The following is a 57,405-nucleotide window of genomic DNA, read 5'->3' as shown; positions in this document are numbered from 1 at the left end:
GAAGGACACAGGAATCGGAGTGTCTAAAGCCGATCAGGAACGGATTTTCCAGCGGTTTTACCGCGTTGATAAGCAACGTTCGAAAGTCATATCGGGAACGGGTCTGGGATTATCGATCGTGAAGCATTTAGTGCAATTTTATGATGGAAGGATCCAACTTCAAAGTGAAGAAGAAAAAGGAACAACGATTACGTTATTCCTTCCGATTGTCGTGAAAAATGTACCTGAGAATTAAGCCTTGATTAAAGGTTTTAAACTGAACCAGATCCCAAAATAACGGATCAAATCAACTAGAACAAACAAGATATAGACGCGGATCGGATAATCGCCAGAAGTGACATATCCGATAAAAGTCGGCAGATACGCGCATAAGGCAATAGCTTCTGCCAAGATACAGCCCAAAACGATACGCTTACTGTAAGGGTGATCATAGTATAAAAAGAATACTGGAACAGTCCAGATCACCGCGCTGACGATGGAAAGGATAAAGATATCTTTTGTCGCAAAAACAGTCTGCAGATCGTTGCTGACAAAAAAGCTGGAAAAAATCTGCACTGCGATTGGAAAGAGCATTAAGCTGCCATAGATGCAGATTCCCAATCGAACAGAAACCTGAGGAAATGTATAGGGCTCATCTTCATATTCAGGCTCTTCTGGTTTGGCTTTTACAGGGCGAGAATCTGAAGAAGGTTTTTGTATTGGTTGAAAGATCTCATCTTCATCTTCTTTATAATCTTCATCTATTTCTAAAACGTGATCGAAGTAGACACGGCACCAAGAGTTGGAACTTAAAGAGTTTCCTAAAGCATAGAGTATGATCAGTTTGACGAGCATGCATCCAATCAGTGCTGCATATGTAAAGAAATGACTCATATCATTGATGAGATAATAGCCAGGTAAAATAATCAATGCCAGTTCGAACACAAAACAGATCCAATAGAAAACCCGAAAAATCTTGGATCCTCCAGCCAGCATCAAAAATAGTATCAAGTAAAGCAGCAGTTGTCCGGCACTTAGGATCAGCAAAAAGAAAGAAGAGATCTGGGTTTGGTCAATCGCAAAAAAATCTCTGTGCAAAAGAAAATAAACTGCAATAAAATAACCTGTCAATAGAATGTATGTAAAGATGAGGCGAGACCATACATGTGAGCGGGCCTTGCGATAGATCGTAGCATCATCTTGTTGATAATTTATTCTTGTCATGTTAAAAGTATTATATGAAAAGGAGAATCTAATGTCAAAAACCATCACGATTCAACGAACTGTTGAAAAAAAACATACAGCTATAGAGATGAAAAGCGGATCTCTGGAAGTCTTGGCAACTCCTCAGATGATTGCCTGGATGGAAGAAGCCAGTTGTCAGCTTCTGGAACTGGAACCGGGAATGACGAGCGTGGGAACCAGAATGAATGTTTCTCATGACAAAGCAAGTCCTGTGGGAGCTCAAATCGAGATCCAGTCTACCTTGGTGAAGCAAGAAAATCGGAAACTTGTTTTCTATGTAGAAGCATACCAAGAGGGCACATGTATTGGCAAAGGAGATCACGAACGCTTTATAGTGAACAGTGAAAAATTTTTAAAGAGGACTTATGGAAATTAAGTTCTTTTTTTACAGGCTTTTAGTTTGAAAAAGTAAAAAAAAAACGTACAATGTTGATGAATACAGAGGAGGAATCTTAAATGTATAGTATTCGTGAAGTAGCCCCTAATATGTATTGGGTCGGCGCCAGTGATCATCGGCTGCAATTGTTTGAAAACATTCATCCGATCCCACGTGGTGTTTCATACAATGCATATGTCGTGTTAGATGAGAAAAATGTTTTACTGGATACGGTAGATTGGGCAGTGTGTCCGCAATTCTTAGAAAATTTGGAAGCTGTTCTCCAAGGAAGAAACTTAGATGCGATCGTGATCCATCATGTGGAACCTGACCACTTGGCCAGCTTAGGAGAAGTGTTGTTGCGATATCCTTCGGCAACAGTCTATGCATCGGCCAAAGCGATTGAAATGATTGGTCATTTCGGCTTTGAATTGAATGGCAAGGCTCAACCAGTCAAAGAAGGAGATACTTTGTCTACTGGAACTCATGAATTTCATTTTGTGGCAGCTCCTATGGTCCATTGGCCAGAGGTTATGGTGAGCTATGAAAGCCAGACCAAGACTTTATTCTCGGCGGATGCCTTTGGAACATTTGGCGCTTTGGATGGAAAGCTGTTCAATGACGAAGTTGATTTCGATCGTGATTGGATCGATGATGCCCGTCGTTATTATACGAACATCGTGGGCAAATATGGCCCTCAAACTTTGAACCTTTTAAAGAAAGCTTCAAATCTGGATATCCAGAGAATCTGTCCGCTGCATGGACCGGTATGGCGAAACAATTTCGAATACTTTATTGATAAACATCAACATTGGGCTTCTTATACGCCGGAGGTACAAGGTGTTTTGATCGTTTATGCATCGATTTATGGACATACCGAAAGTGCTGCGCAAGCACTGGCTTCTAAATTGGTTCAAGCCGGCATCACAAAAGTGGCAGTATATGATGTATCTAATACAGATCCGTCTTATTTGGTGGCAGAAGCATTTAAATATTCACATATTGTTTTAGCTTCCAGCACATATAATGGAACGATGTTTCCAAAAATGCAGGATTTCTTAGAACATTTAAAGATGTTAAATTTACAGAAGCGTACAATTGCACTGGTTGAGAATGGATCTTGGGCAAGTACTGCCGGCAATATGATGAGAAAAACACTGGAAGGAATGAAAGAGATGACGATTCTGGAATCTGGTGTTAAGATGATGAGCTCCTTGCGAGAAGAGGCTCCATTGGATCAATTGGTAAAAAACATCCAGGAAACTATGAAGTAGAACTCAGAAGCATTCGCTATAGCGTCTGCTTCTTTTTTTTATCTCTTTTAAAAAAAAGAGTTGAGAAAGAAACAGAATCGCGGTATATTTAATTCGCACGACAAAACGCAACGGGATGTAGCACAGCTTGGTAGTGCGCTTCGTTCGGGACGAAGAGGTCGCAGGTTCAAATCCTGTCATCCCGACCAGAAAATGACGCCAATTCAAAAAAATGGCGTAAAGAAAACTCCTGAGCTTTTAGGAGTTTTTATTTTTATAGGGAAAGCATTAAATCATGTGTTTGGTTAAAGCATGGTGATATGGCTGATGATTTTAGGATCTGTTTTAATGCTCTGTTCCTGCTTTTTTGATTTCATCGATAATCGGTTCCAGGGTGCTAAAGTCGATATAACTCACTTGCTTGCCATAAGTTTCTATGAGTGCTCGATTCTCTTCAGTTTGTTTTTCAAGAGGTATTTTTCGCAAGGATCGATATAACAGTTTCATGATGGTCCTATGACCAAAAGAGAGCTTTTGATAATCGATTCCGCCGCGAAGATGAAAAAGTTTTGCTTGGTCAAGCAGCTTTGAAGGAAGCTGCTTTTGAAGAGAAGTGCGGATATTATGCTGGTTTTCGGGATCGTTTGGATCTGCCAGGCCTACTGTGACAAGGATTAACTTTTGTCCATCCTGAATAGAAAAGTGGCGCAGCGTTTTCGTCAGTCCCAGAACACCGCCGGCATACAATCCGCCTAGATAGATGATGACTTTTTTATCAGAAAGGTTTGGCGCATTTTTGTAGCTGAGTGCAGGGATCTTCGTTTGTTCAGACAACTTTTCTGCATAAGAGCGTGTGCTTCCATACTGACTGCCATAAATAATAATATGTTCCATACTTGTCTCCTTTTTTATATCCGCTAGCGAATAAGCAATGAGCAACAAAACATGATATGAAATGATCGTTCCATCTTTCTTTGCGATATTGCGACTATTGTCATGTTCTTATCTATTATATAGAAGGCAAGAGGTAGTAACTATCCGCTTTTGCTTAAATCTATGTAAAATAGTGCTGGTAGATTTAAAAGGGGATCAAATTACAGGACAGGATGATAAAAATAACCAGATGATTTTGATTTTCATCTGGTTATTTGTACTATTCGATATATCCTTCTTTATTCGTATCCAAACTATCGGGAGCCCCAAATCCATACCATACCATATAACCTGAATAGCCGGTTTCATCAATCGCTTTGATTTGATCTTCGATTTGTTGCGGAGTTAAATCTCCATATCCTTGGATCCAGGAGCGGTAGACAGGAGGATCGTCGATTTCTGAAAGCTCTTTTTCAGCGAGTTCGGTATAACGGGCCAAGACCTCACCAGGATCTGAAGACGGATCGTAGATTCCTAAAGCACCGGCTGAGAAATGATCGGAATAAGGCATTGGGCATATCACGTCAACACAGTTGGCCATTGCCAAGAAAAATTGTCCAATGTCCTGGTCATCTTGCGCTGCCAGCGGCCATGCGAAGACATCCGCTGCCACATAGACTTCATAAGGTTCCAATTCATCACTGGCATACTGTAAGAATCCTTGCAAGGCAGCTGTCTTGCTCTCATTGTAAGTGTTCTTCAGATCCAGTTGATCCGATTTTGAAACCAATCCATCCGGGAAACGGACATAGTCAAACTGAATCTCATTAATGCCGGTTGAAGCAATTTCTTTGGCAATATCTACATTGTACATCCAGGCCTTTCGCGAATAAGCGCTAGGCCAGTATTCATTGTTATGCATGATCAGCTGTCCGCTTGTATCTGTGATCGATTCTTCTGTGTTTTGCGATGCGAAAAGAACATCTTTAAAAGTTACGATACGGCCAATCATATAATATCCGGCATCCTGAAATTCCTCGATAAGATCTTGGAGTTCATCCAGTGAACAAAGAGAATCTTGAAGAGCTTCCTCGGGATCTTTTAAATAATCATTCAAGACTTCGCTTTGATACCAGACATATCCGCTGTCGCCTTTGAGTTCGACAACATATGCATTGATGCCGGTTTCTTTTGAGAGATTCAGATAGTAATCTTTATATTTGATCAGATACTCTAAAGAAACATGGACTGCATTGCAGTTTTCCGGCATCGGATTGTTTTCATAGTTATGATTTTTTGTCGGTTTGTAATCAATCTGAGTAAGAAAGGCATCTTTTGAATATCCTTCTCCATAGTATTCATCCCAATAAGTAGAATAGGTAATGTTTTCGACCCACGTTTTTGTTGCCAAATCTTCTGATGTTTCTACATATTTTCCATTGAGCCAGTATTCCTTCCCGTCTTTTTCAACTTTATACCAGGCAATCTCACCCGTTTGGGTATCTAAATCGTCCGGGTCTATTTGAACGACACGAACTTCTTCCCCCTTTTTCACGATTTCTTCGGACAGGGTTCCGTCTTTTTTCTCGCGAAGATTGACTAGACGGCGAGGATATACATTGTCGATGACAAGACATTCTTCTACAGAATCTTTTAGATAAGAGTTATCCAAAGTGATCAAAGTGCCTTCATAACGAAAACTAGATTGATCCTCTTCAACCTCTTCGATTTGTACCTTCGTCCCCCGAGGAATCTCGACCACGGTTTCATCGATCTCTCCGTTTACAATATAAGGAACACGGACCTCTAAAACGTTTCCGGCACTGTTTATATATTTTGTCGGATGGATCTTTCCGTAGATGAGGGAGCCTAAAGTGAAGAAAAGGGCGCAAATCAAAATGAATGCACCGATAAAAAATAAGGCTTTTCTAGGGGAATTAAGGCGTTTTAAGATTCTATTCATCATCAAAAACATATCATAAGTGACAAAAAAAAGTCAATTTTGGCTCAAAATTGACTAATCATCCCCACTTTTTTATAAAAATTAAGGAAACTAAAATACCAATGCCGGCTCCGGTACTATCCAGAAGCACATCGGCAAATTGACCTGCACGTCCCGCAATGAAGAGCTGATGGATCTCATCACTGCATGAATAGAGAAAACAAAAGATCCATGTGAGCCAAAAACAAGAAGAAAGCCGGACGCCAAAAGGAAGGATTGCTCGAAATAAGCAGAAACCTAACGCCGCATAGATTGAGAAGTGCGCAAGTTTTCGAACAACAAATTGGGTGTGTTCGTGGAAGAGCCATTCAAACAAAGGCTGAAAAAAAGAGCTTTTTTCCAGAGAACTTGATGAAGTATCGTGAGAGAACCAAAAGATCATGACCATGATCACGATACTCAATAGAAGCCATTTATTGATTTTGGACATGTTGGATCTCTAACAATGTACAAGCGATATGATAATCTTCTTCATTGAAACAGTTTTGTGTATGAATGGCATGAAAAGGAAAAGCTTTGGTCATGTCCTGATCATCGATGACAAGATATTGTTTGATGTCATGATCTTCGATATACTCCCGGATCACATCCTGGCGAGGGGTTCGTTTTTTTGTGATTCCTACAAAAGCATCTTCCATGTGCAGGATCTTGAACAAGTAATAGAGCTCTTGATGGGTATATACCATTCTCCAGGAGCTGGTCAAGACGATATGGGCATCAAAGCGGGACACCAGAGCAGCAATCAAAGAACAAGCCTTCTGATCGAAGCCATAGTAAATATGATTGGTGAAATAAGGACTCAGATCCAAAAAATGTGGATCCATATATTCTTCTGCCAGTTTTTTATTCAAATCCATATCAAAATGAGCGGTCGTTTTGGATCGTTGAGGATGTAAAACGCCATCAATATCTAAGAACAATACAGGATGCATAGGGTTCCTCCTCTTTGTCATTTTATCGTATTGCCTCGGTTCGGGCAACGAATTATGATACAATTAGAAACATGGAGGGATCCCAATGAATCGTAAAATCGTTTTGGTGACAGGAATGTCAGGAGCTGGCAAATCTAGTGCAATGAACGCCTTGGAAGATATGGGGTATTACTGTATCGATAATTTTCCTAAAGAGCTCTTGCCTCAGCTTGATGAGCTTTTAGATACACGATCATCACAATATCCTTATGTGGCCTTGTCGGTCAGCGCTTTAGATTATTTGGATTTTGTGACCTACTTCAAGAATTTGACGGAGCCGATTTCAATCGTATTTTTAGATTGCAGCAATGAAGAACTGTTGCTTCGATATCGATTTACGCGCCGGCATCATCCTATGATTGCTTCCAATAAAGCGACAACTCTGGAAGAAGCCATCGAGATCGAACGCGATTTGTTTGATCATCTGCAGGAAAGTGCAGGAAATACGATCCATATTGATACGACCAAGTTATCATCGGCATCGCTGGCCAAACGGATCCGGCATCGGTTTCAAAAGTTTCAGTCGAGTCCCTTTACGATCACTTTTCAATCCTTTGGATTTAAACATGGAGTGCCTATGGATGCGGATATGGTGATCGATGTCCGCTTTTTACCCAATCCGTTTTATGAGCCGGCTCTGCGTGAAAAGACAGGAAATCAAAAAGAAGTCTATGACTATGTGATGGAAAAACCAGAGACTCAAGATTTTATTCGTCGCTTAAAAGAGTATGTTGATTTTGTTTTTACCAGTTATGATGCACAGAACAAAAGCCATATGATCGTAGCGATTGGCTGTACGGGGGGACAGCATCGTTCTGTCAGCATATGTAACTGGCTGTACGATACATATAAAGAAAAATATACTTGTTTTAAATCGCATCGGGATATAGGGGTGGATGAAGTATGAAAAATATCGTTGTGATTGGCGGAGGAACGGGTCTTTCCAGCATGCTGATGGGAATGAAAAAAATTGAAAATGTGAATCTGACTGCCATCGTGACAGTGGCAGACGATGGCGGAAGCACAGGCCGGATCCGAGATATCTACAATGTCCCGGCGGTCGGAGATATTCGCCACGTTCTTTGCGCAATGGCTACCGATGATGAAGATCATCTTTTTAGTGATTTGATGAACTATCGCTTTGAAGGCAAAAAGGATATCGGCGGACATAATTTGGGAAATTTGATTTTTTTGGCATTGATGAATCTGACCGGCTCCTTTATCGGGGCCATTCAGGCCATTAGTAAAGTTTTGAAAGTCAACGGAACCATTCTTCCCAGTACACTGGATATTGTTACGCTCTATGCGATGATGAAAGACGGAACCTTGGTGCGCGGAGAGAAAAATATCCCCACAGTATCCAATAGTATTGATCATGTTTTTTATCAAAAGAAAGTCACACCTTATCTTCCCGCGATTCAAGCTATTGAAGAAGCGGACCTTTTGATCTATGGGATTGGATCTTTGTATACATCGATCATGCCGAATTTGATCATTCAGGAGATATCCGAAGCAATTCAAAAGACAACTTGTCCGCATATTTATTTCTGCAATGCGATGAGCCAGCCTGGGGAAACGGACAATTACAGCATGGAAGATCATATTCGCGCCATCGAGAAACATTCATTTGCCCATCCCGTGGATCGAGTGATCGTGGATCAGAGTTATATTCCGCAGTCGATTTTAGATCGATATGCCAAGATGGGGTCTTATCCGATTCAGGTAAAAGAACAACATCATGATTATCAGATCTTGTCTCGTAATTTGATCTATTTTGATGAAAAGGGACGTATTCGTCATGATCCGCAAGCAGTTAAACAAGTCGCAGAAGAAATATTACGAACTTTATAGTCTGTCAATTGACAGGCTTTTTCTACATTCTTTGAGAATTCATGGTATGATTAGGAACAGTTAAGGAGGATGTGGATGTCATTTACTTCAGAGACAAAGCAGCAGATCTGTTATGAAAAACTGGACGAGAAGAGCGGCAGAGCCCAGCTTTGTGCTTTATTGCAGATGCGGGCTTCATTGCATATGAACTGGCAAGGCATGTATCTTTCTTTTCAGATAGAGAATGCGACGATTGCTAAACATGTTTTTCAGTTGATGAAATCTCTTTATCAGGTCGATCCCAGGTTATCCGTCTTAAAAAAGATGCAGCTGAAAAAAAATAACATCTATCGTCTTCAAGTGTATGAGAAAACAAAAGAGATTCTTTCGGATTTGATGATTTTAACAGATACAGGTTTGCATTTTTCACCACCTGCCATTTATACACGATCCCAAGCCAATGCGCGTGCCTATCTTCAAGGCTGCTTTTTGGCCGGAGGAAGTATCAACGACCCCAAGACGACAAATTACCATTTGGAAATCGCAACCCACGAAGAACAGATGGCCAAGGGAATCCAGAAACTGATGCAGCGATTCTATCTTCCAGCCAAGATGATCGTTCGAAAAAATACCTATGTAGTCTATTTGAAAGCAGGCGATAAAATTGCAGATTTTCTACGCTTATGCAATGCATCTCAAGCGCTGTTCGATTTTGAAGATTCACGGATCCAGCGAGATTTCTACAACAATCTCAAACGCCTGGATAATTGCGAACTCGCTAATGAGATGAAAACCTTAAAAGCGGCTCAGGAACAATTGAATTATATTGAAGTTTTAGAAAAAAATGCGCGAAAGATTAAAATCTCAGAGAAAATACGGCATGTCATGGAGATTCGAAAACGTTTCCCGGAAGCGAATATGAATGAGTTGTGTGAACAGTGTTATTTGGAATATGGGGAAATTATATCGAAATCCGGCATGAAACATCGTCTCAATAAAATCAAAGAATTGGCAAAGCCGCTGATGGAGGAAGAGCATGCGTAAATGGATAGGATTGGTATTGGGGCTGGTATTGCTGACGGGATGCTCAAGACCTGTCTTGCAAAGACAGACATTTACTGTGGAATTAGGACAGGATGTCTATGCCAATGCGGCTCTTTATATTAAAAATGCCGAAAATTATGAAACCGATCAGATGGAAGTTGAGGCATTGAGCCCGGGTGTGGTGAAAAAAGAAAATCGATTTATATCGAAAAATCTTGATTATCTGGTTGTTGGGGAATATGATTTTACGATCCATACCGGACAGGAGGATCTAGATTTTAAGATTGCGATCAAAGATACGCAACCGCCAACGATTGATTCCTATCAGCAAGAGATCACCATCTCCAGAGGAGAAGTCATTGACTGGTCTCGTTATTTTGAAGCCAGTGATCTAAATGGAGTTTCATTTTCAGTTGAAAGCGACTTAGATACTTCCCAGGCAGGGGAGAAAGAGGTCACGGTACGAATACAGGATCGATTTGGAAATGCGGTTGAACGCTCGGTTAAGGTGATCGTACAATGAGTTTGACGAAAGCGGATAAGATGGTCATTGTTGCCTTGATGATCCTAGCTTTGGGTTTATTGATTCCATTATTTAACAATGCCCCCCAAAGCAATCTTGCGAAAGTCTATGTCAAAGATAGCGAAGTCTTGTCGATCGATCTGTCTCAAGATTCTTCTTATACGGTGGAGGGGACCAATGGAGAAGTCAAAATCGAAGTCAAGGACCATCAGATTCGTGTGACACAGGAAAACAGTCCGCATCACTTGTGTTCCAAACAAGGCTTTGTCTCGGATCCTAATACACCCATTGTCTGTTTGCCCAACGAGACGGTGGTTCGGATCGAAGGCGGTGCACAACAGGATACGATGATTCAATGAAAGTACAAAAAACGGTTGAGCTGGCTTTTCTGATGGGGGCCGGTATCGTATTGCAGATTACAGAAAGCTTCTTACCTGTCAGTTGGATCTTGCCGGGATTCAAAATCGGTTTTGCGAATATCACCGGACTCTTCGCTTTGCAGATGTATGGAATTTCTGCTATGTGGCTGGTCAATTTGGGTCGTGTCTTCTTGGCTTGTTTGTGTCAAGGGACTTTGTTTTCAGTGACCTTTTGGATCTCTTTGGCAGGCGCTCTTTTATCGATGGCAGGAATGTCCATAGCATATCGGATGAAGTGTTTTTCAGTCTTTGGCGTCAGTGTGGTAGGAGCATCGATGCATAGTGTTGGGCAAGTTTTGATGGTTACGTGGATCTATCAGCAGTATTTTATGCAGCTGTTTTTGCCGGTCTTGCTGGCGTTGTCGATTGTCAGCGGACTTTGCACCGGCGGGTTGACGCAGCTTTTGATGAAAAGATGGAAAGGAAGAAATGTATGAATTATATCTATCGGCCACAGGGAGTTTGTTCCCGAGAATTTCATTTTGAAATTGAAGATGGAAAAGTCTTATCTTTTGAAGCCGTTGGCGGCTGCAACGGCAATTTAAAAGGAATCGGGCGTCTGATTCAAGGAAGAGATGTGCAGGAAGTCATCGAGGATTTAAACGGAGTTACTTGCGGACCAAAACCGACTTCTTGTCCGGATCAGATCGCAAAAGCTCTGGAGGCATATTGTAAAGAAAATGGCTGATCATTTTTTAGGCGCTTTACAGGCATTGGAAAGAAGAGCCCAAGATAATGTCTTGGTCTTTTCGGATGTGCTGACAGAGCGGTTGGATGCTTTAGCGGGATCGATGCTTGAGCAGCCGATTTCAACCAATGATTATTCAAAGACGCTGGAACTTTACTATCAAAAATATCAGCGGTTTGAAAATCAGGAAGGAATGATCTTCTGTGTTTTGCGGATGCAGCAGCTTGCGATGATCGTCAAAAAGAAGAAAAAACCTTCTTTTCAATATCAGGAGATCTCGCCCAAATTGGATGAACGAATCCAGCATTTTTTAAATAAGCATAAAGAAATGTATCAGAAATTGCGGGAAGACAGTTTGCGGATCTGGATCTTGACTTCGCTTGCCGGCGCAATTGGCTTGATGATTGTTTCCGTTTTGTTAGCCCATGTTCCTTTTATGATCGGCTGGCTGGCGGCGCTGGCTTTATGGATTGGTCTATTAGTCTATGGTTATTGTTTTAAGATTGAGAAGAATCTTGAAAAACAGATCGTCAGTCTCTATCCGAAATTAGATGATCTGCATGTTCTGTTAGACAAGTCGGCAATGAAAACAAAGAAAAAAGACTTGTTAACACCTTCACAAACTAAACAAAAGTGATACAATAGTCCTAAGAGGTGAACGATATGGTTTCAAAAAAAGTACCAAAGGCAACGCTTCAAAGATACCCGCTTTATTTAAAGGCATTGCGCCGACTCAAAAAGAACGGAACTACAAGGATCATGTCCAAGGAGTTATCCAGTTTTGTGGATATTGAATCCACTACGATCCGTCGCGATTTCTCCTTTTTAGGGAATCTAGGGAAACAAGGGTATGGCTATGATGTGGATAAACTGATTGAAATTTTCAATGCGGAACTAGGTGTCGATTTTGATGAGAAGATCATTTTGGTTGGAGCCGGGAACTTGGGCCGCGCTTTGATGAATTATAATAAATGGGATCATGTCGTAGGTGAGATTGCTTGTGCCTTTGATATGGATGAAGCGAAGGCGGGGGTCCATTTCGGGATCCAGGTCTATCCGATGACAGAATTGGAAGACAAAATTCCAGAAGGCTGTCATATTGCGATTTTGACGATATCACATCAAGTGCAAAAGACAGTGGATCGTCTGGTGACATGCGGCATCACAGGAATCGTTGATTTTACACACGAGCATTTTTTGGCCCCTAAAGGGGTTGCGGTCAAAGTCGTCGATGTGGTATCATCGATTCAAGAATTGGTCTTTTTGACCAACTCCATGGAATCAAAGGCTAAGAAACAGAAGACCGAATAAACGGTATGCCTAGAGAGTCCTCGGTGGTGAAAGAGGATGATACCTTTATTTCAGGCCAACAGCTGGGGAGCCGGACTGGAGAAACTAAGTAGACAGTCCCGCAGTCGTGCGTTACGCGAAAGAGTGCTGAAAAGAAAAAGGATGGTACCGCGGTTATTGATCGTTCCTAGAGATAGGGACGTTTTTTTATTAAGAGGAGGATAAAATGTTAGTCAAGAAATGCAAAGCTGAATATGCCTCATTAGATGGGCAGACCATTGAATTACAAGGTTGGGTGAGAACCAATCGAAATTCTAAAGCCTTAGGGTTTATTGAACTCAATGACGGTTCTTGTTTTGGCAATGTGCAAGTTGTCTATTATCAGGATTCGACACAAGATTATGAGACAGTTTCTAAGATTACTTTGGGATCTGCCATTGAGGTTCAGGGCGTTCTGGTTTGTACACCGGATTCAAAACAGCCTTTTGAGATCCAGGCCAAGACCATTCATGTCCTGGGAATGAGCGATCATACCTACCCGCTTCAAAAAAAGCGTCATAGTTTTGAATATATGCGTGAGATTCCGCATATTCGTCCAAGAGCGAATACATATTATGCGATCTTCCGCTTGCGCAGTGTCCTTTCTATGGCCATCCACACTTTCTTTCAAGAGAGAGGATTTGTCTATGTCCATACACCGATCATCACAGGAAATGACGCCGAAGGAGCCGGAGAATGTTTTACTGTGACAACGCGTCAGGATGATCATTATGAGGAGGATTTCTTCGGAAAACATGCACAGTTAACAGTTTCTGGGCAGCTGCATGTAGAACCGTTTGCCTTGACTTACCGAAACGTGTATACATTTGGGCCTACATTCCGTGCGGAAAATTCCAATACGACACGACATGCCAGTGAATTTTGGATGATCGAGCCAGAATTAGCGTTTGCGGATCTGAGCGACAATATGGACTGCATCGAAGAGATGATCAAATACTGCATTTCGTATTGCTTAGAACGTGCGCCTGAAGAAATGGCCTTCTTTGAGAAGATGATTGATAAAGACTGTATTCGTCGCATCAAGGCCGTTGCGGAATCTAGTTTTAAACGAATGACTTATACAGAAGCCATCGAACATTTAACAAAAGCGAAGGACCAGTTTGAAAATCAGGAAATCTACTGGGGAATGGATCTTCAAAGTGAACATGAGCGTTATATTTGTGAGAAGGTTGTTAACGGCCCGGTTTTCCTGATCGACTATCCTAAAGAGATCAAAGCGTTTTATATGCGCGTCAACGAGGATCAAAAAACGGTGGCCGCCTGCGATTTGCTGGTTCCTTATGTGGGAGAACTGGTTGGAGGATCGCAGCGTGAAGAGCGCTACGATGTCTTGGAAGCAAAGATCCAGGAGATGGGAATCTCGCAAGAAACGTTACAGTGGTATTTGGATCTTCGTCGTTTTGGCGGCTGCAAGCACAGCGGGTTTGGTTTAGGATTCGATCGAATGTTGATGTATTTGAGCGGCATCCAGAATATCCGCGACGTGCAGCCATATCCGCGCACGCCACGAAATCTAATCTTTTAAGTCACATGATGAATGTGACTTTTTCTTTATCAAAACACGCGACTTCATGTATACTTAACTCATGGCAAGAAGGAAATTAAACCGAAAACTAAAACATCCGCGAATACTGATCACTCTAGTCGTCTGTTTGGCATTGCTCAGCGGGGCGTTGTTTTTGTATGCCAGCCGAACGACGGATATCGATCGCTTTCGTATGACTCTATTGGAGTCTTTAGATGAAACGGTGATTGAAGAACAGATCCAGACAGATTTCAAAGAAAGCTATACGGTTCAAGATTATGGAATCTATGGAGAGACTTTATCGTTTTATTCAGATCGATATTCGAAGGAAAGCTATACTTCTCTGGTAGGGCAGATGGTGGTGTTGCGAAACGTAGAAACACAAGAAGAGTTGAGTTTTGCCTTTGGAGAGAATGTTGATTCCGGTATCCGTTTGAATCATTTAGAACCGGGACTGTATGAAATTTATATTTATGATAACTATGACAAAAAACGATTATGTTTTAAAAAACCAGTAGAAAGTGAAACGTTTAGTACGATCCGTAATCAGAAACATGTGAAAAATATTCGTCTGGTCGCTGATTCGACATATTTAGAGGAATATGGCCGAAAGATGGATAAAAACTATGCGTTTTTAGAAGTGATGGAAAACATTCCGCAAGTCAAGGTCGCAGACATCGTATTAGATCCGGGGGGACAGATCTATAATGAGGCTACGATGACGACCGAGGCGGGAATCGTCAATGATTGGATTAATGAACCGCAATTGACCCTGGAGTTTGCGAATTTATTGAAGACGAAGCTGGAAGAAAAGGGATTGCGTGTTTTGTTGACTCGTGAAGATGATCAAGGAGCCAGCTACTATGGAACTTCCTCTCGTGTGGGAATTGGGTATCAGGCGCAAGCAAAGGCATTTATCAGCTTTGAAGCGTATGAGGATGATACTTTGACAAGGCCATATTTATTGACCTCTCGATTTACGACGGGACTGCTTGCCAATGAGATCGCATATGAATTGGCAGGGTCTGATCTGGAATTGGCATCTGTCAGTTCGAATGGATCTTTTGCGGCCGGGATCACGAATGATACAGGAATGATCGATGATCAAGAGGATGATTTTGTCTATGATGCCTATCCTGCTTTGCGGGAAACAGGAGGGAAGCAGACATTTGCCGGGGATTTATCCTTTGCCCAGGCTAACGAATCTTATAAGAATAGTTTTGGCATGGAAAGTGTAGTCTTCTTCTTGGCAAATGGCGACAACGAAGAGAGTGTACAGTATTTTCAGGATCATCAGGAAGAGATGGCAGACAGCATCGTAAATGCAATCTGTTCTTATTATGGAATACAGGGTGAAGAAAGTGAAACTTCAAGTCAGTAATATTAAAAAGAGTTATGGGACGCAAGATGTTTTGGAAAAAGCATCTTTGACGATCAAAGAAAAAGAAAAAATTGCTCTTGTCGGGAAAAACGGATGTGGAAAGACAACGCTTTTAAAGATTCTTTGTAAAGAAGAGACTCCTGATCAAGGCTCCATAATCTGGGCCAATGGCGTGCAAGTCGGCTATTTAGCACAGATCACTTTTTCGCAGACCGATCATACAGTGTTCGAAGAACTGCAGACCGCTTTTGATAAGGTTCGTCAAATTGAGCAGCAGTTGCATCAGCAGGCGAAGATCTTAGCCAGTGATTCTAGCGAAAAACAGATGGAAAAATACGCAAGTTTACAAAGCCAGTTTGAAGCATTGAATGGCTATCAGTATGAAGTGGAGATGCGCAATGTCTTTTTTCATTTTGGCTTTACAGAAGAAGATCTGCATAAAGATCTTCAGTCGTTTAGCTCTGGACAAAGGACGCGTATTGCCTTGGTCAAATTGTTATTGTCCAAACCGGACGTTTTATTATTGGATGAACCGACCAACCACCTGGATATCGAAAGTGTGGAGTGGCTGGAAAACTATGTGCGCCATTATCCCAGTGCGGTGGTGCTGGTCAGTCATGATCGTATGTTTCTGGATCGAGTGGCAGATGAGATCATAGAGATCGAATATGGCGTCACGACTCGCTATGTAGGAAATTATACGCACTATGTTCAGGCAAAAGAAGAATATATCAAGCGAAATCATGAAGCCTATGTGCGTCAGCAGCAGGAAATCCAGCGAATCGAAGCGCTGATCGAAAAATTTCGTTATAAGAAAAATAAAGCAGCCTTTGCCCAAAGCAAGATCAAATATTTGGAAAGGATGGATCGCATTCAGGATCTAAAAGCTGACAACTCTCAGATGCATGCTTCTTTTCGCTGCGGGCGCAAGGGCGGTAAACAAGTCTTGGCGGTAGAAGATCTTCAAATCGGATATGACCATATCTTGTCGACGGTCAGTTTCTCTTTGGTCAAAGGTCAGCGTATGGGAATCGTGGGACCTAACGGTATCGGCAAGAGTACTTTGATCAAGACTTTGGTGAAAAAGATTCCGGCTCTGCAGGGGCATTTTCATTATGGCCATCAGATCGATATTGGATATTTTGATCAGGACAGTGCCCATCGGCATTCTTCTTTAACCGTATTGGATACGTTGTGGCAAATCTCATCCGATCTGACCCAAACCCAGATTCGGAACACGCTGGCGAGTTTTTTATTTACCCAGGATGAGGTCTTTAAAGAAGTCAATGATCTTTCTGGCGGGGAAAAGGTAAGGCTTGCCTTGGCGGAACTCATGTTGGAACAGGACAATTTGCTGTTGCTGGACGAGCCGACTAACCACTTGGATATTCCAACCAAAGAAGCTTTGGAAAAGGCATTGGAAAACTATGACGGAACGATTCTGTTTGTTTCTCATGATCGTATGTTTTTGTCAAAAATGGCAAACCGCATCCTGGAAATGGGGCCGACTTCGAAAGTGTATGACTGCACATATTCTGAGTATTTAGAAAAAAAAGCGCAAGGTACTCTGACACAAAGTGTATCGGATACGGTACAAACCAATTCTTCCAGGCAAGTATTCAAAGACCGGAAAGCATTAAAAAATCGAGTCGACCGTCTAGAACAGCTGTTGGAGCAGGCGCAGTCGGATTTAGAGGCTTTGCGGGAATTACGGTTTGAACCGGAATATTATCAAGATTATCAAAAAATGGAAGAGCTCGATGCTCAAATTGACGACAAGCATAATGAGATTGCCCATTATACATCAGAGTGGGAGGAAAAAATGATGCTCCTGGAAGAGGAATAGCCGGTTCTGTCCGGGTTTGATGTTTACTTTTCAGGGGGACTATTTTATAATTTATTCGGTAAAAAAAGGAGATCAGCTATGAAAATTTCACCATTACAAAAAGCAAGATATGAGTACTCTCCTAAACTTCCTGGCATGCTTCGCCATGGAATTGCGGAGATCTGTGTAAAAGAAGGCGAACCAACACAGAGTGTGGCCGATCAAGAAAAGATCCAGGCTTTGTTTCCGAATACTTACGGAAAAAAAGAGATCACTTTCCAAAAGGGAGAAAACACATCTACGCCTAAAAAACAAGTTGTCGGTGTAATTCTTTCTGGAGGACAGGCTCCTGGCGGACACAATGTTGTTTGCGGTTTGTATGATGCCTTAAAGGCAACCAATCCAGATAATGAATTATATGGATTCAAAAATGGTCCAAGCGGATTGATTGATGATGATTATTTGATTTTTGATGATGCTTACATTGATGAATATCGCAATACTGGCGGTTTTGATATCATCGGTTCAGGAAGAACAAAATTAGAGACGGAAGAGCAGTTCAAAGTTGCTGCCGAAGTCTGCAAGAAACATGGAATTACGGCCATCGTGATTATTGGTGGAGATGATTCCAACACGAACGCTGCTGTTTTGGCAGAGTATTTTGCGGCTCATAATACGGGGGTTCAAGTCATCGGATGTCCAAAAACAATCGATGGAGACTTGAAAAATGAAGATATTGAATGTTCTTTTGGTTTTGATACCGCAACTAAAACTTACTCTGAATTGATTGGAAACATCGAGCGCGATGCCAATTCGGCTAAGAAATATTGGCATTTCATTAAAGTGATGGGCCGTTCTGCATCGCATGTAGCTTTGGAATGTGCATTGGAAACGCAACCAAATATTTGTTTGGTATCGGAAGAAGTAGCTGCCAAGAAGATGTCTCTATCACAGATTGCTGACTATATTGCAGATTCTGTAGAAAAACGAGCTGCCAAAGGTATGAACTTTGGTGTTGCCATCATTCCGGAAGGTGTAGTAGAATTTGTACCTGAATTCTCTAAATTGATTGCGGAAATTAATGAATTGTTAGCCGGAAGCAAAGCTGACGAATTTAATGCTTTACCTACATGGAAAGATAAATATGCTTTCATCGAAAATGGTTTGACAAAAGAATCGATGGATGTATTTGCGATTTTACCGGAAGGCATTCAGCAGCAGTTGTTCTTAGAACGTGACCCTCATGGAAACGTACAGGTTTCTTTGATTGAATCTGAAAAGTTGTTCTCTGCTTTAGTAGCTGATAAATTGGCAGAAAGAAAAGAAGCTGGTACTTATAAAGGAAAATTCAATGCATTACATCACTTCTTTGGTTATGAAGGACGTTGTGCATTCCCATCTAACTTTGATGCGGATTATTGTTATTCATTAGGATACAATGCCTTTATGCTAATTCAGTATGGTTACACGGGATACTTATCTAAGATTTCCAACTTGTCAAAACCAGCTAATGAATGGGTTGCCGGAGGTATGCCGATCACTAAGATGATGAACATCGAAAGACGCCATGGAGAAGACAAACCAGTTATCAAAAAAGCACTGGTTGAATTGGAAGGAAAACCATTTAAATATTTTGAAGCACATCGTGAAGAATGGGCTGAAAACACATGTTATGTATATCCAGGTGCTATCCAGTATTATGGACCGGCCGAAGTTTGTGACATCACCACAAAAACTTTAGCTTTAGAACAAGGTGAATAAGTTTTACTTGTTTGTAAACAAAAACAGACTACAATGGCATTCTATGTCCGTGTAGTCTTTTTATTTCGTTTAAAATCTTGTCTGGTAAAGATAAAACAGTAGTGAAGTTTACAGAAACTTTGATTTTTTTTGTAGAATATGCAGAAAATAACGTGTTTAAAAAAGTGATCATGATAAATCACCGTCATGGACCTGTTTAGTCTTTATAATTTTTGAGTATGGCCCGAATGACTTCGAATAAATAAGGTTTGTATTCCTGAAAAGGAAGCGGTTTTTGATACAGAATGGAGTTGTAACAAGTGCTGCCTACAGTTTCGATGATAATGAATAAGATAATATCCGGTCTTTTAAAGGTATAGCCACTTTTTTTGGCTAATAAAGTAAATTGTTGAAGCATACCGATTTCTTCATTATCCATAGTTGTCTGCAGTTGTTCATGAAAGATGCCCCAAGACAGGTTACGTTCGATAAATTTTAAAATAGCCGGATTATCTTCTAAGCTCAACAAAACCTGATTGATGATGAAAATAATCGCATCTTCAAAATTTTGAATATCATTTTTCTCCAGTTTTTCTCTGGCTTCCTGAAACAAACGAGCTGCTTCTTTTTGAATCAGTACGTCACGAATCTGGTATTTATCTTTAAAGTACAAATAAAAGGTTCCTTTTGCTACATTGGCTTTTTTTACGATATCCTGAACGGTTACGGAATGGATATCTTTTTTTGTGAACAGGTCAAAAGCGCTGTTTAAAAGCGCTGTTTCTTTATTTCTCTTATTTTCCAACACTTTGGATTTCATACTATCACCACTTATAGTATAGACAAAAATGTACTATTGGTCAATTTTTATTTCTTAATATAAAGGTTATATTAAAAATTATTTTAAATAATTGACTATTAGTCATTTTTGTACTATACTCATGTCCATGTTGAGAAAGGATAGAGAATATGGATAGAATTTCTAAGTTTATTGTCAGATACAGAAACAAGATTTTACTTGTTGCTGTACTGCTCTTGATTCCCAGTGTGATCGGTTTTTTAAATACGGGAATCAATTATGATATTCTTTCCTACCTGCCTAAAGAAGCGGAATCGATGAAGGGACAGGAAGTCCTGGATAAGGATTTTAATCTGGCCAGTGTAGGAATGATGGTAACCAATGATCTCTCGGATAAAGAGGTTGTTTCTTTAAAAGATAAGATTGAAAAGATCAACGGGGTCAAAAAAGTATTCTGGCGAGATGATGTTTTGGATATCACATTTCCTAAGGAAATGATACCGGAAGCCCTTCAAAAACAGTTATATTCCAAAGATTCCACTTTGATGATCGTCACCTTTGAAGAAGATACAGCTTCGGAGAAAACCATGGATGCGATTGCGAAGATCAAAGAAGTATCGAACAAGGATTGTTATTTAGGGGGAATGAGTGCTATTGCGCAGGATACCAAAGATCTGGCTAATTCAGAGACTGTCAAATATGCTGTGATTGCCGTTTTGTTAAGTCTGGTTGTGCTGTATTTAGGACTTGAATCTTCTGTAGCACCTTTGATCTTTATGTTGGGTATGGCTTTTCCCATCATCTATAACTTTGGAACCAACATCTTCTTAGGAAAGATTTCTTATATTACACAGGCTTTGGCGATGATCTTGCAATTAGCGGTGACAATGGATTATTCGATTTTCCTTTTACATCGCTATCAGGAAGAAAAGAAAAAAGCAGAGAATACGACCAATGACATGGCCATGGTCAAGGCCATTCAGGCTACTTTTACTTCCATCACATCCAGTTCGGTGACAACGATTGCCGGATTCTTAACGCTTTGTTTCATGCAACTAAGACTGGGTGGCGATATTGGTATTGTGATGGCTAAAGGGGTTGTGCTGGGAGTCATTTGTACGATTTTTGTTCTACCTAGTCTATTGATGATCTTTGATCGCCAAATTGAAAAATATACACATAGAACATTGATTCATGAACTCAAAAAAGTACCTGGTTTTGTGGTTCGACATGCCAAGTTTTTGCTGTTGATCGGAATTTGTATCTTTATTCCTATGGGTTTTGCACAGGCCAATGTCAAGCAATACTATGATCTGACCAGTACATTGCCATCTGATCTTTCCAGTATGAAGGGAACGGAAGAACTAAAAGATAAATTTAATATGAATACGACTCACTTCATTTTGGTCAGCGATACATTACCGACAAAGGATATCCAGGAACTTTCCGGAAAGATTGAAAACATTGAGGGGATTGAAAATGTCTTGGCCTATGAAAATTTTGTCGGAGGTGGGGTTCCCGGCACATTTGAGCCGGAAGCCATTAAAGATATTTTTGAAAATGGCGGCTATAAACTGTTGATTGCCAACAGTGATTATCATGCGGCTACAGATGAAGAAAATAAGCAGTTGGACAAGATTCATGAAGTTTTGAGTCAATATGACAAAAAAGCGCTGATCACCGGTGAGGGCATGTTGTCAAAGGATTTGATTACCACGACCAACGAAGATTTTAAGGTCGTTAATGTACTATCGATTTTGGCAATTTTTGTGATCATCTTGATTACGTTTAAATCGATTGCGTTGCCGTTTATCTTAGTGCTGGCAATTGAATTGGCAATCACGATCAACATGGGTATTCCTTATCTGACACATACGACATTGCCATTTATTGCCGGCATTGTGATCGGTACGATTCAGTTAGGGGCCTGTGTGGATTATGCGATCTTGATGACAACGCGATTTAGAGAAGAACTCAGTTTAAATAAGAGCAGAAAAGAGGCCATACGAGTTGCGATTCAAAAGACATCTCCTTCAATCATTACCAGTGGCTGCTCCTTCTTTGCGGCTTGTATTGGAGTGTCTTTGATATCTCGTATGGATTTAATTTCCAGCCTTTGTGAGCTTTTGGCAAGAGGGGCCATCATTTCTGTCATCAGTATTATCTTCATCTTGCCAAGCATGCTTTTATTAGGACATAAGCTTATTGAAAAAACAACGAAAAAATGGCCGATAGCTAAGGAGGATCAGTATGAATAAAAATATTAAGGTAATGGGCAGTGTGATCTTAAGTGCCGTATTGGCACAATCTATGCTTCCGCTTCATGTTTATGCATTAGAGGATGAAAATCCGACACAGAAAACAGAAACTGTCTATGCGGTTTTAAATGCCGATGGATCGATCTCGGATACGATCGTATCCAGCTGGCTGCACGATGATGACGGCATCCATAACATCAAGGAGACGCTGGATGAAACCGATGTAGAAAATGTCAAAACTGATGAGGAGCCCGAAGTGGATGGCAATGTCTATACTTGGAACAGCAAGAATAACGATATTTACTATCAGGGTAAGACAACAAAGCAGCTTCCCATTGAAGTAAAAATTACCTATGAGTTGGATGGACACCAATTGAGCGCAAAAGAAGTTGCTGGACAAAGCGGACATTTGAAATTGACAATTCACTTTGAAAACCTTGAATCAAAAACGGTCTATGCGGATGGAAAAGCCATTACCGTACATCCCAGCTTTTTAGCCGGAGGTCTTTTGACTCTGAATGCAGATCATTATGAGAATGTATCGTGTTCCAATGGAAAAATCGTGAATGATGGTACAAATGAAGTGCTGGCCTTTGCGAATGTACCGGGATTAGCTGGTACTTTACAGGAAGCTGGATTAAATAAGATCATCGATCAGTTACATATCAGTGATGATACAGTGATTGAAACCGATGTAAAGGATTTTGATTTAGGATCGATCATGATCGCCATGACCAATGAAATCTCTTTAGATGAATTGGCTGGTCAATTATCCATTGGAGATCTGACAGGCGGTATCGATCAGCTGGTATCGGCTTCTGATCAGTTGCTAGATGGTTCTAAACAGTTGTATGAAGGTACGACAGAATTAAAGGAAGGTGCTAAACCTTTAACGAGTGCTACACCGCAGATCCAACAGTTGGCTGATGCATCAACACAATTACATACAGGCTCCAGTTTGTTGTTGGATGGAATCAAAGCATATACACAGGGAGTAACACAGCTGGACAAGGGAAATCAAAAGTTAACAGCTATACCGGCCGCTATGCAGCAAACCGTACAGGGAAGTACATCTTTATCACAAGGGTCACAAAAGCTACAGGAAGGTCTGGCACAACTGGAAGAACAGGTGAATGGACTGGATAAAAATACTTTATCAAAGCTTACACAGGCGATGAATACGACCAAACAAGAATTAACTACGTTACAAACACAGCTTTCTACTTCAAAAGAAGCTTTGACATCTTTAGAGAACAGTTTACAAACAGTTCAACAGGCTATGACTGGATTGGATACTTTCCAAACACAATTTGAAGCTCTTGTGACTTCGGTAAATCGAACTGTGGAAGACGATCAAAGTAAGATTCAAAGTTTTAATGACCAGTTAGAAAGTGCAAAACAGGCGCAGTTGCAGGCATTGCAGTCCTCCATTCAGGCGCTGCTAACCAGTAAATCTGCGATTTCTCAGGAGGATACGACAGGGGCCGCCTCTAAGATCGATGAACAGATTGATGGTCTGAAGTCTCAATTACAAATTGTTCAAAGTATTGATGTTCAGGGGTATACCCTGGAAACGTTAGATACACAAAAAGCACAGATGCAGGCCCTGCTTTCTCAGACCAGGCAGTCTTTGGACGGTTTATCAAAGGTCATGGAGGGGACAAAATCAAATATGCAAAAGCTGCAGACATCTATGCAGACAGCTGCTCAGTCCATGGCTACCTTAGAACAAATTATGACAGGTGTTCATCAGAATATGAGCGATCAAGATTTTGTTCAACTCATCACAAAGCTGCAAGGTGGAGTAAGTCAGTTAAAAGCAGGTGCTGATCAGCTTCATACGGGTTCTGTAGCCCTGGAATCAGGACTTCAACAGCTTCAAAGTGAATCCAAAACAGCCGTTGATCAGTTAAATGCCGGTTCTCAACAAATCGTATCTAAAAATGAGGAATTGATCAGTGGTGCTTCCTTATTAGATGAAGGAACAGCACAGTTGGAAGGACAAAAATCAAAATTAATGGAGATGAGCGATGGTCTTGTACAGCTACAAAGTGCCTTTGATACATTGGAGAATGGTGCCAAACAGCTTTATGACGGACAAAGTCAGTTCAATGAGCAGGGTATGAATCAATTAAAAGAAACGGTCGATTTGACAACATCGGAGTTTAACACACTACAAACTGTGTTTGATCAAATCGATGCATTGAACAAGGAACATAAATCATTTGCGGGTACACCGGATAATTCGGAAAATATTGTTCGATTTGTATTCCGAACGAAGGATATAGAATCGAAAGATGAATAAAAAAGATCAGCTAGATACAAAATCGTATCTAGCTGATCAATTTTTTTGTTATTTCTGTTTTTTCATATGAGGTTCTAAAAGCTTCATCATCAAAGGAACCAGAACGATACCCAGAATGAAGGTTGGAATCATATAAGTTGCCTGATAAGTGATGGAACCCCACAATGTTGTTTCCCAAACAACGACGCCGCTGAGGGTAGAACAGATAAAGCGAATCGCATTGGTGACCAATACTCCGGAGTAGAAAACACCAAAGTTTGGAAACAGACTCGCAAGTCCATAAGCTGCAAAGGCCAGCAGATAATCTAATAAGAAACCGATCAATGTGGGGGTATACATAGGACCTGTGATGAATTGGGCAAACACCGATACGATCGCAACGGCTAATCCTTTTTTCCATCCCAGATGGTAACTTGCCAACAATAATGCTAGAGTGGATACCCCTAAACTTCCTCCTTCAGGCATCTGCAGCATCGGCAGGGTATTGATAAAAGTATCTAATACCATAAAGAGGGCAACATAAAATGCCATCAAAACCAAATCTCTGACTGATAAATTCTTTCCCATAAAAAAACACCTCCATTTGAGGCGTAAGGAATTCAAAAAAACTTTGAAGACTCCCTACGCTAGAATTACCTAGATCAGGTCATAAGGGACTGGTCAAACCATCTCAGCCTTTTCGGCGCCCCTGTCTTGACTTCTTTATTATAAAGCTTTTCAAGAGATTGTCAAAATGGTTTTCGGAAAACAGAATGAATGATAAAATAAGCGCATGGAAGAATGGGAACGATTGAGAAGATGTACGATCAAAGAAGCAAAGCAAGTGTTTTCTTTGATCCGGCAAAGAATGCGCTGGATGGACAAAAAGGGGCTTGATTCTTGGAACCAGAATCACTATGATGAGATTTTTCCTTTATCTTATTTTGAAAAAGAAGCGATGCTAGGGCGACTTTTTGCGCTTGTTAGCGAAAAGGACGAACATATTATCAGTGCAGCGGTTCTTTTAGAATCCGACTCTCGTTGGAATTCGGAGAAACCAGCTATTTATGTTCATAATTTTGTATCGGATATAGAATCTGCTCAGGCGGGGAAACGATTTTTAGAGGCGGTAGAATGTTATGCAAAAGCGCGGGGAAAACAGTATGTTCGCCTGGATTCTGCCCAAAACAATTCTTCATTGGAGAATTATTACACCAATTTAGGATTTGCAGCTGTAGGCATTTGCCAGGAAGGCGCGTATCAAGGCGTCTTGCGACAAAAAGAGATTCATTGTCAAAATAGTGAAAATGGTTTAGAATAATTCCATGAAAATCAATAGTGAAACCATTATTCTGGATTCGGATCCAGTCTTACGAACAAAAAGTAAAAAAGTGGAACTGCCTTTATCCGCAGAAGACCAGGCTTTATTAGAGGACATGCTGCAATATGTCAAAGATTCACAAGATGAAGAGATTGCCAAAGAGCAAGGACTGCAGCCGGCCGTAGGAATCGCTGCAATTCAATTGGGAATTCCCAAGCAGATGATAGCTGTCGTGGTGCCTGAGGAAGATGTGGTTTATGAAGCGGCTTTAGTCAATCCCAGAATTATTTCGGAATCCGTTCAAAATGCCTATTTGGAAAATGGGGAGGGGTGTCTTTCAGTCAAAGACGAACATCCCGGCCATGTATTTCGCCATGCCCGGATCAAGGTCAAAGGTTATGATCTGATTCAGCAAAAAATGGTCACGATCAAGGCTGAGGGGTATTTTGCGATTGCTCTCCAGCATGAGATCGACCATTTGTCCGGGATCCTGTACTATGATCGTATCGATCCGGAAGAACCTTGGAAAGAAGACGCGGAAGCAGAAGTGATTTGATTTCTGCTTTTTTGTTGAAACGACTATTGGATTTTTTGATATAATTTATAAAAGAAGAGTAACAAAGACTCAGAAAGAGGAAAATATGCCAAAACAGATGAATACGAGTTTTGGGCATGCACAATCAAAGAAAACATATCATACTAAAAATCATGTTGAGAAAAACGACACCTTGATCTATGCCTTAGGAGGACTGGGTGAAGTTGGAAAAAACATGTACTGTTTTGAACACGAAAATGAGATTTGTATCGTGGATTGTGGTGTGTTGTTTCCGGGAGATGACCTGCTAGGGGTAGATTATGTCATTCCGGACTATCATCATTTGATTCGCATGAACAAAAAAAGAAAATTTTTAGTCATTACCCATGGTCATGAAGACCATATTGGAGGAATTCCATTTTTATTGCGGCAAGTCAATATCGATGCCATCTATGCACCGCGGTTTGCCAAGGCTTTGATCCAGAAAAAACTGGCAGAGCACAAGGGCCTGGAACGAACAAAGATTATTGAAATCAACGATGAATCCAGCATTAAGACCAAGTATTTTACTGTCGGTTTTTTTAATACGATCCATTCAATACCGGATTCTTTGGGAGTTCTGATCACGACGCCGAACGGAACTATTGTGGAAACCGGAGATTTTAAGTTCGATCTTACTCCCGTCGGGACCAATGCCGATTATCAGAAAATGGCTTACATTGGTGTTTTAAAACCTGATCTCTTGATGTCTGATTCCACGAACTCGGGTGTCGAAGATTTTTCGATCTCAGAAAAGAAAGTAGCCAATGAGATCTTAGAAATCATGCGCAAGACTTCGCAGCGTTTGATCGTTGCGACATTTGCATCCAATGTCCATCGTGTTTCGCAAATTTTGGAAGCGGCTGTGAAGTGCGGAAGAAAAGTCATCGTCTTTGGTCGGAGCATGGAAAATGTCGTGGATATCGGCCGCAAAATGGGAACGATCAAAATCAAGAATGCGGATTTTCTATCTCCGGAAGAGTTGGCGCATACGCCGGATGATAAAGTGTGTATTATTTGTACGGGAAGTCAAGGGGAACCGTTGGCAGCTTTGAGCCGTATCAGTAATGGAACGCATCGGTATATTCATTTAAAACCGGGAGATACGATCGTGTTTAGTTCAAATCCGATCCCGGGGAATGCAGCCAGTGTCAACAAAGTCATCGATAAGCTGTTCCGATCGGGGGCTACTGTCTTGACCAAATCGATCTTAAATAATCTGCATACAACAGGACATGCTTCTAAAGAAGAACAGAAGTTGATGTTGCAGCTGATCTGCCCTCGTTATTTTATGCCGGTGCACGGAGAATATAAGATGTTGATGCAGCATCGCCAGACCGCCATAGAAGTAGGCGTCCCTAAAGAAAATATCTTTGTTTGCGCAAATGGAGACATTCTGATCCTTCGTAATCACGAAGTACTTCAAAGTGACTGGCGATTCCAAGGAGATGACATCTATGTAGATGGAAATGATATCTCAGGATTGTCAACGGCGGTTTTGAAAGATCGGCGGATCTTGGCGGACAATGGATTGGTTGCGGTGGTGATCGCCATTGATTCCAAGTCCAATAAGATCTTATCTCGGCCAGTCATCGTCAGCCGAGGCTTTGTATTTATCAAAGATTCACAAGGGTTGATTCGTGAAGCGGAATTTATCGTGCACCAGTCTCTCCAGGAAAAAATGAAAGAAAAGACGACTTTCTCTGAGTTGAAAAACTGTGTGCGATCAACTCTGGAACCGTTCTTATATAAAAAAACACACCGAAATCCAATTGTGATTCCGGTCATCATCAACTCTCGCCAGACCATGGAGGAGATCCAACAAAAACGCATACAGAAAAAGGCACAACGGAAAGAAGCTTAGTCTTCTTTCTTTTCTTTCTGTAAACTGTGGTAGAATAATACATGGTGATGCGATGACAAGCCTGCAAAAAAAATTGTTGATTGTAATTGGAGTATTAAGTTTATGTATGTGCACTTTGGCCAGCTCTCTTTTTATGGCCACCAAAGTGAATCCTAATCAACTTCATGTTCGCTATCAAACGATTCGGGATGAAACGATCGGAAAGGATGCAGGAATCCTGTCCATCTTGTATTTCACGGATCTTCAATATGGAACTTTTCAGGATACGAAACGAACAGAAAATCTGATTTCTACGATTGAAGAATTAGATCCCTCCATTGTGATCTTCGGGGGTGATCTGTATGATGATGCCTTTGTGCCCACGCCGGAATCCAATCAGGCACTGATAGATTTTTTGAATCGGATCGATGCACCGTATGGAAAGTTTTCGGTGTTAGGCGAAAAGGATATCGATGAAACTCATATACAGTCGGTGCGAGATATTTATGCTCAAACAGGGTTTGAGATCTTGGAAAACAAGCAGGTCCAGATTGCCAACGCCTTTACTTTATGTGGCTTGTCACCCTCTGCGGATGTCAGTGTATTGGCTAATAATCAAAAAGAGATGTTTCATATCGTGGTCAGCCATTATCCAGATAATTTGGTCAATGATGCTTTGAGCCAAGATCAGGTATCGCTAGCTTTGGCCGGAAACAGTCATGGCACACAGATTACCTACCCGCTGTTGGGAGGTTATCGCCAGACAGAGGGGTCGAAGACTTTAAACCGTTCACAGGGGGCTTCTCTACCTTTTAGTGTCATTGTATCGGCAGGCGTGGGAAATACACGTATCGATGCCCGGTTCAATGCGGATCCGGAAATCCACTATTTTTTATTGAGTCATGATTAGTTTTTCAAATAGATGAAAGGAATCTATGAGTACTGTCGTAAAAACAAAAAACCAAACGATCAAAAGATCGGATAAAAGAAGAAAAGAAAAAGCACCCAAAAAACCGATTTGGCAAAAACTGCGCCAAGTCTTTTCGTTGCACCCGAAAAGCGATCCTTTGATCACGTTGTGTATCATTCTCTTGACGTTGTGTGGAACGATTATGATCGTGTCGACCAATGTAGGAGAGACCACAACCAATTCGAATGTTGTTCTGATTACACTGATTCGTCAGACGATGTATTTGGTTGCTTCGTTTTTGTGTATGTGGTTTGCGAATCGAATGTTTCGATTTAAATGGATCGCACGGTGGGAGAATGCGATTGTTCTGATTTCTTTTGTTGCGATGCTGGTCCCGCTTTTGTTTACCGGGTCTGGGGGGTCGTATGCCTGGATCCGTCTGCCAGGCGGCGTAACGATCCAGCCGGCTGAGTTTGCCAAACCCGTATTGATCGTAATTTGCGCTACTTCCTTATATCGAGCTCATCAGAATCCGCAGATGACGCAAAAGTGGCAGATTCTGTTTCGAAAACCAATGATTTGTTATTTTTTGTTGATGGTTGGGATCTTGCTTCAAAGGGATATCGGAACCGGTGCTATCATTTCGACGATCTTTTTTGCTTGTCTGATCATTCCTACATATCCGGGTATGGCGCGTTTTCAAAAGGTTCTAAAAAGGATCGTGATGATTTCCATTGTTGCTTTTGTCATTCTTTTTTGGGTGACGGATCTTGGAATTTCCATTTTGGAGCAGACGCCGTTTTCTCATATTGCGACTCGAATCGCCAATGCCAAGAATCCTTATAATGATGTCTATGGTCAAGGGTATCAGCCGGCCAATGCTTTATATGGCATTGCCAGCAGCGGTTTCTTTGGAAAGGGAATCGGTGGATCTATGCGAAAATATGGATATCTGACACAGGCTGACAATGATTATATCTTTGCGGTGATCATGGAAGAAACGGGGATTTTTGGGTTGATTCTTTTATGTATCTTGTATGGCTTGTTGTTGTATCGTTTGTTCTTTTATGCATTTAAGACCCAGGAGATGGCATATAAGGTGATTTTAGGAGGAACGGGCACATATCTCTTCATTCATTTTTTCTTGAATGTGGGAGGGGTATCGGGCCTGATCCCTTCGACCGGGGTTCCTTTATTATTTATCAGCAGTGGCGGATCTTCTTTGATGGCTTGTTTTTTGACTATGGGAATTGCTCAACAGTGCATATCACAGATTCGACTCAAGGAGATGACGAATCATGCGCATCGTAGCTGGTAAATTTGGTTCCAGGCGACTCGAGAGTGTGCCTGGGCAAACGACACGACCTACTTCCGATAAAGTGAAAGGGGCCATCTTTTCCAGTCTGGGCGGCTCTTTTGAGAATGGCAGGATCTTAGACTGCTACAGCGGGACGGGGAATATTGCCTTGGAAGCTCTATCGCGAGGGATGAATCAAGCTGTTTGTGTCGATCAGGATCATAGGGCTGTCAAAGTGATTCGTGCCAATGCCAGAGCGTTGGGCGTGGAATCGCAAGTCCAGATCATTAAAGCAAATATTTTTTCGGCGTTAGATCAAATGAATGTTCCTTTTGATCTGGTCTATATCGATCCGCCTTATCAAAAAGAACAAAATGTGAAACTGTTGGAAACTTTGGATCGTTTAGATTTAGTTTGTGAAGAAGGAATGGTGGTCGTGGAGAGCCTTTCCACCCAAAGTTTTCCGGAAGAGATTGGTCATTTTATCAAAGAACGCGAAAAAATATATCGAAATACAAAGATCACTTATTATCGAAAGGAGACAAAGAAATGAAAAAAGCCTGTTTTTGTGGGACCTTTGATCCGGTGACCCAAGGGCATTTGGATCTCATTCAAAGAGCAACTCGTCTTTTTGATGAAGTTGTTGTGGTGATTGGAGTGAATTCGGATAAACATACAATGTTTCCTTTAGATCAAAGAAAAAAATGGTTAGAAGAATCTTTGAAAGACCTTTGTCATGTCACTGTACAGGCGCATGCGGGATTGGCGACAGAAATCTGTAAAGAAATCAAAGCGAATGTCTTGATTCGCGGCGTTCGAAACGGCGTTGATCTGGAATATGAAAAAAATATGGCAGCTATGAATCATCTGTTGGACCCTTCGATCGAAACTGTTATCTTGTTGGCCAGTGAAGATAAAATGCATTGTTCCAGCTCGAATGTGCGTGAATTCCTTCGCTATAACAGAGATGTTTCTCAGATGGTCCCGGCTTGTGTGGCTAAAGATCTGAAAGAAGGTGGCAAGGCATGAAACGTTTTTCACAATGGTTGACCGATCAAGGTTATTTCGTTCATGATGAAAAAATCTATGAGGAAGCTTGTACGCATTCCAGCTATGCGAATGAACATAATCAAAAAGGGACGGATAATGAACGATTAGAATTTATGGGCGATGCGGTTTTACAAGTTTGGAGTGCCGATCAGCTGTTTCATATGGAGCCTAAAATGCATGAAGGGCAGATGACGACATTACGGGCTCAGACAGTCTGTGAAGCTACTTTAGCCAAGCTGAATAAAAGTCTGGGATGGTATAACTATTTGAAGCTGGGAGTCGGGGAAGAAAAAAATGGCGGACGGCAGCGTGCCAGTATCTTGGCTGATCAATTCGAAGCTTGTTTAGGAGCCATTTATATTGATCAGGGATATGAAGCTTGTGACAGTTTGTTAAAAGAGGTCATGCTTCCTCTGTTTAGAGCAGAGAAAAGCGAAGATGTAAAAGATTATAAAACGCATCTGCAGGAAGTGATCCAAGCCGACAGCCGAAAGACAATACAGTATAAATGCTTACAAGAAGTGGGGCCCAGCAATGCGCCTACTTTCACAATGGGTGTTTATCTGGATGATATTTTATTAGGAACCGGCACCAGTTCAACTAAGAAAAAGGCTGAACAATTGGCTGCTAAAGATGCTTTTAAGAAAATGGTTCGATGAAAGGAGTAGGATCGATGGTTTGGGAAACAGTTGCCCATTTCTTGCCAGAGGAATGGAAACCTTATTTTGATCATGCTCAGTTTAAAAAGGGCCCGTTATACCATGTGAAAAGCGAACATCTGGAAATAGTTTTGATGGTGGATGAGGTTTTTCCTTTTGAACTTTATGAAACATTGCTTCATAATCTGAAGCTTCAGACTCATGTTCATGTAAATCTGGGAATCGAGGCTCGTCATGCTAAAACAGACATGGTCAATCTGGATCGTTATGTAGCTTATTTTGTGGAAAAAGAGCCGAGACTAAAAGATTTCCGCTTTCTTCATCCTTTTATGGAAAACGAGTCCGTGGCTTTTTCGACAAAAGATGAGAGCCGACTGGCGAAGCTTAACCTATCTTTACCGATTTTGGAGTCTTTATTAAAAGAGGTCGGCATCGAAATGGATATGATCTGCAAACAAATTGAAGATGACAAAGCGATCGAGACTCAGCGAATCGAGATGCCTTCCGTTTTGTTGCCAAAAAAAGAAGAGCCTTTAAAAAAGACATATCGTCGTCAGCAAGCCATACAATCTTCAATTGCCGATTTACAAGTGGGCATGCGTGATGTGATGATCGAAGGGCATATTTTTTCGGTGGATAATCGGGTCATGAAATCGGGAAAAACCTTGCAGATGATCTATATATCCGATTATGAAGATGCGATCGTGGCAAAGCGCTTTGAAGGGGCTCGATGTCCTTTAGAAGAAATTCAAAAGGTCAAAAAAGGCATGTTTGTGCGTCTAAAAGGAGAAGTAGTCTACGATAGTTATGCCAAATGTGATTCTTTTATGATCCATCAGTTCGAGGAAATCCAGCCTCCAAAACGAAAAGACGGGGCGAAGGAAAAACGAACAGAGTGGCATGTACATTCGAATTTTTCGGAAATGGATGGCGTTTGTTCAATCGAAGAATACATTCAGTGTGCTTATGATTGGGGAATGGATGCGATCGGGATCTGTGATCACCAAGTCGTGCAGGCATTTCCCATGGCTCAGCATAAAGTCAGCGCTTTAAACAAACAAGATCCCGAACGCAATTTCAAAATGCTTTACGGCTGTGAAATGTTGATGGTGGATCCCGATTATAAAATCGTCATGAACAATGATCATCGCCGTCTAGAAGATACGACCTATGTGATTTTTGACTTGGAAACAACCGGTTTATCAAATCGACTGGATGATATCATTGAATTTGGGGCAGTTAAGATGAAACATCGGGAAGTGATCGATCGCTTGCAGATGTTTATTGATCCTAAACGGCCTATTCCTGCCAGCATTACGACGTTGACTAATATTTCTCAAAGAGATGTGGATGGACAAAAAACGATTGAAGAAGCGCTGCAGGATCTATTGGATTTTATCGGGGATTCCGTTTTAGTAGCTCATAATGCTAGCTTTGATATCGGCTTTATGAACGCGGCTTGTGAAAAGTGTCATCGGCCGCGAATCAGTAATCCGGTGATTGATACATGGCCTTTGGCGCAGGCAATGTTGCCGGATGCGAAACGATATAATCTAGGAAGTGTGTGTCGACAATATGGGGTCAGCTATGATGGAGAAGGGGCTCACCGTGCGGATTATGATGCCGAAGTTCTGTCACAAGTCTTATGCCATATGCTCAATCGCTTTGATTCGGAAGCAACATTGGATGACTTGATGTTAAGCGATCCACAAAGTTTCAAGAAAGTACGTCCGATGCATACGACTGTATTCGCAAAAAATAAAGAGGGTCTAAAAGAATTATTTGAGCTGATCACTTTAAGTCATACTCAATATTTATCGACGGAAACGGCGGCCGGAGAGCCTAGGATCCCTCGTTTTGAATTGGAAACAAAGCGAAAAAACGGCAATCTTCTAATCGGATCGAGTTGCCAAAACGGAGAGATTTTTGATTTAGCGCATACTCGTGATGCCCAAAGATTGGAAGAAGCGATGGAATTTTATGATTATATCGAGATCCAGCCTTTGGCATGTTATGCCAATCTGTTGCAGATGCGAGGAAGAGGAAAAGCGATTCAAAATGTAGAGGATCTTAAGAAGATCTTAGGATACATTCTTGATGCCGCTAAGAAAAAAGATAAACCGGTGATTGCCACAAGCGATGCCCATTATGTACATTCTCATCAAAAAAGAGTGCGCGATATCTACATTAATGCGAAAGCAATCGGCAATGCTAGACATCCGCTGTATATCTATGATGAAAGTATGCGCAGAGTCTGTAAAGCGCCGGATCAGCATTTCTTGACAACAGAAGAGATGTTGGAAGCTTTTGATTGGCTGGAGCCGGAGCAAGCTTATCAGATCGTGGTGACAAATCCGAATAAGCTAAAAGAAAAAATGGAGCCAGTCTATCCGATCAAGGATAAACTGTATCCGCCGGATATTGAGGGGTCTGATCAAAAGCTAAGAGATATTTGTTTTGAAACTGCGCACAAGATGTATGGAGAAAAGCTTCCGGAAATTGTTGAAAAAAGATTGAATCGTGAGCTCGACAGCATCATTGGTCATGGATACTACGTAGTTTACTATATTTCTCATCTTTTGGTTAAAAAGAGCAATGAAGATGGCTATCTTGTAGGAAGTCGAGGATCGGTAGGATCCAGTTTTGTGGCTACGATGTCCAATATTACGGAAGTCAATCCGCTGGCTCCTCATTATGTGTGTCCTCATTGTCATCATTATGAATTTATCGAGGATGAGGAGGTCAAATCTGGTTTTGATTTGCCAGACAAACCTTGTCCAAAATGTGGTACGATCATGCGAGGGGATGGACAAGATATCCCGTTTGAGACTTTTTTAGGCTTTGAAGGAGATAAAGTTCCCGATATTGATTTGAACTTCTCAGGAGACTATCAAGCCAATGCACATGCCTTTACCAAGGAAATCTTTGGAGAAGACCATGTATTCCGCGCCGGTACCGTAGGAACGGTACAAGAAAAAACGGCATATGGTTATATCAAGGGTTACGAAGAAGAAATGGGAATTGAACCATTTTGTGAAGCTAAACGCGTAGACTTGGCGAAAGAATGTGAAGGAGTCAAGCGAACAACCGGCCAGCATCCGGGAGGAATCGTCGTTGTACCTTTGGATATGGATGTTCATGATTTTACACCGGTCCAATATCCTGCCAATAACCCGAATGCGGAGTGGAAGACAACGCATTTCGACTTTCATCAGATCCATGATAATATTTTGAAATTTGATATCTTAGGGCATGTGGATCCGACGGCCATGAAAATGTTGGAGCGAATTACGGGCCTGGATGTACGGCAATTACCGATGAACGATCCTGAAACGATGGCTATTTTTTCCGGGTTGGATTCTTTAAAGATCGACACGACTCGATATAATGAAGTCACTGGGGCAGCAGGGATTCCTGAGTTTGGGACCCGCTTCGTCAGGGGAATATTGGAAAAGACAAAGCCGACAACGTTTGCGGAACTGGTCAGTATTTCTGGCTTGAGTCATGGAACGGATGTTTGGCTGGGAAATGCAGAAGAATTGATCAATAATGGAACTTGTGTCTTGAGCGAAGTGATCGGATGTCGTGATGATATCATGGTCGATTTGATTCAGATGGGGCTGCAGCCTAAACAGGCGTTTACGATCATGGAGAGCGTACGTAAAGGAAAAGGCCTTAAAGACGAATGGATCCAATCAATGAAAGCAAACAATGTCCCGGACTGGTATATCCAATCGTGCCAAAAAATCAAATACATGTTCCCTAAGGCTCATGCGGTTGCCTATGTAATGATGGCGGTCCGTATTGCCTGGTTTAAGGTTCACCGTCCTTTGGCATATTATTGTATGTTCTTCAGTATACGCTGTGATGCTTATGATATTCATACGATGATTGCCGGGGAAGAAGCTATCCGTCAGCGCATGACCGAGATCCGTCGAGCAAAGGAAGACAAAACTCAGACGGTCAGTGATAAAGAAAACGCAATCTATGATACTTTGGAACTGGCCTTAGAGATGGCTTGCCGCGGATATCATTTTTCAAATATTTCAATCAAGCAATCCGCCGCAACGGAGTTTATCTATGATCCCAAGGATCCTAAAGCCATCATTCCTCCATTCACGAGCTTGGATGGTTTGGGAGCCAACGTTGCTAAATCGATTGTCAAGGCAAGAGAGACAAGAGATTTCTTATCAAAAGAGGATGTTCTAAAACGGACACAGATCTCAAAATCCTTATTGGATCAGTTGGATCGCATGCAAGCTTTGGAAGGCTTGGATGAAGAAAATCAGATGACTTTATTTTAGCCGGGTAAATAAACTCGGCTTTTTTTAATGTTGCACGCCAAACGGAAGAAAGGATTAGATTGTATCGCCAGAATACATGGAGTGAGATGAAGAGTTTGATCTTTTTGATATGGTTACCGTCTGTTTTTCCACAAAAAAAGGCTGCCGAAGCAGCCTTGTGCATTATACGCGTCCAATCGCATATTGGAAAGCATCTTCTTCTACTTTTTCTGGATCGTAAGTTTCCAAGATCTTTCCATAACGTTCGCGGTAATCATTATCAACTTTTGCCTGCGGAATCACTTTACATGCTTCGTTGAAGAAGTGTTTTGAATCTCTTCCCATTTCTTTACCGCGTTTTGTGTGTTTGTCTAAAGCCAGATCGATGATCTCTGGGACTTCTCCCATAGCCGCTGTCTTGATCACGATGTTTTTCAAGAAGTCACTGGAACGATCTTTTTCACAGGAACATAAAATGCGGATCGCGTGAATGAAATACATCGGCTGGTCTGGATCATCGTATGCATATTCCTTACGCATCTGGTTCAATACATACATATGACGAGCAGCATCTAAATTTCCAAATCCAACATCTTCTACGGAAATCGTCAATAAACGACTCCACAATTTTTCAAGCAGTACAGGACTGGTTGTATACAGTTCGTACGCATAGCGGCATGCCAGTTCTGTCATTGAACGGCGAATTGATTTTTGCAGACCGGAAACCACTTCATCCACTTGAAGACCGTGTTTTGTTTTGGCTTCGGCCCATAAACTGTAGTCTTTACTCATACTGTTATCCTTCTTTCTATTGACCTGATTTCTGGTCTTATTATAGAAAGGATGACGACTGGTCTCAACTAAACTTTTTCCCATGTCTTAGGAAAGAAAAAGACTGCCCGAAGGCAGTGCTTAATCGATTTGATCGGTGATGTGGCGAGCTACATAGATACCGCTGGCACTAGCATGGCTCAAGGAGTGAGTGACACCGGAACAATCGCCGATTACAAACAGGTTCTTATGACAAGTTTCCAGGTTTTGATCCAGCTGGACTTGCATATTGTAGAATTTAACTTCTACTCCATAGAGAAGCGTATCATCGTTGGCTGTACCTGGAGCAATCTTATCCAGAGCATAGATCATTTCAATGATATCATCCATTTGGCGTTTTGGGATCACCAGGCTCAGATCCCCAGGAGTTGCATTCAAAGTAGGTGTGATGAAACTTTCCTGAATACGGCTTGGGGTACTTCTTTGGCCGCGAATCAAATCTCCGAAGCGTTGTACGATTACGCCGCCACCCAGCATGTTGGATAAACGGGCAATGCTTTCGCCATATCCATTACTATCTTTAAATGGTTCTGTGAAGTGATTGGATACCAATAACGCAAAGTTGGTGTTGTTGGTATACTTCTTTGGATCCTCATAACTGTGACCATTGACCGTAACGATACCATTTGTGTTTTCATTGACTACGACACCGCGAGGGTTCATACAGAAAGTACGAACGAGATCCTGGAATTTTTCAGTACGATAAACGATCTTGCTTTCATAGAGTTCATCGGTCAGCTCGCTGAATACATCGTATGGCAGCTCTACACGAACACCAATATCCACACGGTTGCTTTCGGTTTGAATTCCTAGCGAATCACAGATGTTTTTCATCCACTGACTTCCGGAACGTCCTGTGGAGATAATACAGTAAGTACCGGTATATGTCTGATGAGAGGCAGAAGTGATTTGGTAACCGCCTTCGATTTTTTCAACCGCGTCAATCGGGGTATCAAAATAGAAATCTACTTTTTCTTTTAATTCGTTATACAAGTTTTCCAAAACGATATAGTTGATATCGGTTCCTAAGTGTCGAACGGAAGCATCTAAGAGATGGAGGTCGTTTCTTAAACATTTCTTACGGATCATAGAATTGTTGTTCTTAAACAAGCGGGTATTTTGTCCGCCATGGGATACATTGATCGTATCGACATATTCCATCAGTTCGATTGCCTGTTCCTTCCCTATATATTCATATAGGTTTCCGCCAAATTCATTGGTGATGTTATATTTTCCATCGCTGAATGCACCTGCGCCTCCAAATCCGTTCATGATTGAGCAGACTGGACAGTTGATACAGGATTTAATCCGTTTTCCATCGATAGGACATTTTCTTTTTTCAAGGGGATGCCCAGTTTCAAAGACTCCGATTTTTAAGTTTGGTTTTTTACGGATGGCTTCATAAGCAGAAAAAATACCGCCAGGGCCGGCTCCGATGATTAGGATATCATATTGATTCATTTATCTCACCTCATACTTTTACGACTGTATTGTATCATGGAAGTTAGGAATTTGACGATTTCTTTGATTTCCTAAGGCACGGGAAAATGATTATTTGTAGAGAGAGCGCAAACCGCTTACAATCAAGGTGCCATGACATTATGAGCTTAGTAAGAAAGGAGAATTTGAAAATGCAAGCGATTCAAAATGCATTGCAGAAATGGTTGTTTCCGATTGCCCAAAAATTGGAACAGCAAAGACATCTGCAATCTGTGAAAGATGGTGTGGTTGCGATCATTCCGATCATTATTATCGGATCTTTCTGTATGATCCCTGTCGGTTTAGGAAACCTGTTTGGTGGAGGGTTTGGAGCCTGGGTCAATGATCACATCCTCATCTTTAACTTTCCCACTTATTTTACGACTAACATTATGTCATTGTTTTCTGCTTTTTTTATTGCCGAGTCTTTAGCAAAACGTTACAACATGAAATCCCCAAGTATGTTAGGGATCATGGCTGTATTGGTTCAGGTAGTGCTTTGTGTGAATGTCGATCCTGAAAACAGCATGATCTTTGATATTACTTCATTGGGTTCTGAAGGTCTCTTTGTCAGTATCATCGGCGGGCTTCTGGTTGTAGAAATTACTCGTTTCTTCGAAAAATACAACTTGACGATCCGTATGCCGGACAGCGTGCCTCCAATGGTTTCAGAAAGCTTTTCTTCTTTGATTCCTTTTGCGTTTAACGTGATATTGGCTTGTGCTGTTGCCTTGCTTTGTACAACTTATGCCGGAACCACTTTCCCGAAGATCATTATTAGCTTATTGGCACCTGCTATTTCTTCTATGGATTCTGTATGGGCTGTTGCGATCATCATTTTCTTGACGCAGCTGTTATGGGTATTCGGTCTGCATGGAGCCGCCATCACACAGAGTGTTTGGGCACCGTTTGCGATCACTTATGCAGCAGAGAATGCGGCTGCAGTAGCTGCCGGTGTTGCTCCGGAACATATCTTTACTTATGGTTTCTATTTTGGATTCTTACAAGTTTCCGGTTCTGGTATGACTCTTTTGCTGGTCATCATGATGTGTCGTTCCAAAGCAAAATCTTTGAGTTCGATTGGTAAAGTGGGTATCATTCCTTCCTTCTTCGGTATCAACGAACCGATTATTTTCGGTCTGCCAGTGATCATGAACCCATTCATGCTGATTCCATTTGTACTGGGACCTGTGATTGTTTCTGTCATTTCTTATGAAGCTATGGCTACCGGATTGGTATCTTTGCCATTGGGAGAAGCACCAGGTTTCTTGCCTCCGGGATTCCAGGCATTCTTGTTGACGATGGATTGGAAAGCTGCCGTTTTGGCTATCTTCAATGTCTGTCTAATGGGATTGTTCTACTATCCATTCTTTAAAGCGATGGAAGCAGATGAATTACGTAAAGAAAAAGAAGCAGAAGCAGAAGAGTTAAAAGCTGCAGAAGCAAAAGAAAAAATTGAACAGGCTTAATTTTTCAAATCTTGTTATAATAAAAAGGTAAGTTAGATTTTTAGTTGGATCGTTCGATCCAACTTTTGATCAGCGGGTTTGAAAGAGGGATGCCGGTGTTAACAGATCGCCAAAAAAAAGTGGTCAAGATCATCGTAGAGCATGATCGGGGCATTTATGCCAATGAGATCGCTAAATCTTTAAAAGTCAGTACTCGGACAATTCGCAATGATATAGCCGGAATCAATCTGGTGCTGAAGAACAGTCAGTGTTCGATTCAGTCCAGCAAGCGGACAGGGTACTTTATCATGCAGGAGAACATCAACCGAATCAAAGATGTTCTAAAAACGATGGACGCTTTGAATCCAAAGCAGATTGCCACTTCATCCAAGCAACGGAAATATTATATTCTTGGAAAGCTGATGAATTGTCATGCGAAAGATCTGGGAGAAATGGCGGATGAACTCTATGTCTCGGAACAAACGGTTTATAAAGATCTGACAGGGATGATCCATCATTTGGATGAGAAATATCATTTTTATGCCTTATCTTTGGAAAATGGGCAAATGATCTTACAACCGAAAGAAATCGAGATTCGAACTTTAGTTTATCGCTTGATCAAAGAAGAAATTTATCTGACCAACCGGCTGGTGGACATTCATCTTTATCAAATGATTCGCGACAGCGCTGATATGGAAGAACTCAACGATATCGTTGACTATATCAGCGCCTATTGTCGCAGTAATTCGATCGTGTTATCGGATCAGATGGTCTTTGTGATCGCGTGGATGATCTTTTTTACGATGCTTCGATCCGAAGGCGGGTATCATTTGGAAAGAAATGTGGAATTATTCAACCCTAACGAAAAATTGAGTCAATTGTTGACGAGTCTTTTTCGCGACTTGAAGTTTAATCTTACGAAAAGTGATTGTCATCTTCTGCAAAATTATATTGAGACTCTGGGTTTCTACAGCAATCAGGAAGGTGTGATCTCGGGATCGGAAGTTGAAGAGATCGTAGATCTTTTCACAAAAGAGATGCTTGCCAAATACAACATGGATTTCACAAAGATCCCTTCTCTTTTTGAAAACTTCAAGATTCATCTTCAGTTTACAATCAAACGATTGTTGATGGATTATCAGCTTTCTAACCCGCTTCTAAAAGAAGTCAAAGTCAAGTATTCATTTGCGTATGAGATCACAATGCTGATCGTGCCGATCATTCACGAACGGTATGGGCTGTATTTGAGCGAAGATGAAATCTCATTTTTAACGATGTATGTGATGCCTTTCTTAAAGGCACAGAATGCCAGAGTCAAAACGATTCTGGTCAGCGGAACATCACAAAGTTTTGCGAATATGCTCCATGTGTGGCTCAATCAGGAATTCGGTTCGAGAATTGATATTGTGACAAAGATCCCCATGTATCGTCTGGAGGAGGAACTCGAATCGCATAAAGTCGATCTGGTGATTTCGGACAGGACGATCGATAAAAAGATTTCCGTTCCTTTGATCGAGATCACGCAGTTGCCAGGAACAGCCGAAAGGCAACGGCTGGAATCGTTTATTGTCAAGACGGTGACGGTGACTTCCAGCGAAGAAGTCTTTCACAAAGTCTTCAATCGAAATGCGGTTCTGTTTTTTGACGGAGAACCATCCTTTGCGCAAATTATTCAAAGGTGTTCAAAGCGTTTGATGGAAAATGGAAATATTCTGGATGCGGATGCCTTTGCGGTGGCCACTATGCAGCGCGAACAAATCTATCACACGCATATTGATCATGGTGTCTTTTTCGCTCATCCATTAGAGAATGAAGCCGTTAAAAATGGTGTTTGTGTCGGGGTCGTTCGAACAGATGCAGAGATGGCTGGTCATCCGATTCGTATTGTATTTGTGGGGGCTCATGAGCCCAGGATCTATAAAGAGATGATCCATATCTATGATTTGATCAACAAGGTAGCGGCCTCCAGTCGTTTAGTTGGTATTCTGTGCGGCATGCATAGTGAAGGCGAACTGATCGATTATCTGGAGCGAATCGTACAGATCATATAAAGGAGGAAAACGTATGAAGATCTTAGTTGTATGCAATGCCGGGATGTCAAGTTCGATCCTGGTCAAGAAAATTGGTGAGTATGCCAAGAGTATCGGAGAAGAAGCAACAGTGCAAGCAGTCAGCTCAGCAGCGGCAGGCGATGAAGCCGGAAAATGGGATGTTTGCTTGTTAGCTCCTCAGATCCGTTATGCTCTGGATGATGTAAAAAATAAAGTAAAAATGCCAACCGCTTGTGTAGATATGCGCGTCTATGCCATGGCGGATGGTAAAGCCGCTTATGAACAAGCAAAAGCATTAAAAGGATAATTATTTTATGTTAGATCTTGAAAAATTGTCAGAAGTAGCGATGCAGATCATCGCATACTCCGGAGTTGCCAAGTCCACCTATATCGAAGCGGCTCATTTGGCCCGTCGAGGAGAATTTGATCAAGCTATAGAACAAATCAAACAGGGGGACGAAGTGTTGCGTACCGCTCACGATACTCATTTGCAGCTTCTTCAAAAAGAGGCAACCGAAAACACGCCTCAAGTATCGATGCTGGTTCTTCATGCGGAAGATCAGTTTATGAGCTGTGAAACGATCAAGGTACTTGTGATGGAAATCATGGAGATCTATCGTCAGCTGCAAGCCCCAAAAGGAGAATGATGTATGGGAAAACAAGCATATGATCCATGGTCGAAGATCACGACTCGCAATGGATATGCCTGCGATGAAGTGATCAGTTCTTTACAGAAATGCATTCGCCGCGGAAAAGAAGAAGAGGCATGTAAATTTGCCTATGAACTTTATATTTCTTCGCCGCAATTAGAAGAAAAGATGTGGCGCCGTCTGATCACGATCTCGGTGGAAGATATCGGGATGGGCAATCCCATGGCTATTGTTGTAGTCAATGCCCTGGCCCAAGCTCGCCTGAATTTTGATTATGCGGATAATGATCGTACGATTTTCTTTATTCACGCAATCCGTTATATGTGTGAAAGCGAAAAAGACCGCTCCAGCGATCTCTTAAAGAATATCTGCATCAAGAGTTTTGCGATGGGACAATATCCGGAAGTTCCCGATGTCGCTTTAGACAAACACACGCAAAGAGGTAAGGCGATGGGAAGAGACTCGTTTCATTTCTTGAATGAAGCAAGCATCGTGATCCCTCAAGCAAAAGTGGATAACGACTATAAAGAGCGTTATGCAAAAATCTTGGAAGAATACGATCCAAACGATGTGGCCGAAACGACATTTACCTTCAACGGCTGGCAGTGGTAATGGCAACGGTACATAATAAGGCTTCCAAAGAAGAAGTCGCTTCAGTGGTGCTGATGCCTGGCGACCCTTTGCGCGCCAGATATATCGCCGAAAAATATTTACAGGATGCTGCTTTGATCAATGATGTGCGCGGAATGCTTGCGTATACCGGAAGCTATCGCGGCAAACGCATCACGGTCATGGCCAGTGGTATGGGGTGCGGATCCATGGGAATCTATTCTCACGAACTCTTCAATAAATACGATGTCGAAATCATCATTCGCACCGGATCTTGCGGAGCTTATACAATGGATCTTGCCTTGATGGATCTGTTCATTCCGGATTCCTGCTGGAGCCAGTCGGCTTATGCCAGCATATATAGCGGATGTACAGACGACGTAGTCTATCCGGATCCGGAATTATGGGCCGATTTATGGGAGTGCGCTCAACAAAAAAAACTGGCGCACAAAAAAGGATGCCTGCATACAAGCGACTGTTTTTACTACAAGAAAAAAGAAGATAAACATTTGATCTGTGAAGAGAAAAAGTGCCTTGCGGTGGACATGGAAAGTTTTGCCTTGCTGCACAATGCGGCCATTGCCAAAAAAAAGGCAGCGACCATCTTGACAGTCAGTGATCATTCTTTGTTAAAAGAAAAAATAAGTGCGGCCCAAAGACAATCCGGTTTTGATGAAATGATCGAAGTGACTTTGGATGTGCTTTGGAAGCACGCGAAATAACCTTCCGCTCGGATAGGAAAAGGATTATTTGAGTCACATCTCTGCCTTTAGTAAACTGAACTTGTAAAAAGAGTTTACGTAAACCTAAAAGATACTGTAAAGAAAATCTTTGCGGTATCTTTTTTCACAAAGAAAGGTGGATGTGATGAATTTAAAAAAAACAGGACTTGTCGTTTTGGGATCTTTGATTTCCGGAATCGGTATCGCTATTACGATTGCGGTTGATTTGGGAAGTGATCCCATGACACTTTTTTGGATTGGAATTGCTGATACTTTGCATATTACGGTGGGGCAAGCCAATCTCTTGGTTTGTGCCGTGATCTTGGCCGTTATCTTTTTTGTGGATCGAAAACAGATCCATGTCGGCAGTATCTTGAATCCGATCGTGATTGCTTTGGTAACAGATAGTCTGGCTTTTTTAGATTTTCATGGATTGCCGATGATGGGCCGTATTCTGATGATGATCATAGGCTTTGCGATCTTAGCTTTCGGAGTAGCCTTTTATGCTTTGGCAGATTATGGCAAAGGGGCTTATGAAGCTCTGGTCTTTACCTTGAGTAAAAAGCTGGACAAACCCGTGGGACCGATTCGGACAACGGCAGATATTTTGTTTGCGTTGCTTGGTGTATTATTAGGAGCTCATTTTGCTTTAGGAACATTGCTAGCGATTCTTTGTATGGGATTGATGATCCAAATATGTTTAAAATGTCTGAATAAGTTTTTTTCGGATTTAGTTTTTCAATCATAATAATAAAATAAGGAGGAATGAAAATGTCGACAGCACATAATAATGCCAATCTAGGCGATATCGCCAAAACTGTCTTGATGCCAGGAGATCCGTTGCGAGCCAAACACATCGCTGAGACTTATTTGACGGATTTTGTACAGTTTAATGCCGTTCGCGGAATGTATGGGTATACAGGGGATTATAAAGGAAAACGAATCTCTGTAATGGCCAGCGGTATGGGCATGCCAAGCATGGGAATCTATTCTTATGAATTGTTTAAAGAATATGGAGTAGAAAACATCATCCGTATTGGCAGTGCCGGTGCTTATACAAAAGATTTGCATTTATTTGATCTGGTTTTGGCGGACAGCTGCTGGAGTGAGTCGACTTTTGCGTTGGCTCAGGCAGGCATCGAGGGAAATATCCAATATCCAAGTCAAGATTTGAATGAGACAATCAAAAAAGCAGCCGCAAAACTGGAAATCCCGGTTTTGGAAAAACGAATTCATTCAAGCGATGTATTCTATCATGAAGCCAATGTTCCGGATCACAATGATTTTTATCAGGAACATGGCTGTGTCTGTGTGGAAATGGAAAGCTACGCTTTATTTCACAATGCGAAGATCTTAGGGAAAAATGCAGCCTGTCTTTTGACGATTTCTGATTCTCTGGTGACTGACGAGCATGCCAGTGCCATGGAACGTCAGACTTCTTTTTCACAGATGATGGAAGTCGCTTTAGAAGCCGCTATTATGAGGTAAGACCATGAAATATAAAAGAATCTTTACAATCGTAGTAGACTCCTTTGGAATCGGACACGCACCGGATGCAGCACAATTTGATGATGAGGGTGCCGACACATTTGGTCATATTTTGGAAAAGAAGCCGAATCTTCATATTCCCAATATGCTTTCTTTAGGGTTGGGAAATATAGGTGTTCAAAAACCTACGCAAACCCATGGTTATGCTTTGCGTCTTCAAGAAGCCAGTGCCGGAAAAGACACAATGACGGGCCATTGGGAAATGATGGGACTGCACATCACAACACCATTTCAGACATTTACTGAAACCGGATTTCCTCAGGAACTGCTGGATGAGTTGAGCAAACGTTGCGATGGACGAAAGATCATTGGGAATAAGGCAGCCAGCGGGACAGAGATCCTGGATGAATTGGCAGAGCAGGAGATCCAAAATGGTGATTTGATCGTTTATACCTCAGCAGATTCTGTCTTGCAGATATGCGGGAATGAAGAAACAATGGGGGTGGACACATTATACCGGTATTGTGAGGCTGCCCGTGAGTTGACTATGCGACCAGAATGGAAGGTTGGACGAGTAATCGCAAGGCCATATACAGGAAAGAAGAAGGGCGAGTTTGTCCGTACCTCCAATCGTCATGACTATGCGTTAAAGCCATATGGAACTACGGCTTTGAATGTTTTGAAAGAACATGGTTATGATGTGATCAGCGTAGGGAAGATTCGAGATATCTTTGACGGGGAAGGAATCACTCAGGCACACAAATCCAAGAGCAGTGTACACGGCATGGAACAAACATTAGAGATTGCTGACCAGGATTTTACCGGACTTTGTTTTGTCAATCTGGTTGATTTTGATGCTTTGTGGGGACATCGTCGCAATCCCATCGGATATGGAGAAGAATTGGAACGCTTTGATGCCTTGCTAGGACAATTATTGCAGAAAATGCGTCCGGATGATTTGGTGATGGTGACGGCCGATCATGGCAATGATCCTACTTATAAAGGAACCGATCATACGCGCGAGATGGTGCCTTTGATGATGGTTTCTCCTAGTATGAAAGAACAAGGCATCTTGGAGGACGAAAAGACCTTTGCGGTGATTGGAGCTACGATTCTCGATAATTTTGGTTTAGAAATGCCGGAAAATACGATTGGTCATAGCCTTCTTGATCAACTGAAATAAAAAACAGATCGTGTCATTTTTGATGCGATTTTTTGATGTTTTTGGGGAAAATGTGGGAGAAAAACAACTAAAAAAAGCCGATATTAGCCTTTATATAAGGGATAAAGTGAAAAATTGTGTGAAAATTGTGAAATTGTAAAAAGACTTTACAAACTGCTTCCGTTTCTGTATCATGCACAATTGTGTGTTCACAAATCATGAATAGAATGGAGGCAAGATTCATGAAAAATACGAAATATTTCGCATTGGGCCTGAGCTTGCTGTTCAGCGTTTGTATACAAAGTCAGTCTGTTTTTGCACAGGAAAAGGCCATAGAGCTCGAAGATGAGAAGGCAATCGTAGATCAGCTTCTGACTATGAAAGGATTCTCTTTAGAGGATCTTGAGTATAAGGGAAACGAAAAAGGAAGCATGGTGTATGAAAATGATGCGATGCGAGTGACTGTAGACAATCTGGATCTAGATTCTTCAGGCAAGCAGGATGTATCGATAACATATTCCTTGAAATCTTCGAAGGCATTGTGGGACAAGATGAACAATTCCCAATCTTCGCAAGTTTCTAGTGATTATACGATCACAAAACAAGTGGAAGTCATAGACACCAAGGCCCCTGTAATTGAAGCGCAGGATCGTTATGTGATCACGCAAGGGGATGAATTCGATCTAGAAAACGAAATCAAAGTATCGGATGATCGAGACAAAGAAGTTGAAGTTGATCTTGAAGGAGACATCGATACTTCTGCACCGGGAACTTATACAGTACAGATCAAGGCAACCGATGCGGGCAACAATGAAACCATCAAGAACGTAGAGGTTGAGGTTCAAAAGAAAATTGATCCGAACTTTCATCAGAAGATAGCGGATGCCGCTTTAGCGCAGATTGGTTTCAATCAGGATTGTACGATGTTGGTCACTAATTCTTTAAGAGCGGTAGGAATCGATTTCCATGGTGCACCAGAAGCGTATTTGTCTTTAGGCACTTTGACAAATGATCCTGTTCCGGGCGATATCTGTGTTTATCAGGGGCACGTTGCGATCTATATCGGGAATGGCCAAGCCGTTCATGGAGGCTGGAACGGTTATACGACAACGGTGTTCAGTGTACAATGCAGCAATCCGCTGATTGGCTATGTCCACGTCGATCCGAACCTGTAAGAAAGAGTTTGTCTCTTTCTTTTTTTTATGTTAGAGTGGGTGAAAACGGAGGTGTGTTATGCGAGATCTTGAAATGTTTTCGATCATTGAAAAAGAAGAACAAAGACAAAAAGGAAATGTTGAGCTGATTGCCAGCGAAAATTTTGTTTCTCAAGAAGTGCGAGAAGCACAAGGAAGTGTATTGACGAATAAATATGCAGAAGGCTATCCGGGAAAACGATACTATGGCGGGTGCGTCAATGTGGATGCGGCCGAGGATCTGACAAGGCAAAGAGCGCTCGCGTTATTCAAAGCAGACCATGTAAATGTGCAGCCTCATTCGGGGTCTCAGGCTAATATGGCGGTTTATAATACTTTGCTGCAGCCAGGAGATACTGTTATGGGAATGGATCTGGCGGCCGGGGGACATTTGACGCATGGCCATCCTATGAATTTTTCTGGAACATTGTATCAGTTTGTGCCTTATATGGTTGATAAGGAAACGGAACGAATCGATTACGATGCTTTAGAAAAACAAGCCATGGAAATCAGACCCAAACTGATCGTTGCCGGAGCCAGTGCGTATTCGCGAATCATTGATTTCGAACGTTTTGGAGAGATCGCCCAAAAGTGTGGAGCGTATTTGATGGTCGATATGGCCCACATCGCCGGATTGGTTGCGGCCGGGTTCCATCCAAGTCCCATTCCTTATGCTGATTTTGTCACTACAACGACCCATAAGACTTTGCGCGGTCCTCGTGGAGGCATGGTTTTCTGTAAGGAAGAATTCGCAAAAAAACTAGATTCTAAAGTATTCCCTGGTATGCAGGGTGGTCCTTTGGAACATGTGATCGCGGCAAAAGGAATTTGCTTGTACGAAGCCAGTCAGCCTTCTTATAAAGATTATATCGAACAAGTTTTAAAGAATGTGCAAGTGATGGTTCAAGGATTCCAAGATGCTGGTTTCCGGATCGTTTCGGGCGGCAGCGATAATCATCTGCTGATGGTCGATGTTCTTTCCAGTATTGGAATGACGGGTAAAGATGCAGAACATTATTTGGATCTTGCGGGTATTACCGCAAATAAAAATACAATTCCTTACGATACACAAAAACCATTTATCACCAGTGGTATTCGCTTGGGCTCAGCGGCGATGACTTCGCGCGGATTCAAAGAAGCTGAGTTTGAACAAGTAACCAAATGGATCGTTGAAGTTTTGAAGAACGCGAATGAAGCCACATGTGCTAAAGTTCATGATGAAGTATTGGCTTTGACTAAACTTTATCCCGTGGAGGCACAAATTTGATCAGTCTGCTCTGTGTAGGCAAAAATAAAGAGAAAGCCCTTCGTCTTCTGGAGGATGAATATGTGAAGCGTCTTTCTGCTTTTACGAAGATCGAGGTCATAGAGCTCAAGGATGAGCCCAATCGTCACGTGGATCGATCACAAGAGGTTGACAAGATCAAAGAACAAGAGGCTAAGCGTGTTCTGGCAAAGATCCAAGATCGAGATTGGGTGGTCTTGCTTGATCTTCATGGCAAGATGATGGATTCCGTTGCGTTTTCTCAATCTTTGGAGACATGGAATCAAAAAGTATCTCGTTTAGTCTTTGTGATCGCCGGTTCTCTAGGGCCGCACGAAAGTTTGATCCAGCGTGCTAATTTCAAATTGAAATTAGGCGATATGACATTTACACATCTGATAACAAGAATTCTGATTCTTGAGCAGATCTACCGAGCTTATATGATTCAAAATGGACGTTCTTATCATAAATAGAACGTCTTTTTTTCATAAATTTACGGACCTTCCTAACAAAATCTAGGAAATCAAAATGGCAAGTGATATAATAGGAGTGCTTAGTTCAGTAGGAGGAATTAAAATGGCTAAAAGAACAGTAAAAGATCTGGAAGTATCTGGAAAAAAGGTCATTGTACGCTGCGACTTCAATGTACCTAGAAAAGATGGCGTGATCACGGATGATAATCGTATCGTCATGGCTTTGCCAACCATCAAATATTTGGTAGAGAACAAAGCAAAAGTGATCTTGATGTCTCACTTAGGAAAGGTAAAAACGGAAGAAGATAAAGCCAAAAATAATTTGGAATGCGTTGCCGTTCGTCTTCAGGAATTGTTGCCAGAGACTAAGGTAACTTTCTGCCCGGCTACTCGCGGGGAAGAATTGGAAAATGCGGTTGCGGCATTACAAGATGGTGAAATTGTATTGATGCAGAACACACGCTATGAAAAAGGTGAAAGCAAGAACGATCCAGAGTTAGGCGCTTATTGGGCCAGCTTAGGAGATGTCTTTGTAGAAGATGCATTTGGTTCTGTTCACCGCGCACATGCGTCTACTGTCGGTATTCCAACAAACATCAAAGAAAACGGTCTGGGATTCCTGGTAGAAAAAGAAGTGACCATGCTTGGAAAAGCAGTTGATGAACCAGCTCATCCGTTTGTTGCGATTATCGGCGGATCTAAAGTTTCTAGTAAAATCGATGTGATCGATAATTTGTTGAAGAAGGCGGATAAAGTAATCATCGGTGGAGGTATGGCTTATACTTTCATGAAAGCACAGGGTGGAAACATTGGTACATCTTTAGTGGAAGATGACAAATTGGATCTCGCAAAAGAGTATTTGGAAAAAGCCGGAGACAAACTGGTTCTTCCTGTAGATAATGTTTGTGCCGATGCCTTTAGCGAAGACGCCAATACGCAAGTATGCAAATCCGGAGAGATCCCTGAAGGATGGATGGGATTGGATATCGGTCCTGCTACAGTTGAACTGTTCAAAGAAACATTGGCAGGGGCAAAGACAGTTGTATGGAATGGACCAATGGGTGTATTCGAAATGAAAAAATTTGCCAAAGGTACTGAATTAGTGTGCCAGGCTATCTCTGAATTGCCAGATGCGATCACTGTAATCGGCGGTGGAGATTCAGCAGCTGCCGCAAAACAGTTGGGCTATGCCGAAAAATTCTCTCATGTATCGACTGGAGGCGGTGCTTCTTTGGAATACATGGAAGGAAAAACTTTGCCAGGTATCGCAATTATTAGCGAAAAGTAAAAAGGAGAAGAATCATCATGAGAAAACCAATTATTGTTGGAAACTGGAAAATGAATAAAAACAATGCCGAAACAGAGAGCTTCTTTAAAGAAGTGGATGCGGCAGCTGCCAGTGAAAATGCGACTTATGGAATTGGATGTCCGTTTACAGATTTAAAAACGGCAGCAGACAACGCGAAAAATTTGATCGTAGCTGCTGAAAACTGCCATTTCGAAGACAGCGGAGCATTTACCGGGGAAGTCAGCGTTCCTATGTTGGAAGAATTAGGAATCAAATACTGCATCATCGGTCATAGCGAACGTCGTCAGATGTTTGGAGATACGGATGAAACTGTGAACAAAAAGGCAAAACGTTTGATTGCGGCTGGTATGACTCCTATTCTTTGTATTGGTGAAACCGAAGCTCAATACGACGCCGGGGAAACTGAAAAAGTTATTCGTGATCAGCTGACAGGATCGATTGCCGATCTGGATGCCAAAGATGTAGCCAATATGGTTATCGCCTATGAGCCAATCTGGGCTATCGGTACTGGTAAATCTGCTACCAAAGAAGATGCACAGAATTGCTGTGCCATCGTTCGTGATCAAGTCAAAGTAATGTATGGTCAGGAAGCAGCTGATTCTGTACGTGTACAGTATGGCGGAAGTGTAAAACCTGGCAATATCGTTGAATATATGGCTTGTCCGGATATCGATGGAGCCTTGATCGGCGGTGCTAGCTTAAAAGCAGATTCTTTCTTAGAAATCATTGAGAAAACGAAATAATCTTTAAAAAGTGCAAAGGATTTTTAAAAAGAGGGTTGATACCCCTCTTTTTTTATGTTAAATTTTAGGTAACTATCGGAATAAAGAATATACTAAGGGGGTTTATTCTATGAATTATATTGAGGAACATGGTAAGAAAGTTGCCGCCGTATTATGCGTTGCCAGCTGTTTTCCAGTAGTTGCAGCTGTCTATGCAATGGAAACAGAACCAGGATGGCATGGGGATCGTTATATTAACACCGATACAACTGTCGCAACAGGATGGCAGGAAATCGAAGGAAAGAGTTATTACTTTGATGAATCGGGATCTGTTGATCAGAAGACTACGAAAAAGGCAACAGTAGCTACAGTATCTTCTACAGTAGCGGAAGAAGTTCAGACCAATGTTTCCCAGACGACAAAAGAAGTCGTTCAGGAAGAAGTAAAAGCAGTTGAAGAACAAAAAGCGCAAGAAGCAGTTGTTGAATCAACGGTTGTAGAAGAGGCAGTTGTGCAGGAGCCTGTGCAAGTGGTTGAAGAATCGACCGCAGCCGTTTCGCAGCCTACTTATACGGAAAAAGTGACTGAACCTGTTGTGGAAACACCGGCAGCCGAACAAACACCGGTTACGGAAACGCAGCCTGAAGAAGAACAAGCTCCGGTAACGGACACACAACCGGCAGAAGAACAAACACCAGCAGTTGATCAGACACCAGCAGTCGATCAGACACCTGTTGAAGATACGAATACAGGGGCTGTTAACAGCGATCTTAACACTCGTATCGCAAGTTCAGCTCAACAGCTGGTCGGCGTTACAGATGGAATGTGGTGTACACAAGTTGTTCAGCAAGCATTGGCTATGGCTGGTGTCAGTGATGCGATGCAGTTGTGGCCAGATGAATATATTTACTATGGTTACTATACAAATACGCCTCAAGCTGGAAACCTTGTTTATTATGACAATGGTGGGCGTGGAGTAGACCATATCGCAATTTATATTGGCAATGGTATGGCTGTTCATGGTAACTTCTACACTGGTGAGGGAACATCTCAAACTATTATTTCCAGTGTGTACAATGGTGGTGGAGGAACTCCTCAGTTCATCCAAGTTGTACGTTAATTTGGCGGATACCTGGCTTTTAAAGTCAGGTTTTTTTTTGTATAATTGTTCTGTTGAATTTGAGGTGATCTTATGCGGATTGGACAATCGATCGATATTCATCCTTTGAAAGAAGGCCGGGCTTTGATCTTAGGCGGTGTTTTGATTGAACATGATCTAGGCTTGGATGGCCATTCCGATGCGGATGTGCTTTGCCATGCCTGTATGGAAAGCATATTAGGTGCTTTAGCGTTAGGAGATCTTGGAAAACATTTCCCCGATACCGATCCACTCTATGAGGGAGCAAACAGTATTCAACTGTGCGCTAAGGTTTATGAAATGATGACACAAAAGGGGTATCGTATTGGCAATATGGATGCCACTATATTGATTGAGAAGCCTAAATTGGCTCCTTATATTGAGCAGATGCGTGAAAATATCGCATCGGTATTTCATTGTTCTATCGATGCGATTTCCATCAAAGCGACACGAGGCGAAAAATTAGGTTTTGTCGGCCATCAGGAAGGAGCTGTCTGTATGGCAGTTTGTTGTCTGGAGAAGAGAGTATGAAAGTTGTGATTCAAAGAGTGCGTCATGCCAGCTGTACGATCGATTCGCAAATTACGGGATCCATTGATCAAGGGTTTTGTGTTTTAGTCGGATTTACTCAAAGCGATACAGAAGCAGTGGTTGACAAAGTGGTAAAAAAGATTGTTTCATTGCGCGTTTTTTCTGACGAGGAAGGAAAGATGAATCGATCTTTGCTGGATATGGGTGGAAAGATCTTGTCGATCTCGCAGTTTACTTTATATGCTGACTGTAAGAAAGGAAATCGTCCTGGTTTTACCCGTGCTGCCAGACCTGAACAGGCGATTCCTCTTTATGAATATTTTAATCAAGCGATTGCTGGTGCCGGCATACCGGTAGAAACCGGTGTGTTTGGTGCCGATATGCAAATTGAACTATGCAATGATGGTCCTGTAACGATCGTTTTGGACAGTGAGGAGTTAGGTTATGAAAATCATTGATGGAAAAGAATTATCTACGAAGATCCGACAGACAATCAAGCAGGAAGTACAAGAAATCAAAGAACATGGGAATCGGTCGCCTTTGCTGTCCGTGATCCTGGTAGGCGATAATCCGGCAAGTCAGAGCTATGTTCGCGGGAAAGAAAATGCATGTCTTTCGGTCGGTATGGAAAATCGTACGATTCGTCTGGATGCGAATATCTCGCAAGCGGAACTGATCCAGGTAGTACGCCAGCAAAATGAAGATCCCAACGTGGATGGCATTTTGGTGCAGTTGCCTTTACCGGATCATTTTGAGACAAATCCGGTGCTGGATCAGATCTCGCCGGATAAAGATGTAGACGGGCTGCATCCGGTCAATGCGGGTCTGCTTCTGGCAGGCAGAGACGGCTTGCTTCCATGTACGCCAAACGGTGTTATGGAGATGTTGAAATCGATTGGATTGGAAGATCTAAGCGGCCTCAATGCGGTTGTTGTTGGCCGGAGCAACTTAGTTGGAAAACCGTTGTCGCTGCTTCTCCAACAAAAAAATGCTACGGTGACAATGGCCCATTCGCGAACAAAGGATCTAGCCCAAATCTGTTCAAAAGCTGACATCCTGATTGCTGCGGTGGGACGGCCCAAAATGATCACCAGTGAGTATGTCAAAGCTGGAGCGGTTGTGATCGATGTAGGGATCAATCGTATGGAGAATGGTAAGCTTTGCGGAGATGTTGATTTTGAAGATGTCAAAGATAAAGCATCCGCCATCACACCGGTGCCTGGCGGCGTGGGTCCTATGACCGTTTGTATGTTGTTGATGAATACTTTAAAAGCATATAAGGAGCATGAGTCGTATGGAAGATAAGCAATACGATTTGAATGATATCATTGAGATGAAAAAAGAGCATCCGTGTCATAAATCTAAACAATGGCGCATCATTCGCATGGGAGCGGATATCCGCATCAAGTGTTTGGGATGTGGTGCCAGTGTGTTGATGCCTCGCAGTAAGTTTGAAAAAAAATTAAAACGAGTTGTTTCGAAAGGGAGTGGATCTGAATGTCTTTAACAGCTGGAATCGTTGGATTGCCCAATGTAGGTAAATCCACCTTGTTCAATGCGATCACAAAAAGTCAGGTAGAAGCTGCCAACTATCCGTTTGCGACGATACAGCCTAATGTCGGTGTCGTGGAAGTGCCTGATTCGCGTGTGGATCGTTTGGTAGAGATTTTTCGTCCTAAAAAAACTATTTATACAACTTTCGAGTTTACCGATATTGCCGGGCTGGTCAAAGGGGCCAGTCAAGGAGAAGGTTTAGGAAATCAGTTTTTATCCAATATTCGATTGACCGATGCGATCTGCCAGGTCGTACGTTGTTTTGATGATCCGAATATTACTCATGTGGAAAACTCGATCGATCCGGTTCGTGATATCGAGATCATCAATTTAGAATTGACATTGGCCGATTTGCAGACAGTTGAGAATCGTATTGCGAAGGTGGAAAGAAAAGCGAAAACGACTTCGGATAAAGAAGCCAAACAAGAGATGGAACTGTTGAAAAAGTTAAAACCTTGTCTGGAAGAAGGCAAACCAGCGCGTTATCTGGAACTGGATGAAGAAGAACAGTTCTTTTTGAAGACATACAATCTGTTGACGGCAAAACCGGTGATCTATGTATGCAACCTAGATGAAGAAGGTGTTATGGATCCTAGCGGCTGCGAGTATGTGCAGAAGGTCAAAGAACTGGCCGATCGGGAAAATGCGCAAGTTGTCTGTTTGTGTGCCAAGATGGAAGAAGAACTGAGCGGATTGGAACCTGATGAAAAAGAAATCTTCTTAGAAGAATTGGGTCTTCCATCCAGCGGTTTGGATACTTTGATTCAAAAAGCATACAGCACATTGAACCTGTGCACTTTTTTGACCGCAGGCGAAGATGAATGTCGAGCTTGGACGTTTAAAAAAGGAATGAAAGCCCCAGATTGTGCAGGAATCATTCATACCGATTTTAAAAAGGGGTTTATTCGTGCAGAAGTCTATTCTTTTGAAGACTTGGATGCTTTGGGGAGTGAACATGCCATCAAAGAAGCGGGAAAACTGCGTCTGGAAGGAAAGGATTATGTTGTGCAAGATGGCGATGTTATGCATTTTAGATTCAACGTTTAGTCTATGTTGTGGAATTTAGAATATATCGTTTCCTTGGTGATTGCAGTTATTTTGGCCATGTCGATCCATGAAATGGCGCATGGATTGGTCTCTTACTGGCTGGGAGATCCGACCGCAAAACTGCAAGGAAGAATTTCTCTGAATCCTTTTGCGCATGTTGACTGGCTGGGAGTCTTATGCTTGCTTTTGTTTCATTTTGGATGGGCTAAGCCGGTTCCTGTTGATCCCAGCTATTATAAAGATCGGAAAACAGGAATCATATGGACAAGTTTTGCTGGGCCGGTTGCTAATTTTTTGTTGGCATTTGTATGTATTTTTTGTTTGATTTTAATATTAAAACTGAACCCTCTGTTCCTTTATTCCAATCTGGGATCGTTGCTTGAAAGCATATTATCGATGACGGCGACTTTAAATATTGGTTTTGGTTTGTTCAATTTGATACCGGTGCCGCCCTTAGACGGATCCAAAGTCTTGTTTTCGTTTCTGCCGGATGAACAATATTACCGTTTTATTCAAGGTTCTCCCTTCTTTATGCTGGTACTGGTGGTTTTGATCTATTTGGGGATCTTGAGCCAACCCTTAAGCATGATGCAGAATGGAATCTGGAATGCTTTTGTACAAATTTGTTCTTTCCTTTTAGGAATGTAGTGATGTGTTTCTTGGTTTCTGGCACCATGTTTGACAGAAACATTCGGAACCTATAAAATGATGGAGTGAGGTGAGAAACATGAAATTAGGAGAATCTTTAGAAGATTATCTGGAATCCATTCTGGTTTTAAGTCAAAAGATCGATCCGGTGCGAAGTGTGGATGTGGCAAGCTATCTCGGCTTTTCTAAGCCCAGTGTTTCTCACGCTGTCAAACTTCTGGAGAAAGATGGATATCTTCAGCTGGATAAAAACAAGTATTTGTATCTGACAGAAGAAGGAGAACGCATCGCTCAGGAGACTTATCGACGCCATAAATTTTTTATGGAAATGTTGGAAGAAATCGGAGTACCTCGCGACATTGCTGAACAAGATGCCTGTCATATGGAACATGTGATTTCGCAGGTTACCTTTGATGCGATTCAAAAATATTATGAAGAAAAGAAGTAAGTCATGGAAACGGGTAACCAAATAATTTAGGGGTTTCCGTCCGGAATTTAGGGGACAATCTAGGGGGCTGATGTTTCTTGAAGTTGTTTCCAGACCCCTAAATTGAATTTTGACCTATCGATTAGGAGCTGACATGTGTAATACATGAAAGCTCCTTTTTATTATGCTCTCTGCTTTTCGATTTCTATCACTATTTGACTTTTTTTCAGAATTATTTTGTTTTGTATTTACCTCTTGGTTTGCCGGGTTTCTTGAATTCTTCACGATGTCTCGGGACCCCTCGAACAGCGGTATTTTTTCTGGTGCTCCATAAGATCCTGTTTCGTGTATAATCAA

58 protein-coding genes, 1 tRNA gene and 1 riboswitch (1 of these 60 only partly in view) are annotated in these 57,405 nt (G+C 41.8%); of the genes, 50 read left to right on the top strand and 9 right to left on the bottom strand.

Going from position 1 to position 57,405, the window contains the following annotated elements:
* Window positions 1-235, top strand: the end of a protein-coding gene (locus HNQ43_RS01275; protein WP_183374008.1) for a sensor histidine kinase. Its footprint begins 1,154 nt before the window's first position; 235 of the gene's 1,389 nt are visible here — the last part of the coding sequence; its start codon lies off the left edge, out of view; the stop codon is at window positions 233-235.
* Here the strand turns inward: HNQ43_RS01275 and HNQ43_RS01270 are convergent.
* Window positions 232-1,203, bottom strand: coding sequence for a hypothetical protein (locus HNQ43_RS01270; RefSeq protein WP_183374006.1), 972 nt, complete (start codon window positions 1,201-1,203; stop codon window positions 232-234). The two genes, HNQ43_RS01275 and HNQ43_RS01270, sit on opposite strands and share 4 nt — an antisense overlap.
* Window positions 1,204-1,234: 31 nt before the next feature.
* Between HNQ43_RS01270 and HNQ43_RS01265 the strand changes: the two genes are divergently transcribed.
* The 3 genes from HNQ43_RS01265 (at window position 1,235) to HNQ43_RS01255 (ending at window position 3,062) form a co-directional block, all read left to right on the top strand.
* Window positions 1,235-1,600, top strand: a complete 366-nt coding sequence (locus HNQ43_RS01265) for a thioesterase family protein (protein WP_183374004.1) — start codon at window positions 1,235-1,237, stop codon at window positions 1,598-1,600.
* An 80-nt stretch (window positions 1,601-1,680) separates the two neighbouring features.
* Window positions 1,681-2,874: an FprA family A-type flavoprotein gene (locus tag HNQ43_RS01260; protein WP_183374002.1), complete on the top strand. Its 1,194-nt coding sequence runs from the start codon at window positions 1,681-1,683 to the stop codon at window positions 2,872-2,874.
* A 111-nt stretch (window positions 2,875-2,985) separates the two neighbouring features.
* Window positions 2,986-3,062, top strand: a tRNA-Pro gene (locus HNQ43_RS01255).
* Window positions 3,063-3,198: 136 nt separating this feature from the next.
* Here the strand turns inward: HNQ43_RS01255 and HNQ43_RS01250 are convergent.
* The 4 genes from HNQ43_RS01250 to HNQ43_RS01235 all read right to left on the bottom strand — a co-directional run bounded on the left by HNQ43_RS01250 (window position 3,199) and on the right by HNQ43_RS01235 (window position 6,660).
* Window positions 3,199-3,747 (bottom strand): flavodoxin domain-containing protein, encoded by a 549-nt coding sequence (locus HNQ43_RS01250; protein ID WP_183374000.1) that lies wholly within the window; start codon window positions 3,745-3,747, stop codon window positions 3,199-3,201.
* Between the two features lie 259 nt (window positions 3,748-4,006).
* Window positions 4,007-5,692: a putative glycoside hydrolase gene (locus HNQ43_RS01245; protein WP_244957009.1), complete on the bottom strand. Its 1,686-nt coding sequence runs from the start codon at window positions 5,690-5,692 to the stop codon at window positions 4,007-4,009.
* Window positions 5,693-5,747: 55 nt separating this feature from the next.
* Window positions 5,748-6,158, bottom strand: a complete 411-nt coding sequence (locus tag HNQ43_RS01240; protein ID WP_183373996.1) for a VanZ family protein — start codon at window positions 6,156-6,158, stop codon at window positions 5,748-5,750.
* Window positions 6,142-6,660 carry an HAD domain-containing protein gene (locus tag HNQ43_RS01235; protein ID WP_183373994.1) on the bottom strand — a complete coding sequence of 173 codons (519 nt, stop codon included), beginning with the start codon at window positions 6,658-6,660 and terminating at the stop codon, window positions 6,142-6,144. The genes HNQ43_RS01240 and HNQ43_RS01235 overlap by 17 nt, the downstream gene beginning before the upstream one ends.
* Before the next feature lie 85 nt (window positions 6,661-6,745).
* On the opposite strand from HNQ43_RS01235, the gene rapZ reads away from it, so the two are divergent.
* From rapZ to HNQ43_RS01170, 13 genes are all read left to right on the top strand, one after another.
* Window positions 6,746-7,606, top strand: a complete 861-nt coding sequence (gene rapZ / locus HNQ43_RS01230) for an RNase adapter RapZ (protein WP_183373992.1) — start codon at window positions 6,746-6,748, stop codon at window positions 7,604-7,606.
* Window positions 7,603-8,550 (top strand): gluconeogenesis factor YvcK family protein, encoded by a 948-nt coding sequence (locus HNQ43_RS01225; RefSeq protein WP_183373990.1) that lies wholly within the window; start codon window positions 7,603-7,605, stop codon window positions 8,548-8,550. Before rapZ ends, HNQ43_RS01225 begins: the two co-directional genes overlap by 4 nt.
* 75 nt (window positions 8,551-8,625) lie before the next feature.
* Window positions 8,626-9,573 (top strand): DNA-binding protein WhiA, encoded by a 948-nt coding sequence (whiA, locus tag HNQ43_RS01220; protein ID WP_183373988.1) that lies wholly within the window; start codon window positions 8,626-8,628, stop codon window positions 9,571-9,573.
* On the top strand, window positions 9,566-10,096 hold the full coding sequence (locus HNQ43_RS01215) for a hypothetical protein (RefSeq protein WP_183373986.1): 531 nt from the start codon (window positions 9,566-9,568) through the stop codon (window positions 10,094-10,096). The genes whiA and HNQ43_RS01215 overlap by 8 nt, the downstream gene beginning before the upstream one ends.
* A complete protein-coding gene (locus HNQ43_RS01210) occupies window positions 10,093-10,455 on the top strand; it encodes a NusG domain II-containing protein (protein WP_239461031.1) in 363 nt (120 codons plus the stop codon). The genes HNQ43_RS01215 and HNQ43_RS01210 overlap by 4 nt, the downstream gene beginning before the upstream one ends.
* Window positions 10,452-10,952: a Gx transporter family protein gene (locus HNQ43_RS01205; RefSeq protein WP_183373984.1), complete on the top strand. Its 501-nt coding sequence runs from the start codon at window positions 10,452-10,454 to the stop codon at window positions 10,950-10,952. Before HNQ43_RS01210 ends, HNQ43_RS01205 begins: the two co-directional genes overlap by 4 nt.
* Window positions 10,949-11,203 (top strand): TIGR03905 family TSCPD domain-containing protein, encoded by a 255-nt coding sequence (locus tag HNQ43_RS01200; RefSeq protein ID WP_183373982.1) that lies wholly within the window; start codon window positions 10,949-10,951, stop codon window positions 11,201-11,203. Before HNQ43_RS01205 ends, HNQ43_RS01200 begins: the two co-directional genes overlap by 4 nt.
* On the top strand, window positions 11,196-11,840 hold the full coding sequence (locus HNQ43_RS01195) for a hypothetical protein (RefSeq protein WP_183373980.1): 645 nt from the start codon (window positions 11,196-11,198) through the stop codon (window positions 11,838-11,840). The genes HNQ43_RS01200 and HNQ43_RS01195 overlap by 8 nt, the downstream gene beginning before the upstream one ends.
* Before the next feature lie 26 nt (window positions 11,841-11,866).
* Window positions 11,867-12,514 carry a redox-sensing transcriptional repressor Rex gene (locus HNQ43_RS01190; protein WP_183373979.1) on the top strand — a complete coding sequence of 216 codons (648 nt, stop codon included), beginning with the start codon at window positions 11,867-11,869 and terminating at the stop codon, window positions 12,512-12,514.
* A 205-nt stretch (window positions 12,515-12,719) separates the two neighbouring features.
* The gene (asnS, locus tag HNQ43_RS01185) at window positions 12,720-14,078 is read left to right on the top strand and encodes an asparagine--tRNA ligase (protein ID WP_183373978.1); all 1,359 of its coding nucleotides are present in this window, start codon (window positions 12,720-12,722) and stop codon (window positions 14,076-14,078) included.
* A 61-nt stretch (window positions 14,079-14,139) separates the two neighbouring features.
* A complete protein-coding gene (locus tag HNQ43_RS01180) occupies window positions 14,140-15,459 on the top strand; it encodes an N-acetylmuramoyl-L-alanine amidase (protein WP_183373977.1) in 1,320 nt (439 codons plus the stop codon).
* A complete protein-coding gene (locus tag HNQ43_RS01175) occupies window positions 15,440-17,305 on the top strand; it encodes an ABC-F family ATP-binding cassette domain-containing protein (RefSeq protein ID WP_183373976.1) in 1,866 nt (621 codons plus the stop codon). The genes HNQ43_RS01180 and HNQ43_RS01175 overlap by 20 nt, the downstream gene beginning before the upstream one ends.
* Window positions 17,306-17,383: 78 nt before the next feature.
* On the top strand, window positions 17,384-19,045 hold the full coding sequence (locus HNQ43_RS01170) for a diphosphate--fructose-6-phosphate 1-phosphotransferase (protein WP_183373975.1): 1,662 nt from the start codon (window positions 17,384-17,386) through the stop codon (window positions 19,043-19,045).
* 196 nt (window positions 19,046-19,241) lie between these two features.
* Here the strand turns inward: HNQ43_RS01170 and HNQ43_RS01165 are convergent, their stop codons facing one another.
* A complete protein-coding gene (locus tag HNQ43_RS01165) occupies window positions 19,242-19,844 on the bottom strand; it encodes a TetR/AcrR family transcriptional regulator (protein ID WP_015536342.1) in 603 nt (200 codons plus the stop codon).
* A gap of 149 nt (window positions 19,845-19,993) precedes the next feature.
* Here HNQ43_RS01165 and HNQ43_RS01160 point away from each other — a divergent pair, with 149 nt between their 5' ends.
* Together HNQ43_RS01160 and HNQ43_RS01155 are read left to right on the top strand one after the other, a co-directional pair.
* Window positions 19,994-22,081, top strand: coding sequence for an efflux RND transporter permease subunit (locus tag HNQ43_RS01160; protein ID WP_183373974.1), 2,088 nt, complete (start codon window positions 19,994-19,996; stop codon window positions 22,079-22,081).
* Complete coding sequence (locus HNQ43_RS01155; protein ID WP_183373972.1) at window positions 22,074-24,386, top strand: coiled-coil domain-containing protein; 2,313 nt, start codon at window positions 22,074-22,076, stop codon at window positions 24,384-24,386. Before HNQ43_RS01160 ends, HNQ43_RS01155 begins: the two co-directional genes overlap by 8 nt.
* Window positions 24,387-24,434: 48 nt before the next feature.
* Here HNQ43_RS01155 and HNQ43_RS01150 read toward each other — a convergent pair whose 3' ends face one another.
* Window positions 24,435-24,953 carry an energy-coupled thiamine transporter ThiT gene (locus HNQ43_RS01150; protein WP_183373970.1) on the bottom strand — a complete coding sequence of 173 codons (519 nt, stop codon included), beginning with the start codon at window positions 24,951-24,953 and terminating at the stop codon, window positions 24,435-24,437.
* A 34-nt stretch (window positions 24,954-24,987) separates the two neighbouring features.
* Window positions 24,988-25,086: riboswitch (TPP riboswitch) on the bottom strand.
* Between the two features lie 72 nt (window positions 25,087-25,158).
* Here HNQ43_RS01150 and HNQ43_RS01145 point away from each other — a divergent pair.
* The 9 genes from HNQ43_RS01145 (at window position 25,159) to HNQ43_RS01105 (ending at window position 36,323) form a co-directional block, all read left to right on the top strand.
* Window positions 25,159-25,686, top strand: coding sequence for a hypothetical protein (locus HNQ43_RS01145; RefSeq protein WP_183373968.1), 528 nt, complete (start codon window positions 25,159-25,161; stop codon window positions 25,684-25,686).
* 4 nt (window positions 25,687-25,690) lie between these two features.
* Entirely contained in the window at window positions 25,691-26,242 is a 552-nt protein-coding gene (gene def, locus HNQ43_RS01140) for a peptide deformylase (protein ID WP_183373966.1), read from the top strand.
* Between the two features lie 97 nt (window positions 26,243-26,339).
* Window positions 26,340-28,124, top strand: coding sequence for a ribonuclease J1 (rnjA, locus tag HNQ43_RS01135; protein WP_221247974.1), 1,785 nt, complete (start codon window positions 26,340-26,342; stop codon window positions 28,122-28,124).
* A 52-nt stretch (window positions 28,125-28,176) separates the two neighbouring features.
* Window positions 28,177-29,013, top strand: coding sequence for a metallophosphoesterase (locus tag HNQ43_RS01130; protein WP_183373962.1), 837 nt, complete (start codon window positions 28,177-28,179; stop codon window positions 29,011-29,013).
* 25 nt (window positions 29,014-29,038) lie between these two features.
* Window positions 29,039-30,331 carry an FtsW/RodA/SpoVE family cell cycle protein gene (locus HNQ43_RS01125; RefSeq protein WP_183373960.1) on the top strand — a complete coding sequence of 431 codons (1,293 nt, stop codon included), beginning with the start codon at window positions 29,039-29,041 and terminating at the stop codon, window positions 30,329-30,331.
* Window positions 30,312-30,863, top strand: coding sequence for a 16S rRNA (guanine(966)-N(2))-methyltransferase RsmD (gene rsmD, locus HNQ43_RS01120; protein WP_183373958.1), 552 nt, complete (start codon window positions 30,312-30,314; stop codon window positions 30,861-30,863). Before HNQ43_RS01125 ends, rsmD begins: the two co-directional genes overlap by 20 nt.
* A complete protein-coding gene (coaD, locus tag HNQ43_RS01115) occupies window positions 30,860-31,339 on the top strand; it encodes a pantetheine-phosphate adenylyltransferase (protein ID WP_183373956.1) in 480 nt (159 codons plus the stop codon). The genes rsmD and coaD overlap by 4 nt, the downstream gene beginning before the upstream one ends.
* Complete coding sequence (gene rnc / locus HNQ43_RS01110) at window positions 31,336-32,019, top strand: ribonuclease III (protein ID WP_183373954.1); 684 nt, start codon at window positions 31,336-31,338, stop codon at window positions 32,017-32,019. Before coaD ends, rnc begins: the two co-directional genes overlap by 4 nt.
* Window positions 32,016-36,323, top strand: coding sequence for a PolC-type DNA polymerase III (locus tag HNQ43_RS01105; protein ID WP_244957005.1), 4,308 nt, complete (start codon window positions 32,016-32,018; stop codon window positions 36,321-36,323). The genes rnc and HNQ43_RS01105 overlap by 4 nt, the downstream gene beginning before the upstream one ends.
* 162 nt (window positions 36,324-36,485) lie before the next feature.
* On the opposite strand, the gene HNQ43_RS01100 is transcribed toward HNQ43_RS01105, so the two are convergent.
* Window positions 36,486-37,094, bottom strand: coding sequence for a hypothetical protein (locus HNQ43_RS01100; protein WP_183373952.1), 609 nt, complete (start codon window positions 37,092-37,094; stop codon window positions 36,486-36,488).
* Window positions 37,095-37,214: 120 nt separating this feature from the next.
* Window positions 37,215-38,594, bottom strand: coding sequence for an NAD(P)/FAD-dependent oxidoreductase (locus tag HNQ43_RS01095; RefSeq protein ID WP_183373950.1), 1,380 nt, complete (start codon window positions 38,592-38,594; stop codon window positions 37,215-37,217).
* A gap of 140 nt (window positions 38,595-38,734) precedes the next feature.
* On the opposite strand from HNQ43_RS01095, the gene HNQ43_RS01090 reads away from it, so the two are divergent.
* The 22 genes from HNQ43_RS01090 (at window position 38,735) to HNQ43_RS00985 (ending at window position 57,069) form a co-directional block, all read left to right on the top strand.
* Window positions 38,735-40,081, top strand: coding sequence for a PTS sugar transporter subunit IIC (locus HNQ43_RS01090; protein ID WP_244957004.1), 1,347 nt, complete (start codon window positions 38,735-38,737; stop codon window positions 40,079-40,081).
* Between the two features lie 44 nt (window positions 40,082-40,125).
* Window positions 40,126-42,111 carry a BglG family transcription antiterminator gene (locus HNQ43_RS01085; protein ID WP_183373948.1) on the top strand — a complete coding sequence of 662 codons (1,986 nt, stop codon included), beginning with the start codon at window positions 40,126-40,128 and terminating at the stop codon, window positions 42,109-42,111.
* A gap of 13 nt (window positions 42,112-42,124) precedes the next feature.
* Window positions 42,125-42,418, top strand: a complete 294-nt coding sequence (locus tag HNQ43_RS01080) for a PTS sugar transporter subunit IIB (RefSeq protein WP_183373946.1) — start codon at window positions 42,125-42,127, stop codon at window positions 42,416-42,418.
* A gap of 7 nt (window positions 42,419-42,425) precedes the next feature.
* A complete protein-coding gene (locus HNQ43_RS01075; protein WP_183373944.1) occupies window positions 42,426-42,758 on the top strand; it encodes a PTS sugar transporter subunit IIA in 333 nt (110 codons plus the stop codon).
* 3 nt (window positions 42,759-42,761) lie between these two features.
* Window positions 42,762-43,373, top strand: a complete 612-nt coding sequence (locus tag HNQ43_RS01070) for an AAA family ATPase (protein ID WP_183373942.1) — start codon at window positions 42,762-42,764, stop codon at window positions 43,371-43,373.
* Window positions 43,373-44,092, top strand: a complete 720-nt coding sequence (gene deoD, locus HNQ43_RS01065; RefSeq protein ID WP_183373940.1) for a purine-nucleoside phosphorylase — start codon at window positions 43,373-43,375, stop codon at window positions 44,090-44,092. Before HNQ43_RS01070 ends, deoD (HNQ43_RS01065) begins: the two co-directional genes overlap by 1 nt.
* A gap of 145 nt (window positions 44,093-44,237) precedes the next feature.
* The gene (locus tag HNQ43_RS01060; RefSeq protein WP_183373938.1) at window positions 44,238-44,840 is read left to right on the top strand and encodes a YczE/YyaS/YitT family protein; all 603 of its coding nucleotides are present in this window, start codon (window positions 44,238-44,240) and stop codon (window positions 44,838-44,840) included.
* Window positions 44,841-44,863: 23 nt separating this feature from the next.
* Entirely contained in the window at window positions 44,864-45,580 is a 717-nt protein-coding gene (gene deoD / locus HNQ43_RS01055; RefSeq protein ID WP_183373936.1) for a purine-nucleoside phosphorylase, read from the top strand.
* Between the two features lie 4 nt (window positions 45,581-45,584).
* Entirely contained in the window at window positions 45,585-46,763 is a 1,179-nt protein-coding gene (locus tag HNQ43_RS01050) for a phosphopentomutase (protein WP_183373934.1), read from the top strand.
* 221 nt (window positions 46,764-46,984) lie between these two features.
* Window positions 46,985-47,917 (top strand): immunoglobulin-like domain-containing protein, encoded by a 933-nt coding sequence (locus tag HNQ43_RS01045; RefSeq protein ID WP_183373932.1) that lies wholly within the window; start codon window positions 46,985-46,987, stop codon window positions 47,915-47,917.
* A gap of 58 nt (window positions 47,918-47,975) precedes the next feature.
* Window positions 47,976-49,202 (top strand): serine hydroxymethyltransferase, encoded by a 1,227-nt coding sequence (gene glyA, locus HNQ43_RS01040; protein WP_183373931.1) that lies wholly within the window; start codon window positions 47,976-47,978, stop codon window positions 49,200-49,202.
* The gene (locus HNQ43_RS01035; RefSeq protein ID WP_183373930.1) at window positions 49,199-49,672 is read left to right on the top strand and encodes a 23S rRNA (pseudouridine(1915)-N(3))-methyltransferase RlmH; all 474 of its coding nucleotides are present in this window, start codon (window positions 49,199-49,201) and stop codon (window positions 49,670-49,672) included. The genes glyA and HNQ43_RS01035 overlap by 4 nt, the downstream gene beginning before the upstream one ends.
* Before the next feature lie 103 nt (window positions 49,673-49,775).
* Window positions 49,776-50,960, top strand: coding sequence for a phosphoglycerate kinase (locus HNQ43_RS01030; protein WP_183373929.1), 1,185 nt, complete (start codon window positions 49,776-49,778; stop codon window positions 50,958-50,960).
* Window positions 50,961-50,977: 17 nt separating this feature from the next.
* Complete coding sequence (gene tpiA / locus HNQ43_RS01025) at window positions 50,978-51,724, top strand: triose-phosphate isomerase (protein ID WP_183373928.1); 747 nt, start codon at window positions 50,978-50,980, stop codon at window positions 51,722-51,724.
* A gap of 109 nt (window positions 51,725-51,833) precedes the next feature.
* Entirely contained in the window at window positions 51,834-52,823 is a 990-nt protein-coding gene (locus tag HNQ43_RS01020; RefSeq protein WP_183373927.1) for an NlpC/P60 family protein, read from the top strand.
* Window positions 52,824-52,895: 72 nt separating this feature from the next.
* Window positions 52,896-53,372, top strand: coding sequence for a 2-C-methyl-D-erythritol 2,4-cyclodiphosphate synthase (ispF, locus tag HNQ43_RS01015; protein WP_183373926.1), 477 nt, complete (start codon window positions 52,896-52,898; stop codon window positions 53,370-53,372).
* Complete coding sequence (gene dtd, locus HNQ43_RS01010) at window positions 53,369-53,830, top strand: D-aminoacyl-tRNA deacylase (protein WP_183373924.1); 462 nt, start codon at window positions 53,369-53,371, stop codon at window positions 53,828-53,830. The genes ispF and dtd overlap by 4 nt, the downstream gene beginning before the upstream one ends.
* The gene (gene folD / locus HNQ43_RS01005) at window positions 53,817-54,677 is read left to right on the top strand and encodes a bifunctional methylenetetrahydrofolate dehydrogenase/methenyltetrahydrofolate cyclohydrolase FolD (RefSeq protein ID WP_183373922.1); all 861 of its coding nucleotides are present in this window, start codon (window positions 53,817-53,819) and stop codon (window positions 54,675-54,677) included. Before dtd ends, folD begins: the two co-directional genes overlap by 14 nt.
* Window positions 54,667-54,879, top strand: a complete 213-nt coding sequence (locus HNQ43_RS01000) for a DUF951 domain-containing protein (RefSeq protein WP_183373920.1) — start codon at window positions 54,667-54,669, stop codon at window positions 54,877-54,879. Before folD ends, HNQ43_RS01000 begins: the two co-directional genes overlap by 11 nt.
* On the top strand, window positions 54,870-55,973 hold the full coding sequence (gene ychF / locus HNQ43_RS00995; protein ID WP_183373918.1) for a redox-regulated ATPase YchF: 1,104 nt from the start codon (window positions 54,870-54,872) through the stop codon (window positions 55,971-55,973). The genes HNQ43_RS01000 and ychF overlap by 10 nt, the downstream gene beginning before the upstream one ends.
* Before the next feature lie 3 nt (window positions 55,974-55,976).
* On the top strand, window positions 55,977-56,621 hold the full coding sequence (locus HNQ43_RS00990; protein ID WP_244957003.1) for a site-2 protease family protein: 645 nt from the start codon (window positions 55,977-55,979) through the stop codon (window positions 56,619-56,621).
* A gap of 79 nt (window positions 56,622-56,700) precedes the next feature.
* Complete coding sequence (locus HNQ43_RS00985; RefSeq protein ID WP_183373916.1) at window positions 56,701-57,069, top strand: metal-dependent transcriptional regulator; 369 nt, start codon at window positions 56,701-56,703, stop codon at window positions 57,067-57,069.
* Window positions 57,070-57,405: the final 336 nt, after the last annotated feature.

The sequence above is a fragment of the Faecalicoccus acidiformans genome (assembly GCF_014202635.1).
GTDB classification, from domain to species: Bacteria; Bacillota_I; Bacilli_A; order Erysipelotrichales; family Erysipelotrichaceae; genus Faecalicoccus; species Faecalicoccus acidiformans.
This window is presented reverse-complemented; position numbering and strand designations above follow the sequence as displayed.

Excerpts from the sequence above, each read along its gene's own strand:
- HNQ43_RS01000 (WP_183373920.1), top strand. The coding sequence starts at position 54,667 with ATGGAAGATAAGCAATACGATTTGAATGATATCATTGAGATGAAAAAA.
- HNQ43_RS01100 (WP_183373952.1), bottom strand. The coding sequence starts at position 37,094 with ATGAGTAAAGACTACAGTTTATGGGCCGAAGCCAAAACAAAACACGGT.
- ychF (WP_183373918.1), top strand. The coding sequence starts at position 54,870 with ATGTCTTTAACAGCTGGAATCGTTGGATTGCCCAATGTAGGTAAATCC.
- HNQ43_RS01200 (WP_183373982.1), top strand. The coding sequence starts at position 10,949 with ATGAATTATATCTATCGGCCACAGGGAGTTTGTTCCCGAGAATTTCAT.
- tpiA (WP_183373928.1), top strand. The coding sequence starts at position 50,978 with ATGAGAAAACCAATTATTGTTGGAAACTGGAAAATGAATAAAAACAAT.
- HNQ43_RS01165 (WP_015536342.1), bottom strand. The coding sequence starts at position 19,844 with ATGAAATCCAAAGTGTTGGAAAATAAGAGAAATAAAGAAACAGCGCTT.
- ispF (WP_183373926.1), top strand. The coding sequence starts at position 52,896 with ATGCGGATTGGACAATCGATCGATATTCATCCTTTGAAAGAAGGCCGG.
- HNQ43_RS01180 (WP_183373977.1), top strand. The coding sequence starts at position 14,140 with ATGGCAAGAAGGAAATTAAACCGAAAACTAAAACATCCGCGAATACTG.
- HNQ43_RS01020 (WP_183373927.1), top strand. The coding sequence starts at position 51,834 with ATGAATTATATTGAGGAACATGGTAAGAAAGTTGCCGCCGTATTATGC.
- HNQ43_RS01195 (WP_183373980.1), top strand. The coding sequence starts at position 11,196 with ATGGCTGATCATTTTTTAGGCGCTTTACAGGCATTGGAAAGAAGAGCC.
- rsmD (WP_183373958.1), top strand. The coding sequence starts at position 30,312 with ATGCGCATCGTAGCTGGTAAATTTGGTTCCAGGCGACTCGAGAGTGTG.
- deoD (WP_183373936.1), top strand. The coding sequence starts at position 44,864 with ATGTCGACAGCACATAATAATGCCAATCTAGGCGATATCGCCAAAACT.
- HNQ43_RS01145 (WP_183373968.1), top strand. The coding sequence starts at position 25,159 with ATGGAAGAATGGGAACGATTGAGAAGATGTACGATCAAAGAAGCAAAG.
- HNQ43_RS01235 (WP_183373994.1), bottom strand. The coding sequence starts at position 6,660 with ATGCATCCTGTATTGTTCTTAGATATTGATGGCGTTTTACATCCTCAA.
- HNQ43_RS01210 (WP_239461031.1), top strand. The coding sequence starts at position 10,093 with ATGAGTTTGACGAAAGCGGATAAGATGGTCATTGTTGCCTTGATGATC.
- HNQ43_RS01030 (WP_183373929.1), top strand. The coding sequence starts at position 49,776 with ATGGCTAAAAGAACAGTAAAAGATCTGGAAGTATCTGGAAAAAAGGTC.
- HNQ43_RS01150 (WP_183373970.1), bottom strand. The coding sequence starts at position 24,953 with ATGGGAAAGAATTTATCAGTCAGAGATTTGGTTTTGATGGCATTTTAT.
- HNQ43_RS01170 (WP_183373975.1), top strand. The coding sequence starts at position 17,384 with ATGAAAATTTCACCATTACAAAAAGCAAGATATGAGTACTCTCCTAAA.
- HNQ43_RS01215 (WP_183373986.1), top strand. The coding sequence starts at position 9,566 with ATGCGTAAATGGATAGGATTGGTATTGGGGCTGGTATTGCTGACGGGA.
- HNQ43_RS01060 (WP_183373938.1), top strand. The coding sequence starts at position 44,238 with ATGAATTTAAAAAAAACAGGACTTGTCGTTTTGGGATCTTTGATTTCC.
- HNQ43_RS01270 (WP_183374006.1), bottom strand. The coding sequence starts at position 1,203 with ATGACAAGAATAAATTATCAACAAGATGATGCTACGATCTATCGCAAG.
- HNQ43_RS01250 (WP_183374000.1), bottom strand. The coding sequence starts at position 3,747 with ATGGAACATATTATTATTTATGGCAGTCAGTATGGAAGCACACGCTCT.
- rapZ (WP_183373992.1), top strand. The coding sequence starts at position 6,746 with ATGAATCGTAAAATCGTTTTGGTGACAGGAATGTCAGGAGCTGGCAAA.
- HNQ43_RS01245 (WP_244957009.1), bottom strand. The coding sequence starts at position 5,692 with ATGATGAATAGAATCTTAAAACGCCTTAATTCCCCTAGAAAAGCCTTA.
- deoD (WP_183373940.1), top strand. The coding sequence starts at position 43,373 with ATGGCAACGGTACATAATAAGGCTTCCAAAGAAGAAGTCGCTTCAGTG.
- glyA (WP_183373931.1), top strand. The coding sequence starts at position 47,976 with ATGCGAGATCTTGAAATGTTTTCGATCATTGAAAAAGAAGAACAAAGA.
- HNQ43_RS01260 (WP_183374002.1), top strand. The coding sequence starts at position 1,681 with ATGTATAGTATTCGTGAAGTAGCCCCTAATATGTATTGGGTCGGCGCC.
- HNQ43_RS01155 (WP_183373972.1), top strand. The coding sequence starts at position 22,074 with ATGAATAAAAATATTAAGGTAATGGGCAGTGTGATCTTAAGTGCCGTA.
- folD (WP_183373922.1), top strand. The coding sequence starts at position 53,817 with ATGAAAATCATTGATGGAAAAGAATTATCTACGAAGATCCGACAGACA.
- rnc (WP_183373954.1), top strand. The coding sequence starts at position 31,336 with ATGAAACGTTTTTCACAATGGTTGACCGATCAAGGTTATTTCGTTCAT.
- HNQ43_RS01095 (WP_183373950.1), bottom strand. The coding sequence starts at position 38,594 with ATGAATCAATATGATATCCTAATCATCGGAGCCGGCCCTGGCGGTATT.
- HNQ43_RS01240 (WP_183373996.1), bottom strand. The coding sequence starts at position 6,158 with ATGTCCAAAATCAATAAATGGCTTCTATTGAGTATCGTGATCATGGTC.
- HNQ43_RS01050 (WP_183373934.1), top strand. The coding sequence starts at position 45,585 with ATGAAATATAAAAGAATCTTTACAATCGTAGTAGACTCCTTTGGAATC.
- HNQ43_RS01045 (WP_183373932.1), top strand. The coding sequence starts at position 46,985 with ATGAAAAATACGAAATATTTCGCATTGGGCCTGAGCTTGCTGTTCAGC.
- HNQ43_RS01125 (WP_183373960.1), top strand. The coding sequence starts at position 29,039 with ATGAGTACTGTCGTAAAAACAAAAAACCAAACGATCAAAAGATCGGAT.
- def (WP_183373966.1), top strand. The coding sequence starts at position 25,691 with ATGAAAATCAATAGTGAAACCATTATTCTGGATTCGGATCCAGTCTTA.
- HNQ43_RS01075 (WP_183373944.1), top strand. The coding sequence starts at position 42,426 with ATGTTAGATCTTGAAAAATTGTCAGAAGTAGCGATGCAGATCATCGCA.
- rnjA (WP_221247974.1), top strand. The coding sequence starts at position 26,340 with ATGAATACGAGTTTTGGGCATGCACAATCAAAGAAAACATATCATACT.
- HNQ43_RS01090 (WP_244957004.1), top strand. The coding sequence starts at position 38,735 with ATGAGCTTAGTAAGAAAGGAGAATTTGAAAATGCAAGCGATTCAAAAT.
- HNQ43_RS00990 (WP_244957003.1), top strand. The coding sequence starts at position 55,977 with ATGTTGTGGAATTTAGAATATATCGTTTCCTTGGTGATTGCAGTTATT.
- HNQ43_RS01080 (WP_183373946.1), top strand. The coding sequence starts at position 42,125 with ATGAAGATCTTAGTTGTATGCAATGCCGGGATGTCAAGTTCGATCCTG.
- HNQ43_RS01105 (WP_244957005.1), top strand. The coding sequence starts at position 32,016 with ATGAAAGGAGTAGGATCGATGGTTTGGGAAACAGTTGCCCATTTCTTG.
- dtd (WP_183373924.1), top strand. The coding sequence starts at position 53,369 with ATGAAAGTTGTGATTCAAAGAGTGCGTCATGCCAGCTGTACGATCGAT.
- coaD (WP_183373956.1), top strand. The coding sequence starts at position 30,860 with ATGAAAAAAGCCTGTTTTTGTGGGACCTTTGATCCGGTGACCCAAGGG.
- HNQ43_RS01225 (WP_183373990.1), top strand. The coding sequence starts at position 7,603 with ATGAAAAATATCGTTGTGATTGGCGGAGGAACGGGTCTTTCCAGCATG.
- HNQ43_RS01070 (WP_183373942.1), top strand. The coding sequence starts at position 42,762 with ATGGGAAAACAAGCATATGATCCATGGTCGAAGATCACGACTCGCAAT.
- whiA (WP_183373988.1), top strand. The coding sequence starts at position 8,626 with ATGTCATTTACTTCAGAGACAAAGCAGCAGATCTGTTATGAAAAACTG.
- HNQ43_RS01130 (WP_183373962.1), top strand. The coding sequence starts at position 28,177 with ATGACAAGCCTGCAAAAAAAATTGTTGATTGTAATTGGAGTATTAAGT.
- HNQ43_RS00985 (WP_183373916.1), top strand. The coding sequence starts at position 56,701 with ATGAAATTAGGAGAATCTTTAGAAGATTATCTGGAATCCATTCTGGTT.
- HNQ43_RS01265 (WP_183374004.1), top strand. The coding sequence starts at position 1,235 with ATGTCAAAAACCATCACGATTCAACGAACTGTTGAAAAAAAACATACA.
- HNQ43_RS01160 (WP_183373974.1), top strand. The coding sequence starts at position 19,994 with ATGGATAGAATTTCTAAGTTTATTGTCAGATACAGAAACAAGATTTTA.
- HNQ43_RS01205 (WP_183373984.1), top strand. The coding sequence starts at position 10,452 with ATGAAAGTACAAAAAACGGTTGAGCTGGCTTTTCTGATGGGGGCCGGT.
- asnS (WP_183373978.1), top strand. The coding sequence starts at position 12,720 with ATGTTAGTCAAGAAATGCAAAGCTGAATATGCCTCATTAGATGGGCAG.
- HNQ43_RS01190 (WP_183373979.1), top strand. The coding sequence starts at position 11,867 with ATGGTTTCAAAAAAAGTACCAAAGGCAACGCTTCAAAGATACCCGCTT.